The following is a 57,009-nucleotide window of genomic DNA, read 5'->3' on the forward strand; positions in this document are numbered from 1 at the left end:
CGCGCGTCGAGCTGGACCGGGGCAAGGACGGCTCCGCCGAGATCCGCTTCGCCGGCCACTCCTCGATCAAGCAGGCGCAGCTGCACGACTACGTCTACCGCGACGGCAAGCTCGCCCGGGTCGCCAGCGTGTCGCTCGAGCACGTGCCGCCGACGTTCACCGCCAAGTACGGCACGGCCGGCGGCAAACAGGTGCTGACCGTGGACTCCGGCCGGCCCCGCGCGGGCGCGGCCAAGCTCCTCTACTTCGACCGCGCCGCGGACAAGACCGTGCTGCGCGCCGAGCTGAGCGGCCTGCCTGCCAAGGTCCGCCTGGTCAACGACCTGGCGGCGCACCGGGTCACGCACACCACCAGCTCGGCCATGGGCCGCTTCGCGGTCATCATGCAGCGCAACGAGGGCGCCATCTCCAGCCCGCGCGGCGGCCACGTCACCATGATCAAGAAGGGTGACGCGGTCGGCGTCTCCGGCCTGCTGTCGGGACTGTCCGGCTTCGACGTGACGTACGGCGCGGCCCCGCACGCCCATCTGGAGGTCGACTCGAGCGGCAGGTCGTTCCTCGGCGCGGCCAGCATCGACGGCACCCACGTGGCCAGACTGGAGATCTCCAACACCCCGGCCAAGGTCGACGTCACCCTCGACCCGGCCGCCAGGAAGGCCGTCTACCAGGCCAGCGGCGTGATCACCAAGCTGCGGGCCGCCTACGCCAACCTCAAGAGCGGCCCCACCATCGACGGCACCGTGCTCGGCGTGCACGACGACGTCAAGGCCGCGTGGGAGCTGGGCGCCCGGTCGACCGTGACCGTGGACACCTCCTCCAAGCTGCGCCAGATCGGGATCTACGCCAACAAGGACTACGTGACCTCGGCGCAGGGCGAGGACCTCAGAGCCACCGTCGAGGGCGTCACCAAGCACCTCGAACTGGTCGCCGACACCACTGCCAAGACCCTGACCTGGCACTCCTCCGCGCCGGTCGACTCGGTCGACGCGCTGGCCAGGGCGAAGTACCAGGGCCGCTACCTGCGCGCGGCCGCGCACGTGACGGGCGTGCCCGCCCGCTTCGACGCCTCGTGGGGCGCCTCCGGCTACCGCTTCCGCGGCCTGTCGGGCCCACTCGGCTCGGCGTCGGTGGCCTTCACCAACCACGACGGCGCCAAGGCTCCGGCGGGACCGCACCTGGCCGCGCACTACGACCAGGCCTCCGGCGACCTGGACGCCAGCGTGCAGGTCAAGGGACTGAAGTCGGTCGAGTTCGCCCCTGCTGAGCAGGGCTTCACCGCCGACTTCGGCGCCGCCAGGCAGACGCTCGCGCTCGACGCCGACCTCACCCAGGGCGACCTGCGCTTCGGCGTGCTCGGTCGGCTCGGCCCCGTCCCCGGCAAGCTCGCCGTCGGCGCCGCTAACGGCGCCTTCACCTACTCGGGCCCGAACCTGGACCTGAAGGGCCGCGCCTGGCTCGGCAAGAGCGCCGCGCTGGCCGGGATGCAGCCCGCCCCAGCCGTCGCGGGCGGCCTCTCGCTGGTCGACGGCGGCTGCCCCGGCTGCGCCGACCAAGGTCCTTTCTGTACGGCGGGCCGCGGCTGCTTCGGCATCCAGGGCTACTTCGACGTGAGCGGGCTGCCCGACCAGGTGACGGTGGACGTGGCGAAGAAGACGTTCACCTTCGACGGGTTCCGCCCCAAGCGGCGCAGCCTGGCCGTGTACCTGGCCAGCTCCGTCGTGGCGCCGGTACCGATCAAGGCCAAGGCCACGCTCACCGGCCTGCCCACCAAGATCACCAAGCTGTCGCTGGGGCCGATCGACGTGGCGGGCAACGCCGTCAACGCCGGCTACCGGATCCAGCCGGCCGCCACCCTCGGGTCGCTTGACCTGCAGGCCGACGCGGGCGCGCTGCGCGGTCGCGTGTCGATCGACCCGGTTCCCGCGGCGGTGGCCGTCCAGGGAACCTACGGGCCGCAGACCAGGATCAGGGTGACGAACTCGGCGGCGGTCAAGCGGCTGGACGCGAAGCTGACCGTGGACGGGCAGGGCAGCGGCGAGATGCGTTTCAGCGACGTGCCCGCCACGTTCGGCGTGGACGCCGACGCCAGTGGCGGCGCGCTGCGCGTGCCCGCCGTCACCTACCACGCGCCGGGCGGCGTCAACACGCTCGACGGGTATCTGGGCGTCGAGGGCGGGCTGATCGACAGGTCGGGGCGGCTCGGCGACGTGTCGCTCGCGGTCAAGGACCTGGCGGCCGACACCACGGTCAGGCTCAACCCCGACCAGTCGATCGACCTGGTGTCCAAGCCGGTGCCGACGGGAAGAGTCGAGCTGCACGCCGGGCTGCGCGTGGACGGCGTGCCGCGGCAGCGGATCGCCGTCAGCAAGGACGTGCCCTACACGAGCGGGTTCCTGTCCTACCAGGTCGGCGGCGACTTCGGGCTCGGGCCGAGCACGATCAAGGACGTGTCGTTCGCTGTGCGGAAGATGTCCTGGCTGAAGATCCGGCCGGGGAAGGTCCCGTTCGGCATGAAGGCGTCGCCCGCGCTCGGCTTCGTCGCGCCCGGGTTCGAGGGGGGCTACGACCGGATCGACATCGGCGCCAGCGGCGTGGACCTGCGGCCTGACGTCCGGCTCGACGTGAAGCTGTCGCGCAAGCTGGGCGAGGACCTCTTCCGCGACTCGATGCGGCTCGGCCCCGTCACCTCGCTGTCGCTGCGCCGCTACGACCAGCGGATGCGGCGCATCGGCAGCAAGCAGGCGATCAGCGCGGCCGGGATCCAGCTGGCCTGCCTGACCGTGGACGCCAAGCCCGGGTACGCGGCGGGCAGGGGCTCGAACTCGATCTCGCTGCGCGGGGCGGACGGGCCGCAGATGGTCTCCCTGCTCGACCCCGGCGGCCAGGTGCCCGGGTACGCGGTCGACCTGCTGACCCACTTCATGTCGCCCTTCCCTGGGGCCGACTGGCGGGTGGCGGGGGTGAACGCCGGGCACTGCGCCACTAGTGTGAAGCGATGATCGCGCTGGCGCTGTCGCTGCTGCTGTCGTGGCAGGTGGTCTACACCGAGCCGCCCCACCCGTGGCTCGAACTCGACCACGGCACCCGCTTCCAGGACATCGCGGCCACCGACGCCAGGCACGCCTGGGCGGTGGGCGAGAACCAGTGGGGCACCGACGGGCACTACTCGGTGCTGGTGCGCTGGGACGGCACGTCGTGGCGGCGCCAGGTCCTGCCGAAGAAGGGCGCCTGGCTCGACCTGGCGAAGGTCGACGCCTCCCGGCCCGGCAACGTGTGGGTCGTCGCGCAGGACTACGAGGGCGGTAACGACGGGCTGCTCCGCTACGACGGCCACCGGTGGCGCTTCCTGGGTCTGCGCGGCGCCACGGAGGCCGTCGCCGTGGGCGAGGACAAGGCGTGGGCGTTCACCCCGAAGCACGCCTACCTGTTCGAGGGGAACGGGCGGCAACGCTTCGACGTGCCGATCACGGTGGAGGCCGCCGACGCCCTGGCCGAGGACGACATCTGGGCGGTCGGCTACGAAGGGGACGGATCCACGCAGCCCGCCGCCGCCCACTTCGACGGCCGCGCCTGGACCCGGGTGCCCGTGCCGCCCGTGGCCGGCGAAGGCACCCACGAGCTGACCGCCGTGCTCGCGATGTCGCCCACCGAGGTCTGGGCCTCCGGCGCGAACGACCTGGACACCCCGCTGCTCTACCGGTGGGACGGCACCCGGTGGGCGGCCGTCGCGCTCAGGTCGGCGCCCATCACCTCCCTCATCCGGCATCACGGCCAGGTCTGGGCCGCCGACGGGAAGAACCTGCTGCGGCAGGACGGCGGGCGGTGGCTGCGCAACACGCCGCCGAGGCCCATCACCGCGCTCGCCGACGGCGGCGGGCGGGTGTGGGCCCTGAGCGGCAAGCGGATCCTGCGGCTCCGCTAGAAGGGCTCTGCTAGAAGACTCCGTCGGCAGCCTTCGCTAGAAGACGAGTACCGCGAACAGCGTCGCGGCCACCAGGCCGGCGATCACCGGGACGAACGCCTTCCTGGCCAGGTCGAGCACCGGCACCCGGGCGAACCCGGCCACCGCGATCAGCGACGACCACGCGATCAGGACGCCGCCGCCGGACCACACACAGCCCATCTGGCCGACCGCCGCCAGCGTCGCCGGGTCCATGCCGACCGCCGGTCCCAGCGCCCCCGACAGCGACCCGGTCAGCGGCAGCCCGGCGAATCCCGATCCGTCGAGCCCGGTGATCACGCCCACGGTCAGGATCGAGAACGCCATCAGGAACGAGTTGTGCGGGATGCCCTGCTGGGCCGCGCTCACCAGATCGAACAGGAAGTTCGGCGCCTTGGCGCCCTCCTCGAGCCCCATGATCCTGGCGGCGAAGTCGGCGTTGCCGATGAAGAAGAAGCCCGCGATCGGCAGCACGATGCCCATCGCCTTCACCGAGAACACCAGCCCGTCCACCACGTGCTCGGCGCACGTCTCCAGGCTCCGCCGCCCGTCGGTCACCAGCGTGGCGAACAGCAGCAGTACCGCGACCACCCCGCCCACCAGCGCCGCCGCCTGCCCGCCGATGGTGTCGGGCACCAGGTCGGTGAACTTGCCCAGCAGCATGTACGCCACCAGGGCGGCGAACGTCACCGGCACGATCACCGCGAACGCCTTCGACCGCGCCACGGCCCGCCGCGCCCCGCCCGCGTCCATCGGCTCGTCGTCGCCCTCGTCGGTGACGACGGCCGTGGCCACGCCCTGCCCGCCGTCGAAGGAACCGCCGTCCACCGAACCGCCGTCCACCGAACCGCCGTCCAGCGAGCCGCCGTCAGCCGTCCCGGCCGAGGCCGCCTGGGCGGCGGCCGTCCTGCCCTTCCTCGAGCCGGTCGTGCGCGGCGCCGCGGCCAGGCCGGTGCTCGCCGCACCCTCCCAGGCCAGTAAATGGTCGACGCTGGGCGCCTGGATGCTGCGGCGGGTCATCAGGTAGCCCAGCACCAGCGCGATCACCCCGACGATCAGCGACAGCACCATCGCCCGGTCGGCCACCACGGTCGTCCCCACCCCGGCCGCCTTGGCCGACAGTCCGGGCGCGACCTGCATCACGTAGTCGCTCGACAGTGCCATCCCCTGACCCGCGATCGCCACTGACAGCCCGGCCGCCAGCGGCGGCAGCCCGGCCCTGATCGCCACGGGCAGCAGGATCGCCCCGATGAGCGGCACGGCGGGGGTCGGCCAGAAGAACAGGCTGATGACGTACGTCACGCCGGCGATCACCCAGAACGCGGCGTGACCGTTGCGCATCACCGCGCGGAACGGCTCGATCATCCGCTGGTCCGCCCCGATCGCCTTCAGCGCCCCGAGCAGCGCCGTCACCAGCGCGATGATGAGGAAGATGTTGAACAGCTCGGCCGCCGCCGTCAGGCTCGCCCCGAAGATCGACTGCAACCCCTTGACCAGGTCGCCGGTGAACGCCCAGGCGGTGAAGAACGTGGCCGCCACCGCGGGGATGACGATGTTCTTTCGCATGATCATGACTGCGATGATCACTACTATGCCGGCCAGATAGATCCAGTGAGCGGCACCCAGGTTCATGGCACCTCCCTTTCTTGACGGGCGGAGATGCACAGAATCTGCTCGGTCCCCGTTCGGTGAACAATGAGAAAACTGCACATTAGGCGGCCGATCGTTTGTGCAGCCTGCCAGCGATCCGCGCGCCGCGTCCAGGCTTCCCGATTCGCTGTGCAGAGCGCCCATGTTTCGCCCGCCAGGTGCGGCACATTTCCCATATCCGGGTCCGTCTGATGGCGCCGAGACTGACCCCGTGCGACGACCTCAAGGCGAATACGAGCTCGCGGTGCGCCAGCCGTACGTGCCCTGTTGGGCGGCAGCCGTACAGGAGGAAGCGTGAACCTCATCGCAGGGCACTGGACACCCGCGCTGTCCGGCGAGACCTTCGCCAGGCGCAACCCCGCCGACCCGGACGACGTCATCGGCGAGTTCCCGCAGTCGGGACGCGCGGACGTGGCCGCGGCCGTCGACGCGGTCGCAGAGGGAGCCGGCGCCTGGGCGGCCGCCCCCGCCGACGAGCGGGCGCGCGTGCTGGTCAGGGCCGCGGAGCTGCTGGAGGTACGGCGGGCCGAGCTGACCGCCGAACTGGTCAGGGAAGAGGGCAAGACGCCCGCCGAGGCAGCCGTGGAGACCTCGCGAACCCCGCTCAACCTGCGCTTCTACGCCGCCGAAGCGCACCGGATCGGCGGCGAGACCTACCAGGCCGACAGCACGCTCGTCTACACCTGGCGCGAGCCCGTCGGCGTGGTGGGCGCGATCACGCCGTGGAACTTCCCGCTCAACATCCCCTCACGCAAGCTCGGGCCGGCGCTGGCCGCCGGCAACGGGGTGGTGTTCAAACCGTCGCCGGTGACGCCACTGACGGCGCAGCGCCTGGTCGAGGCGCTGCTGGCCGCCGGAGTGCCACCGGGGGCGCTCGCGCTGGTGCACGGCGGAGCTGAGCCGGGCGCCGCGCTCGCCGAGGACCCGCGGGTGGGCGCGGTGACGTTCACCGGCTCGACCGCCGCGGGACGCGACATCCATCGCAAGGTGGGGCCGGAGCGGCGGGCGCAGCTGGAGATGGGCGGCAAGAACCCGGTCGTGGTGCTGCCCGACGCCGACCTCGGCAGGGCCGCCCGGCTGATCGTGAAGGGCGCCTTCGGGCTCTCCGGCCAGGCGTGCACCGGCACGAGCCGGGTGATCGCGCCGCCGGAGGCGCACGACGCGCTGCTCGAGCGCGTGGTCAAGCTCGCGCAGGAGCACGAGATGGGGCCGCTCGCGGCCGACTTCCAGCTCCGCAAGACCCTCGAGTACGTCCGCGTCGGCCAGGAGGAGGGCGCGCGGCTGGTCTCCGGCGGGCAGCGCCGCGACGGCAGGGGATTCTTCGTCACGCCCGCGATCTTCGCCGAGGTCACGCCGGGGATGCGGCTGGCGCGGGAGGAGATCTTCGGCCCGGTGCTGGCCTTCCAGCGGGCCGCGGACTTCGACGAGGCGATCGCGCTGGCCAACGGCACCGACTACGGGCTGGCCGCCGGGATCGTCACCCACGACGTCCGGCGGGCGCTGGAGTTCGCCAGGCGCAGCCGCAGCGGCCTGGTCAAGGTCAACCAGCCGACCACCGGAATGGCGATGAACGCGCCCTTCGGCGGGATCGAGCAGCCGTTCAAGGAACAGGCGGGCCCCGCACTCATGCATTTCTACACGCACCAGAAGACCGTCTACCTCTCGGAATAGGAGCAGGACATGCTGTTGTCGAGGGACGAGTTCCGCCAGGCACTGCAGGACGCCATCAAGGGCCGCGAGGCCAAGAACGCCTCCTTCAGCCAAGCCTGGGCCGACGGCAAGCTCAAGCGCGAGCACTTCGCCCGCTGGGCCGAGAACCACTACCACTACGTGGGGCCGTTCGCCGACTACCTCGCCTACGTCTACGCCAACACGCCCGACGAGTTCACCGGCGCGAAGGACTTCACGCTGCAGAACATGTACGAGGAGGAACTCGCCGACATCAGGCACACCGATCTGCTCATCAAGTTCGCCGAGGCGTGCGGCACCACGCGGGAACGCGTCGAGGACCCCGGCAACATGAATCCCATCACCCGCGGACTCCAGTCATGGTGCTACGCGGTTTCCATGCGCGAGCATTTCGTGGTCGCCACCGCCGCGCTCGTGGTCGGCCTCGAATCGCAGGTGCCCAGCATTTACCGCAGGCAGATCGTGCCGCTGCGCGAGGTGTACGGATTCACCGAGGACGAGATCGAGTTCTTCGACCTGCACATCACCTCGGACGAGGTGCACGGCGAGCGCGGATATCAGATCGTGCTCGACCACGCCGACACCCCCGAATTGCAGCAGCGCTGCCTGAAGATGTGCCGGTGGGGCGCCGAAATGCGCTTCTCCTACACCCAGGGCCTCTACGACTACTACGTCAAGTCGTCATGAGCTGGGTCGAGGCCGCCTCCCTGCGCGAGCTGACCAGGCGCAGGCGCAAGCTCGTCGAGGTGGGCGGGCAGCAGGTCGCGTTGTTCCTGGTCGAGGGGACCGTCTACGCGCTGCGCGACGTCTGCGTGCACAAGCAGCGCTCGCTCAGCAACGGGACGATCCTGCACGGCCGGGTCATCTGCCCCGGGCACCAGTGGTCCTTCGACCCGGCCACCGGGCAGGCGGACGGTCAGACCGAGTGCCAGCCGACCTACGCGGTCCTGGTCGAGGGTGACGTGATCTACGTGGATCCGCGCCCGCGCACCGCGCGGGCTGTCGCGGTCCCCACGCCCTCGGTCGCCGTCTCTGGGGAGGGGAGCGTGTGATCCGGTACGTGATCATCGTGGGGGCCGGGCAGAGCGCCGCCGTGACCGCCAGGACGCTGCGCCGCCGCGGCTACGACGGCAGCCTGCTGATCATCGGCGACGAGACGGCGCCGCCGTACCAGCGGCCACCCCTGTCGAAGGAGTACCTGGCGGGGGAGGCGAGCGTCGGCGAGCTCGCGCTGCTCGGCGAGCAGTGGTGTGCGGACAACGACGTGGAGCTGCGGCTCGGCACGCGCGCCGCCGCCGTCAAGGGCCGCGAGGTCGAGCTGGACGGCGGGGCCGTGCTGACCGCGGACGCGCTCGTGATCGCCACCGGGGCGCGGCCCCGCACGCTGACCGGCGTGGCGGGGGAGCGGGTCCGGTACCTGCGCACCGTGGCCGACGCCGACCGGCTGCGGGCGGACCTGGTGCCCGGGGCACGGGTGGTCGTGGTGGGGGCCGGGTTCATCGGCTCGGAGGTGGCCTCGACCGCCCTGGGCAGGGGGACCTCGGTGACGGTGCTCGAAGGCCTGGACACCCCCTTGCAGAGGATCCTGGGTAAGCGCATCGGGCAGGTCTGCGGCGCCCTGCAGCGGGACTCGGGCGTCGACCTGCGGACCGGGATGTCCGTCACCGGGTACGCCGAGACCCCGGACGGGGCCCAGGTCACCACGGGCGACGGGCAGGTCTTCGCGTGCGACGTCGTGGTCGTGGGCGTCGGCGTGACGCCCAACACCGAGCTGCTCGCCGGGTTCGACGTCGGCGACGGCGTGCTGGTCGACGAGCACGGGCTGACCAGCGTCGAGGGGGTGTACGCGGCCGGCGACGTGGCCCGCCACCATCACCCGCTCTACGGCCGGCGGGTCCGGGTGGAGCACTTCGACCACGCCAGCGCGCATGGGACGGCGGTGGCCAAGAACCTGCTCGGACAGGCCACGCCGTACAGCGCGCCGCACTGGTTCTGGTCGGACCAGTTCGACCGCAACCTGCAGTACGCCGGGCACTGCGAGACGTGGGACCGGCTCGTGATCCGCGGCGATCCCGAGACGTACGACTTCGTCGCCTTCTATCTGCGTGAAGGGCGCATCGAGGCGGCCTTCGGGATGGAGCGGGGCGGCGACATCGCGGTCGCCCGGCAGCTCATCGCGGCGGCGGCCGCACCGGACCCGCGGGCGCTGGCCGACGAGGACGTCGACCTGATCGACCTGTTGTGAGGAGGAATCTCATGGACTACCAGCGGGTGGCCCGGTCGGGACAGGTGCCCGACGGCGTCGTGCGGCGCTTCTTCGTGGGGGAGGTCGAGCTCGCGGTGGCGCGGTGGGGCGGGCGCGTGTACGCCATGTCCAACTACTGCACCCACCTCGAGTGCCTCCTGTCGTCCGGGCACGCCACAGAGGACGGGTTGCGGTGCTCGTGCCACGGCAGCGTCTTCGACTACGACACCGGCGACCCCATCCAGCCGCCGGCCACCCGCCCGATCCGTACCTACCCGGCCAAGGAAGAGAACGGCGAGATCCTCGTCCTCCTCCCGCCCGACGCCACCAACGACCGCCCCCGCGCCCGCCCGACGCATCGCTAGGGTTTTTCAATCCACCTCGCCGACCCGGCGTGCGGTTGCCGTCGTACGGCGGGACGAGGGACCGTGGACGCGGATTCCGGGCGCCGTGACGGCGAGTAAGCGGCACCGACTCGCCGGAAGCGCCGGATGCGGGCCCTGAGCACACGACGGCGGGCGGCCGGTGGCGGCCGCCCGCCGTACCTCCGAAAAGACCTTCGGAAAGATCTAGTGGATGGGTGGGGTGAACTCCTCGGTGAGGGCGCCGGTGACGGCGGCGAGGGTGTCGATGTGGTGGGCGAGCCACACCATGAACTGGGTGTCCGCCGAGCGGATGTCCATGCGCAGCGCCCGGGAGGCGCGGTCGAGCTTGTACAGCATCGTGTTGCGGTGCAGCTTGAGCGTGCGGGCCGCGGCGTTGAGGTTGCCCGCCGACCTGATGTAGGCGATCACCACCTGTTCCAGGTCCCCCGTCTGGCTGTGCACCCGCCGCAGCGACTCCAGGATCTCCCGCGCGAACGCCTGACCCTCCGCGCTGGCCGCCACCGACTTGAGCGCCGCGTAGATCCGCAGGTCGTCGTACCCGCACACGGCCGCCGCGCCCGTGTGCCTGGCCAGGCCCATCGCCACCCGCGCCTCGTAGTAGCTGGCCGCCACGCCGGCCGCCCCGTCTCCTGGCCGTCCAGAGGTGACCCGCAGGTCGTCACCGAGCCGCGGCCCGAGCGTCCGATGCAGCTGCTGCGCGAAGTGCGTGATCGCCTGCTGCTCCGACAGCGGGTCGCCCTCGGGGATCTGCCGGATCACGACCACGAACGTGGCCACCGCCGCCGCCAGCGTCCACCGGTTGGCCGACGGCTCGACGCCCTGCGCGACGCGCGTGATGGTGGCCGCCCTGCGCTGGTCGCTGCGCCCCGTCGGCACCAGCGCGGGCGCCGTCACGACATGTACGGCATAGCGTCCGGTCACATCGAAACCATGGTGCCGCGCCCTGGCCTCCAGCTCGTGGGCATCGGCGAAGCGCCCGTGTACCAGCGACTCCACGAAGTCGCCCCTGGCCCGCTCCTCGGCCGCCCGCACCGACCGCTGCCGCAGCATCTCCGAGCCCGTCAGCGTCGCGCCGTGCTCGGCCACCACCCGGTGCTGCGCCAGGTCGTGCTCGTCGGGCGGCGACCCGGACTCGACCAGCACGAGCCTGCCGTACAGATCCCCGCCGACGACGATCGGCGCGATCAGCACCCGAGGCCCGTCGGGGTGCAGGTCGAGCTCGGCGACGCCGTCCTGGCCGAGCTCGGGCAGCCGCTCGGCCAGCTCCTCGGCGATCGCGTCAGGGTCGAGGGCGGGACCGTCGAAGCCGGCGTAGGCCTGAGTCTCGCCGTCGCCGTCCAGGACCAGCACGGGCCCATGTGACAGCCCGGAGATGGCCCGTGCCATGGCCGGGATGCCGGAGCCGCGGGCCAGCACCTCGGCCAGCGCCCTGTGCACCCGGGTGCTGTACTCCAGCACGTGCGAGGCCTGCGCCAGCGCCTTCTGCCCGACCAGCCGCCCGACCGCCCGGTACCCGGCGGTCGGGCCGAGCAGCAGCAATGGCAGTCCCGCGGCGTCGGCGGCGGAACCGGCCGCCGAGAGATCGGGATCTGGCCCGTCATCGGCCGGATGGGCGAACAGCGCGGTGGCCTCCCGCCTGGCCAGCCCGGTGATCAGCTCGGGGGACAGGACGGCCGCGGGGAGGTGGACGACCACGCCGTCGAGCCCGTCCTGCGGCCCGACCTCCGACAGCGGCAGGCACCAGGAGGCGGTGCCGCCGAGCCCGGCCTGGCCGCCGATGAGCCGCCCGCGTAACAGCGGTTCCGCGAGCAGGGTGCTGAGAGGGATGCGTCCGTTGCAGTCGATGCCGTCATGGTGCTGTTGTGCCATGTGCCCAATTCCTGTCCCGCTGGTTCGGCATTCTGTCCATTGCCCGAGTTCGGGGTCCCTCGGAGACTGACGGTGCCGTCCTGCAGCGGGAAGGAGCCCACCCCAGTCTGCTTTCCCTGGATTTTCTCCGCAATAGGCCATTTGTCCGGGTCGTTGCGCGACCCAGCCTGGAGTGACACATGCATCTGGTCCACCGTTTGACCCTCGAAGACGCGCTGGTGATGCTGGAGGCGGCCGAGCACGAGGCCGCCAGGATCGGCGTGCTGCAGACGATCTGCATCGCCGACGACGGCGCGCATCCCATCGCCCTGCACCGGATGACCGGCGCACGCCTGACCGGCGTGGAGATCGCGATCGCCAAGGCGTTCACCGCCGCCGGGCACCAGCGCGACACCCACCGCTTCAACGAGCCGCCCGACGGTCCCGCGCTGCCGGGCAACGAGGCGTTCGGGATCAGCCACATGCATCCCGGCAAGTTCGCCGTCTTCGTGGGCGGGTTCCCGATCGTGCACGAGGGCCAGGTGGTGGGCGCCGTGGGGGTGAGCGGCGGCACCGGCGATCAGGACAAGGCGGTCGGCGCCGCCGCCCTCCGGGCGTTCCAGGAGAAGATCGCGGGCTAGCCGGGCAGGCGAACCAGGAAGCGGGTGTGCCCCGGGCGGCTGTCCACCTCCACCGTGCCCTGGTGGGCCGAGACCACGGCCCGCACGATCGCCAATCCCAGCCCGGTCCCGCCCGACGCGCGGGACCGGCCGCGGTCGGACCGGGAGAAGCGCTCGAAGACGTCGACGCCCGGCGCGATCCCCGGTCCGGTGTCCGTGACCGTCACCTCGGCTCGCCCGTCCGCCTTCGCCACGGCCAGCGTCACCGTCGTCCCCGGTGGCGTATGGACGCGGGCGTTGGCCAGCAGGTTCACCACCACCTGCCGCAACCGGCCCGGATCGCCGCACACCACCACGGGAGACTCGGGCAGGTCCAGCCGCCACACGTGCGACGGCCCGGCGGCCTGGGCGTCGCCCGCCGCCTCGACGGCCAGCCGGCTCAGGTCCACCTCCTCGCGCGCCAGCGGCCTGCCGGCGTCGAGCCTGGCCAGCAGCAGCAGGTCCTCCACCAGCTCCGTCATCCGCCCCGACTCGGCGGAGATGCGTCCCAGGGCATGCCGTACCTCGGGGGACAGGTCGGCGCGGCGCAGCGCGAGCTGCGCGTGCCCGCCGATGGCGGCCAGCGGGGAGCGCAGCTCGTGGCTGGCGTCGGCGGCGAACGAGCGCAGGCGCTGCTCGCCCCGGTGCCGCCGGGCCAGCGCGTCCTCGACGTGGCCGAGCATCCGGTTGAACGCCGTGGCGACCTGGCCGATCTCGGACCGCGGGTCGGCGTCGGGAGCCCGTTCGGCCAGCGTGACCTCACCGCTGGCCAGCGGCAGCTCGCTGACCCTGCGGGCGGTGGCCGCCACGCGGTCCAGGGGGCGCAGCGCCAGCCGTACCCAGAAGAAGCCGGCCACGGCCGTGACCAGCAGCGCCCCGCCGAACAGGGCCAGCTCGACCAGCTGCAGGCGGCGCAGCGTCTGCTCCACCTCCTCCAGCGGCAGCCCGGTGATCAGCACGTCGCCGTCGTTGCCCGGCAGCGCCCTGACCCGGTACTCGTCGAGCGAGGACAGCTCGATCGAGCGGGCGTTGCCGTCGGCGGGCAGGGAGGCGAGCAGCACCTGGTCCGTGGCGTCGAGCGTGGAGCCGAGACCGGCATAGCCCGTGACCACGCCGGCGTTCGTGACCCGGCCGTTCAGCAGCCTGGCGCCGAACGTGCCGGGGATCTGGCCGCGCGTGTCGCCGAGCTGCTGGTGCTCCAGGCTGGTGGCGAAGCGGACGCCCGCACTGACCAGCTGGGCGTCGACCCGCTCCACCAGCACGTGCTGCGTGAACAATGAGGAGGCCACGCCCACCGCCAGGCAGGCCGCGGCCAGCAGCGCGAGCACCCCGGCGAGCAGCCGCCAGCGCAGCGTGTGCCTCATGGCGGTGGTGGCTTGAGCACGTAGCCGACGCCGCGCACGGTGTGGATCAGCGGCGGGTGCCCGGCGTCGATCTTCTTGCGCAGGTAGCTGATGTACAGCTCGACCACGTGCGCCTGGCCGCCGAAGTCGTAGGACCACACCTCGTCCAGGATCCTGGACTTGCTGAGCACCCGGCGCGGGTTCAGCATGAGCAGCCTGAGCAGTGCGAACTCGGTGGGCGTCAGGTCGACCAGGGTGCCCGCCCTGGTGACCTCCCTGGCGTCCTCGTCCATCACCAGGTCCGCCACCACCAGCCGGTCGCCGTCACCCGGACGGGCCATGCCGGCCCTGCGCAGCAGCCCGCGCAGCCTGGCCACCACCTCCTCCAGGCTGAACGGCTTGGTGACGTAGTCGTCGCCGCCCGCGGTGATCCCGGCCACGCGGTCCTCGACGGCGTCGCGCGCGGTCAGGAACAGCACGCACAGCTCGGGAGCACGCTCGCGCAGCCTGCGCATGACCTGCAGTCCGTCCATGTCGGGCAGCATGACGTCCAGGACCACCGCGTCCGGCCCGAACTCGGCCGCCGCTCGCAGCGCGTCCGTGCCGCACCCGGCCGTGGCCACCTGCCAGCCCTCCTGGCGCAGCACGCCGTCGAGCACCTCGACCAGGCCGGGCTCGTCGTCCACGACGAGGATCCTGATCGGGGCGCCATCGGGTCGCAGCAGTTCCACCATCGCCGCTCAGAGTAGGGCCGACTTCTGAGAATCGCCTAAACATGCCCTGTTCAGAGGGAAAGCAGAGAAACGCCTGGCACGGTGGCGCCTGTGAGGAACACCCTGCTCGCCGTGATCGGCCTGGGCGCCGTCGCCGTGCTGGCCCTGTGGTGGCACGACACGGCCGCCGTGGCCGGGCCGTCCGGCTGGCTGACCAACGCCGGACGGATCACCGGCCTGCTCGCCGGGTACGGCCTGGCCGTCCTGCTGGCGTTGATGGCCCGCGTCCCGGCGCTGGAGCGCGGAGTGGGCACCGACACGCTGACCCGCTGGCACGCGATGGGCGGCCGGTACGTGGTCGGCCTGGCCCTGACCCACGCGCTGGCCACCATCTGGGGGTACGCGCTGGCCGACGGGGCCGGCGTGGTCGGCGAGTCGGTCACGATGGCGCTGACGTTTCCCGAGGTGCTCAAGGCGACCGTGGCGGTGCTGCTGCTGGCCGGCACCGGGATCGTGTCGGCCAGGGCGGCGCGGCGGCGCCTGCGCTACGAGACGTGGTACCTGCTGCACTTCTACACCTACCTGGCCGCCTGGCTGGCCTTCGGGCACCAGCTGGCCACCGGCGCCGAGTTCGCCGGCGACCGAGCGGCCCAGACCGCCTGGTACGCGCTCTACCTCGGGGTGGCCGCGCTGCTGCTGTGGTACCGCTTCCTGGCCCCGGTGGCGCTGTCGTGGCGGCACCGGCTGCGGGTGGCCGAGGTCGTCAGGGAGGCGCCCGGCGTGGTGTCCATCCGGATCACCGGCCGCGACCTCGGGCGCCTGCGGGCCGAGCCGGGCCAGTTCTTCCGCTGGCGGTTCCTGACGCGGCGGACGTGGTGGTCGGCCAACCCGTACTCGCTGTCGGCGCCGCCCGGCGACGGGTCGCTGCGCATCACGGTCAAGGCCCTGGGCGACCACAGCGCGGCGCTGACCCGGCTGCGGCCGGGCACCCTGGTGTTCGCCGAGGGCCCGTACGGCGCGCTCACCGCCCGCCGCGGCAAGCGGGACCGGTCCCTGCTGATCGCCGGCGGGGTCGGCATCACCCCGCTGCGCACCCTGTTCGAGACGCTGCCCGGCGAGGTCACGCTGCTCTACCGGGCGCGCGAGCCGGTGCTGCGCGCGGAACTGGAGGCCATCGCGGCGGCCCGCGGCGCCCGCCTGTTCGTGTCGGCCGGGCCGCGCCCCGCCGACCTGCTCGATCCCGCCACCCTGTCACGGCTCGTGCCCGGCCTGCCCGAGCACGACGCCTACGTCTGCGGGCCGCCCTCGATGGCGGGTGCCGCGATCGACGCACTGAAGGCGGCCGGGGTGCCGCCCCGCCGCATCCACCACGAGTCGTTCGAGTTCTAGGGGGTTGCGATGCTCCGGATCGCGCTGGCCATCGTCGTCACCGCCGTGGGCCTGGTCCTGCTGCTGTCGTTCAAACCGCACGCGGTCACCACCGCGGCCCTGCCGCCCGCCGCCGCTCACTCCACGCCGTCCGCTCGCACCACTCCCGGCGCCGGCACGGCCACCGCCCAGGACTACACCGGAGACGTCGCCGACACCCGGTGGGGTCCGGTCCAGGTGCGGATCAGCGTCGCGGGCGGGAAGATCTCCGACATCCGGGTCCTCCAGTCGCCGGACGAGAACCCGCGCGACGTCGAGATCAGCGACCGCGCCCTCCCGATCCTCCAGAGCGAGGCGCTCTCCGCCCAGAGCGCCCACATCGACAGCGTCTCCGGCGCCACCTACACCAGCGACGGCTACACGCGATCCCTCCAGAGCGCGATCGACCAGGCCGGCCTGTGATGCGCCACGCCGAGCGGGTGATGGGCACGGTCGTGTCCTTCGAGGTACGGCACGCCGGCCCGGAGGCCTGGGAGGCGGTGGCCGAGGCGGTCGAGTGGCTCCACCTCGTGGACGAGGTCTTCTCCACCTACCGCCCGGACAGCGTCATCAGCCGCCTGGCCGCAGGGGACCAGATCCGCTGCCCCGCCGAGGTGAGCGAGGTGCTGGACCTGTGCGCCCAGGTCGAACGCGACACCCTTGGCTATTTCACGCTCACCCCGCACGGCCGGCTCGACCCCACCGGCCTGGTCAAAGGCTGGGCCATCGAGCGCGCCGCCTCCCTGCTGCGCGCGGCGGGCCTGCCGGAACACTGCGTGAACGGCGGAGGCGACCTGCAAGTCGGCGCAGGGCGCTGGCGCGTCGGCATCACCCACCCGCTGCGCCCCCGCACGCTCGCCGCGGTCGTCACCGGCGGCGACCTGGCAGTGGCCACCTCCGGCACGGCGGAACGCGGCCCCCACATCGTCAACCCGCACACGGGCGGGCCCGCCATGGACCTGGCCTCCATCACCCTGGTGGGCCCCCGCCTCGCGACCGTCGACGCCTACGCCACGGCGGCCTTCGCGATGGGCCACAACGCCAGGGCTTGGGTGGATGAGCTCGACGGCATGGAAGCCTTCGCGATCACCCCCACCGGCGACACCTGGACGACCAGCGGCTGGGCGACCGGCCCCGCCCGCATCAGCGCCTGACGCCCGCGTTCACATGGTCAGCGGGGGCCGATGAAGTCGGCGGGCGGGGTGTCGGTGGGGACGCCCCGGACGGGGTCGCCGAGGAGGAAGGCGCGGACGGCGCCGGTGCCGGGGGCGTAGGCGAGGACCGAGCCCGGCAGGGCGTGGCGGTATTCGAGGGCCGCCGACCAGCTCTCCTTGTCGCAGCGCCGCTTGACGATCAGGACCGGGGTCGTCACCTCCGCCAGCAGGTCCCGCACCTGGCCGGGCGGGCGGCTGGTGAGGCTCGCGTAGCCGCCGGGCCCCGAGGGGGTGGGCTCCGGGCAGCCGGGTCCCGCCACCTCGTGGCGCAGGCGCTCGTCCAGGCGGGCGTCGACCTCCGCGTCCCCGGCGAAGGCGTGCGCGGCCACCGGGTCGAGGCGCATCAGCGTGTAGACCGCCAGCTCCCTGGGCCTGGCCAGCTCCGCCGTGCCCGGCTGGAGAGCCGACAGCGCCGTGGCGGGCCCGCCGTCCAGCGCGGCAGGGGAGTCCAGGACGACGCGCGCCACCTGGTCCGGGTGGGCGGCCAGGTAGGCGGTGGCCAGGCGTGCCCCGTCTCCGTGGGCGATCAGCAGCATCCGCTTGGCGCCGATGGCCTGCCGTACCGACTCCAGATCCGAGACGTCCCTGGTCAGGCCATAGCGGCGCGGGTCGGCCAGGCGCTCGGAACGGCCCGAGCCGAGCCGGTCGTAGCCGTAGACCTGGAACCCCTCGCGCGTCAGCGGCAGGCCGAGCGTGGCCGCGGCCGTCACGCCGTCCACCACGACAACCGGGTCGGGGCGCGTCACCCGCTTGGGCGCGATCCGCACGTAGGCCAGCCGCGAGCCGGTGTCCAGGCGCCACTCGCGCTGCCCCGACACCGCGGGCGGCGGGGTGAACGCGCCGGGGTTCAGCGTCGCCTCGCTGACGTGCCACACGGCGAACGCCTCCACCCCGAGCACGGCCAGCGCCCGCAGCCATCGCCCCCACCCGGACCGCGGCCGTGGCACGCACAGCAGCAGGCCGAGGAAGAACACCGCACCGAACGCGGCCAGCCCGGTGATCGTGAAGACCCTCGGGTCCCTGCTCACCGTCGACATGCCGGCCAGCGCCGCCAGGCCAAGCACGGGCGACAGGGCCAGCACGCACACGCCGGCCGCGATGCGACCAGACATCCGTAACGCGCGCCCCGCAAGGGGACGAACAGCCTGCACCCGGCTGAAACTACCGCTTCTACCGCCCCGCAGACCCCGATTTCCCCACTCCCACGATGACCGGGAGTGGGGAAGCGGGGCAGGGGATCAGTTGTTGTTGATGAACTGCTGGGCCAGCTGCTGGCCGAGGGTGACGGCCTGGCCGTGGTTCTCGATGGTCGACACCTTCGTCCCGGAGCCGGTGAAGACGATGTAGGTGACGCCCGAGTCCGTGCCGCCGTTGCTCGGGTCGGGGTTGATGCCGAGGTCGGCGGCCGTCTTGTAGGACGCCTCGCCGATGATCCCGCTCGGCCCCGTATCACCCATCACGGCGTACTCCACCTGGCCGTTGTAGATCACCGCTATCACGGTCCCGCAGCCGATGCCCTTGGTGGTGTAGTTCCAGATGCTGCTGGTGCTCGGCACCACCACGTACGGCAGCTGCGCCGCGTTGAGCGGCGTGTCGGTGGTGGTGTGGCAGAACGTGTCGGGCTGGAAGCAGCAGTCCGTCTGCTCGTTGCACTGCGTGGTGCGGATGCCGTCGCAGTCGATGTCCATGTCGGCCTTCCAGAAGACCGCGCCGGTCTTGTTGCACACGGGCACCGTGGCCGTGCTGACGTCGGAGTCGGTCTTGTACTTGCCGTTGGAGATCTGGCTGCACGAGGTGACCTTGGCCAGCAGCTGGTCGGCCGTCGGGCCCCCGGTGCCGCCGCCGGTCGTGCCGGTCACCGAGGAGCTGTGGCCGGACTCGTTGCCCGCCGCGTCGAACGCCGTGACCGTGTAGGTGTGCGTCGAGTTCGCGGCCAGGCCGCTGATCGTGGCGCCCGCGGTCGGCGACGTCGCCACGACCGTGCTGCCCTCGTACACCTTGTAGCCCGCCACGCCCACGTTGTCGGTGGAGTCGGTCCAGGCCAGCGAGATGCTGGAGGCGCTGGTGCCGGTCACCCTGACGCCGGTCGGGATGGTGGGCGCCTGCCCGTCGGGGCCGCCGGAGCCGCTGACCGAGAGCCTGTCCACGTTGGGGCCGCCGTTGGCGCTGGTGGCGGTGGCGCGGATGGTGTTGACGCCGGCGTTCAGGTTGACGGTGACGTTGCCGTCGGCCCAGGTGTCCCAGCTGCCGGTGCCGGGGTAGGTGGGGCTGGCGGCCACGGTGCCGTTGACCGAGATGTCCATCGGCCTGGTGACGGTGGTGCCGTTGGCGTACCGGAGGGTCAGCGTGTGGGTGCCGGCGTCGGCCACGTTGACCTGCCACTCGATGTAGCCGCCGACGGTGTTGACGTAGTCGACGAACCCGGTCCCGGTGTAGCCGGTGTGGTTGGTGGCCACCATCGCCTGGTTCAGCGTCGCCGCCTCGGCCTGGTACTCGGTGGCGGGCGCGTCGGCCGTGGTGGCCTCGAGGTAGTCGAGGTTGGGGTTGCCGCCGGCGTTGGTGGCGGTGACGCGGATCTTGTTGTCACCGGCGTTCAGCGTGGCGGTGAGCGTGGAGGTGGCCCAGGTGTCCCAGTTCGCGGTGGTCCCGAACGACCGGTTGGCCGACACCACGCTGCCGTTGACGGAGACGTCGGCGGTGCGGGCACTGGTGGTGCCGTTGGCGTAGCGGATGGCGATCTGCGCGGTGCCCGCGGCTGCGGCGTGGACCGTCCATTCGGTGTACACGGCGGTGGCGTTGGTGCTGTTGACGAAGCCGGTGCCGGAGAAACCGGTGTGGTTGGACTCGACCACGCCCTGGACGATCGTGGCGTTCTCCGCCTCGTAGCGGATCGTGGCCGCCTGCGCGGGTAACGCGAAGAAGGCGCTGGTCACGAGGGAGACGACGGAGAGCAGGATCAGGACCAGGGGGGTGCGGCGTAAGCGCGCTCTGGCTGGAGGAAGCACGGCGGACCCTTCTGCCGGACTTTGTTAGGAAGCATTCCTAACAACTGGAGATGGGACCACTCCCGACATTTGCCGTCAAGTCTGTTAAGGGGCCCAATTATTGACATGTAGTGAGTTGGGAAAGGTCGGAGCGCTGTTCCAGCAGCTGGAGGGGGATAGCGCTTACCCCAGATCGTTGCTATGAAATATCGGGACCCACGACCTCTTGGAGTGTTCTGTGCCCCTGTTCGACCTGCCGCTTGAGCAGCTCCGCGCCTACCGTCCCGACCGCGACGAGCCCGCCGACTTCGACGACTTCTGGAGCAGGACCCTGACCGAGGCCCGCGCGATCGACGCCGCCCCGGCCTACACTCCCTTCGACCTGCCGCTGACCGCCGTGGACGTGTACGACGCCGCCTTCTCCGGGTGGGGTGGCGACCGGATCAACGGCTGGTTCATCGCGCCCCGCGGCGCGCAGGGGCCGCTGCCGACCGTGGTGCAGTACATCGGTTACAGCGGCGGCCGCGGCTTCCCGCACGACCACCTGGTGTGGCCGGCGGCCGGGTACGCCTACCTGATAGTCGAGACCCGCGGCCAGGGCGGCGGCAGCTTCGACAGCCCGGGCGCCACGGGGGACCCGCACGGCGGCTCGTCGGCCCAGACGGCCGGCATGATGACGCGCGGCATCCTCGACGAGAACGAGTACTACTACCGCCGTGTCTTCACCGACGCCGTCCGCGCGATCGACGCGGTGATGACCCACCCGCTGGTGGATCCCGAGCGGATCGTGGTCCACGGCGGCAGCCAGGGCGGCGGCATCGCCCAGGCCGTCGCCGGGCTCCATCCGGCGGTCAAGGCGGCGCTGGTCGACGTGCCGTTCCTGACCCACTTCCGCCGGGCAGTCGAGATCACCGACAGGGAGCCCTACCAGGAGCTCGTCCGCTACCTGTCGGCCAACAGGGCGGCCGAGGAGCGCGTCTTCCGCACGCTGTCCTACTTCGACGGCGTCAACTTCGCCGCCCGCGGCACGGCCGCCGCGCTCTACTCGGTGGGGCTCATGGACGCCGTCTGCCCGCCGTCCACGGTCTTCGCCGCCTACAACCACTGGCAGGGTCCCAAGGAGATCGCGGTCTACCCGTGGAACGAACACGAGGGCGGCAGCGGCTTCCACCGCGAGCAGGCGCTGCGCTACCTGTACAAGCTCTTCGCCTAGCAGCGGAAGGGTCCGGTACGGCACGCCGTACCGGACCCCTCGAAGTCGGTCAGGTCTGTTCGGTCACCAAGAAGGACACGCCTCCCTGGTCGTCGGCGCCCGCGTCGAGCGACTTGTCCTCCAGTACGGTTGCGGCGACAGGATCCAGGTAGACCCGGGCGCCCTCGGCCTCGACCACCTCGTCGGCCGGTTCCGGCCTGGGGGCGATCGACAGGGTCAGCGAGCTGGCGCCCTCGCCCTGTGCGGATATGCGTACCCCGCTCTGCGAGGGCTCGGGCGAGCCCGCTGTTAGATCGCGGATCGCCTGGGCGGCGTTGGCGGTCAGGGTGAGCACTAGGGCTCCTCCTCCCGTTTCGGCGTTCAGGAGTCGTCAGCCCTTCCCTGCTTTCCCGGACCCAATCCTCGACCCCGCGATTTTTTACGCGGGGTTGCACAGGCGGCAGCGGTCGGAGCAGAAGGTTTCTGTGGGCTCGTCGGAGACTTGGCGTCCGATCACGAGCGCGACCACTTCCCGGGCTCCGGCGGCGAGCAGAGCGGAGGCGGCTCTGCGGACATGGACCCCGGTGACGAACGTGTCGTCCACCAGCAGGACCGAGTGGTCGCGCACGAGCCCCCAGGCGGTGAGGTCGGGGCGCAGCGCAGGACGGTAGCGCGGGGCGAGCGCGGGAACCCTGCTGACCACGCCCACCAGCGGGTGCACCAGGGGTGCCGGACCGTCCCGGGTGCTCGGCACGGTGGTGACCAGCGTGAAGGGCCCGCCGAGGCAGTCCGCGTGCCGTTCGAGGAAACGTGACAGGAGCGCCGCGAGCGCCGCGGCACACTCGCCGCGCACGGCGGGCGAGGGATCGTCCTTGTAGCGGCGCAGATCGTCGGCCAACCGGTCGCCGGTGCGGAAGAGCGCGATCGGGACCACCCGGCACAGCTCCGTCAGCACATCTTCCAGGGTGGGCATGCCGTTCCCTGCCCCGTCAAGGGCGTGCACGGCACTGTCACGTGCATAGCGTGGAGGCCATGCTAGGCTATGACTGAATATCCAAGCTAGTCATAGAGGTATAGGCATGGCCGTGGCATTCTCCGCGGAGGATCGTGCCCGCATCAGGGGCGAGCTGGTGGTGACTGGCGAGAAGCTGTTCGCCACGCAGGGGCTGAAGAAGACCTCGCTCGACGAGCTGGTCGCCCCCTCCGGCATCGCGAAGGGCAGTTTCTATGCCTTCTTCGAGTCCAAGGAGGCGCTGTACGCCGAGGTGATGGTGGCGCGCGCCCCCATGCTCGGCGAGCGCCTGACCGCCGCGCTCGACCGTCCGCCGGGGCCTGACGCCCTGGCCGGGATCATGCGGGGGATGGTCGAGCTGCTCGGCGCCGACCCGTTCTACAGAAGGCTCATGGAACGGCCGGACGAGCTGGAAGCGGTGACCAGGCGCGTCGGCCCCGAGGAGATCGCCCGGGTCACCCCGCACCTGGTCACGCCGCTGATGGACTACCTGGCCGCGGGGCAGCGGGCGGGCGTGTTCACCGCCGACGTGCCACCGCAGACCCTGATCGGCGTCCTGCGGACGGCGGGTCTGCTGGTGATCAACCGCGACAGGTTCGGCGAGGACTACGAGCAGGTGCTCGAGACCACGATCACGGCTCTGGCGAAAGGGCTGCTGTCATGAAATTTCTGGACAAGTATGCGTCTGCGGCGGGTATGACCGACGAGGCGTGGAAGCGTCACGCCAATCCCTGGAGCGTCTGGACCAGGTTCGCCGCCATCCCGGCGATGATCCTGGCCATCTGGAGCAGGACCTGGATCGGCTGGTGGGCCCTGGCCGCGGTGGCGCTGGTGATCGTCTGGCTGGTGGTCAACCCGCACGCCTTCCGCGCGATCGAGCACCCCGGCAGCTGGACCGCCCGCGGCATCTACGGCGAGAAGCTCTGGCTGAAGGACAGATCGCTGGTCAAGGGCGATCACCGCAAGGTCCAGCGCCTGCTCGTCACGGTCGGCTCGGCCGGGTTCGTGCTGCTCGCCTACGGCCTGATCGCCCTGCAGGTCTGGCCGACCGTCTTCGGCGCCACGCTGGTCATCCTCGGCCAGCTGTGGCGCATCGACCGGCTGGGCCAGCTGTACCTAGCGAGCCAGCAGCTCGACCGGGGCGCCCAGGGTCAGTGACACCTCACGGGCCGTGCCCGCCACCAGCGGGCCCAGCTCCTCGGCGTCGGCCACCGACAGCTCGTGGGTCAGCGTCGAGATGCTCACCCCGGCCACGACGTGCCCGTTGTGGTCGAACACGGCGGCGCCCACGCACCTGATGCCCGCCTCGTTCTCCTCGTCGTCGATGGCGAAGCCGCGCTCCCTGACCATCGCCAGGTGGCGCCGGAGCGCGGCCTGCGAGGTGATCGTGCCGGGCGTGCGCCTGGTCAGCCCGGTGCGCGAGGTGATGCCCGCCACCTCCTCCTCGGACATCGCGGCCAGCATCGCCTTGCCGATCGCGCTGGAGTGCAGCCACAGCGACATGCCCACCCGCGAGGGCATCTGGTACGGCTTGCGGCCCTCCAGCTTGGCCGCGTACACCGCCTCGTCGCCGTTGAGCACCGCGAAGTGCACCGTGTAGCCCGTCTGGTCGTGCAGGCGTTGCAGCACCGGCGAGGCCTGCCGTACCGGATCGAAGCGGGCCAGCATGCGGCCCGCCAGCGTCAGGATCTTCGGACCCGGCAGGTAGCCGCCGCCGCCGTCGGGCCTGGCGAAGCCGTGCTCGGCCAGCGACTGCAGGATGCGGTGCGTGGTCGACTTGGGCAGGCCGGTCACCTGGGAGATCTTGGTGACGCTCTCGTGCTCCGCGAGTGCCTCGAGCACCCACAGGGCCTTGTCGATGGCGCTGCTGGTCACTGGCTCATCATAGTTAGCGCGCCAGCCACCCGCCGTCCACGACCAGGACGTGCCCGGTCACGTAGTCGGAGGCGGGCGAGGCCAGGAACACCGCGGCGCCCGCCAGGTCCTCCGGCGCGCCCCAGCGGCCGGCCGGGATCCTGCCGGTGATCTCCTTCTCGCGCACCGGGTCCTCCTGCAGCGCCCTGGTCACGTCCGTGCTGATGTAGCCGGGCGCGATGGCGTTGACCTGGGCGCCGTGCGGCGCCCACTCGTTGGACAGCGCCTTGGTCAGCCCGGCGACCGCGTGCTTGGCGGCGGCGTAGGAGGTCACGTTGACGCCGCCCTGGAACGACAGCAGCGACGCGATCGAGATCACCTTGGTCGCGCCCCGCTCGAGCAGGCTCTGGCTGAGCAGGTAGACGGCGTCCAGATTGACCGCCAGCACCCGCCGCCAGTCCGCCAGGCTGGTCGAGCCGCGCGCGATCGTGCCCGCGTTGTTGATGAGGATGTCGGCCTTCAGGCCCGCCACCGCTCCGGCGATCTCGCCGGTCCGCGACAGGTCGAGCACCAGCCTGCTCGCCGCGCGGCCGTGCGCCTTGACCTCGCGCTCGGTCTCGTCGAGGTCGTCGTGGTGGCCGTGCAGGATCAGGTCGGCCCCTGCCCTCGCGAGGCCGACCGCGATCGCCCTGCCGATGCCCGCGCGCGCCCCCGTCACCAGCGCGGTCCGGCCCTCCAGCGAGAACATCACCGCATCTCGCCGATCGGGACCTGGTCCATGTCGTCGAAGGCCTGGTTCTCGCCGGCCATCGCCCACACGAAGGCGTAGCTGCGGGTGCCGAACCCGCAGTGCACCGACCAGCTCGGCGAGATCACCGCCTGCTCGTTGGCGACCACCAGGTTGCGCGTCTCGTCCGGGCGGCCCATCAGGTGGATCACCCGCTCCTCGGCCGGCAGGTCGAAGTAGAGGTACACCTCGGTGCGGCGGTCATGGGTGTGGCACGGCATCGTGTTCCACATGCTGCCGGGCTCGAGCACGGTCACCCCCATGACGAGCTGGCAGCTGCGGATGCCGTCCAGGTGGACGTACTTGTAGATCGTCCGGTCGTTCGAGCCCTCCCGCGCGCCCAGCCTGACGGGCTCGACGTCCTTCAGCCGGGCGTGCGTGGTGGGATGACGCTCGTGGGCGGGCGCGGAGACCAGGTAGAACGTGCCGCCCTCGAACGTGACGTCCTCGGCGCCCATCCCCACGTACAGGCAGTCCTTCCTGTCCATCTCGTACGGCGTGCCGTCCACCGTGACGACCCCCGGATCGCCGATGTTGACGACCCCCAGCTCCCGCCTTTCCAGGAAGTGCCGGCTCCGTAAGGGATCGAAGGCGGCGAGCCGGGACCTGGTGACCGGCTTGACCCCGGCCACGATCATGCGGTCCTGGTGGGTGTAGACGCCGTCCACCTCGGGCCCGAACAGGCCCTCCACCAGATACCTCTGCCGGAGCTCCGCAGTGTCGAAGTACCGGATCTGGTCGGGCGCCGTGGCATGCCGTACTTCCATCTCTTCCCTCCGGTCGTTCCGCGTCCTACGATCCTAAACACGGAACGCCGTTCTATCCAATGGAACACCGGGAGGCCCGCGGTGTATCACCAGAACTTCAATCCCACCGGATCGTTAGGCCTGTCGGCCCTGCTAGCGGCGCTGCCGCTGCTGACCGTGCTGCTGCTGCTCGGCGTCTTCAAGTGGAAGGCGCACTGGGCGGGCCTGTCGGGCCTGGTGGTCGGCATGCTGATCGCGATCCTGCCCTTCGCCTACGCCATGCCGATCGGGCAGGCACTGGACTCGGCCCTGTTCGGCGCGGCCAGGGCGGTGCTGCTGATCCTGTGGATCACCTTCAACGCCATCTGGATCTACAAGATGACCGAGCGGAGCGGCCACTTCGCCGTGCTGCGCCGGGCCTTCGCCGGCATCAGCGACGACAAGCGGATCGCCGCCATCGTCATCGCCTTCTCCTTCGGCGCGCTGCTCGAGGCGCTGGCCGGAGGCGGCTCGCCGATCGCCATCTGCGCGGTCATGCTGATCGCCGTCGGCTTCGAGCCGATCAGGGCGGCCGTGCTGGCGCTCATCGCCAACACCGCGCCCGTCGCCTTCGGTGGCATGGGCAACCCGATCACGATCCTGGGCAGCGTGACCGGCCTGCCGCCCGAGCCGTTCGGCGCGATGGCCGGGCGCCAAGTTGCCTTCATCGCGCTGCTGGTGCCGTTCGTGCTGGTGTTCGTCGCCGACGGGCGGCGGGGGCTGCGGCAGGCCTGGCCGGCCGCGCTGGTCGCGGGCGTCAGCTTCGGCGCTACGCAGATCCTGTTCTCGCAGTTCAACTACAAGCTCACCGACATCGCCGCCGCGCTGGTCTCGGCCGTCGTGCTGGTCGCCTTCGGCAAGGTGTGGAAGCCGGTCGAGACGGTCGGCGCGGTCCCCACGATCGCCGGCGGCTCGGTCGACGACCCGGTCTTCGTGCGGACCCACGGCAGGCCCGGCGGCGACTCCACGCGCGACAAGGTCGTGGCCTTCCTGCCCTACGGGTACGTGATCGTGCTGTTCTCGCTGGCCCAGATCCCCGCGATCAAGGCCGTGCTGGACAAGGCGCTGGTCAAGCCGGTCTGGCCGGGCCTGCACCTGGTCAACCCGGCGGGCAAGCCGGTCGTGGTCACCTACGACCTGCCGTGGGCCTCGCACCCGGGCACGCTGCTGTTCGTGGCGGGCCTGCTGACCGCGCTGACGCTCTGGACGAACCCGATCAAGGCCTACGCCGCCACGATCCGGCAGTTCGGCTGGGCGATCGTGACGATCCTCGCGGTGTTCGCGCTGGCCTTCGTCATGCAGTACTCCGGCCAGATCCAGACCCTGGGCCTGCTCCTGGCCGGCGCGGGGGCCTTCTTCGCGTTCCTGTCGCCGATCGTCGGCTGGTTCGGCGTGGCGATCACGGGCACGGACGCGGGCGCCAACGCGCTGATGGCCAAACTGCAGACGACGGCGGCCGGGCAGCTCAACCTCCCGCCGGAGCTGTTCGGCGCGGCCAACAGCGCGGGCGGCGTCATGGGCAAGATGATCTCCCCGCAGAACCTGGCCATCGGCACGGCCGCCGTCGGCCTGGTGGGGGAGGAGGGCACGCTGTTCCGCCGGGTGATCGGCTGGAGCGCCGTGCTGCTGCTCGTGCTGTGCGTGCTGGTGTTCCTGCAGTCGACCCCGGTTCTGGGCTGGCTCGTGCCCTAGCCCCGGATCATGATGGGGAGATGACGCCTCATCCGTTAGCGCTGCTTTCCGCCGACGAGATCAGTACGGCGCGCGCCGTCCTCGAGGCGGCCGGACACCTCGGGCCAGACGTACGTTTCGCCTATCTCGGGCCCGAGGAGCCCGCCAAGGCCGAGTTGCTCGCCGGTGAGCCGGTGGACCGCCGTGTCAGGGTGGTGCTGCTCGACAGCAAGGACGGCTCCTCCAGCCAGGCCGTCGTCTCGGTCACCCGGGGCCTCGTCGAGCACGCCGAGCGGCTCGACCCGGCCGTGTCGGGTCAGCCGCCCATCATGGTCTCGGAGTTCGCGGCCGTGCAGGAGATCGTGGACGCCGACGAGGCCTGGGCCAAGGCGCTGGCCCGGCGCGGCCTGACCACCGCCACCGTGCGCGCCTTGCCGTTGTCGGCGGGCAACTACGGCTTCCCCGACGAGACCGGGCGGCGGATCATCCGCAGCTTCGCCTTCCACCAGGAGCACGAGGGCGACCACCCGTGGGCCCACCCGGTCGACGGGCTGGTGGCCTACGTCGACCTGACCGGGCGCAGCGTGCTCACCGTGATCGACGAGGAGGTCGTGCCGGTGCCCCAGGAGCCCGGCAACTTCCACGAGCACCCGCGGCGGCGCACCACGCAACGCCCCATCGCGATCACCCAGCCCGACGGTCCCAGCTTCACCGTCGAGGACGGCGTCGTGCGCTGGGAGAACTGGACGCTGCGCGTCGGCTTCAACGTGCGCGAGGGCCTGACCCTGCACCAGATCTCCTTCCGCGACCCCGACCAGGACCGCGACCGATCGGTGATCCACCGGGCCTCGATCGCCGAGATGGTCGTGCCCTACGCCGACCCGTCACCCGACCGGTTCTGGCAGAACTACTTCGACCAGGGCGAGTACCTGTTCGGCGCGTTCGCCAACTCGCTGCACCACGGCTGCGACTGCCTGGGCGAGATCCACTACACCGACGTCGTGGTCGCCGACGAGCACGGCGAGCCGCGCACGATCGAGAACGCGATCTGCCTGCACGAGGAGGACTTCGGCGTGCTGTGGAAGCACTCCGACCTCTACACCGGGGTCAGCGAGACCCGCAGGCAGCGCCGTCTGGTCGTGTCGTACTTCACCACGGCGGGCAACTACGACTACGGCTTCTACTGGTACTTCTTCCTCGACGGCACGATCGCCTGCGAGGTCAAGGCCACCGGGGTGCTGTCCACTTCCGGCTACCGGGAGGCGGGCAGGCCGTACGCCGCCGAGGTGGCTCCGGGGCTGGGCGCGCCGTACCACCAGCACCTGTTCTCCGCGCGCCTGGACATGGCGGTCGACGGGCAGCGCAACGCGGTGGACGAACTGGACGCCGTCCGCGTGCCCCGGGGCGAGGGCAACCCGTACGGCAACGCGTTCACCAGGAAGGCGACCCGGCTGAGCAGCGAGCTGGAGGCCAGGCGCGACGCAGACAGGAGCGTGGCGCGGGTGTGGCGGGTGGTCAATCCCGAGGTGACCAACCGCCTCGGGCAGCCGGTCGGATACGCGCTCGTGCCGGAGGGGCTGCCGGCACTGCTGGCCGACCCGTCCTCCTCGATCGCCTCCAGGGCCGCCTTCGCCGCCCACCACCTGTGGGTCACCCGGCACGCCGACGACGAGCGCTTCCCGGCCGGCGACCTGCCCAACCAGCATCCCGGCGGGGCCGGGCTGCCCGCGTGGACGGCGGGCGACCGCGGCGTCGACGGCGAGGACATCGTGCTGTGGCACACCTTCGGCCTGACCCACTTCCCGCGGCCGGAGGACTGGCCGGTCATGCCGGTCGAGCACACCGGGTTCACGCTGCGGCCGGTCGGCTTCTTCGACCGCAACCCCACGCTGGACGTCCCGGGGAGCGCGCATTGACTCCGGAAGAGTTCCGCGAGTACGGCAAGCAGGCCGTCGACTGGATCGCGGACTACCTCGCCAACATCGAGAAGTATCCGGTCCTGTCGCAGGTGAGCCCGGGTGACGTCACCCGGGCCCTGCCCGACACCCCGCCCGAGCAGGGCGAGCCGTTCGCGGACGTGCTGGCCGACCTCGAGCGGGTCATCCTGCCGGGCGTCACCCACTGGCAGCATCCAGCCTTCTTCGCCTACTTCCCGTCCAACGCCAGCGGCCCCGGCATCCTCGGCGACCTGCTGTCCAGCGGCCTGGGCGTGCAGGGCATGCTCTGGGCGACCAGCCCCGCCTGCACCGAGCTCGAGACCGTGGTCGTCGGCTGGCTGGCCAGGCTGCTCGGCTTACCCGGCGGCTTCCAGGGTGTCATCCAGGACTCCGCCTCCAGCGCCGGCCTGATCGCATTGCTGGCCGCGCTGCAGCGGGCGGGCCGCGACGGGGCCCGCGTCTACCTCACCTCCGAGACCCACTCCTCGCTGGCCAAGGCGGCCAGGATCGCCGGGCTCGGCGCCGAGGCGGTCCGCATGGTGGCCGTCGACCGGGACACGCTGGCCATGAACCCGGCCGACCTGGAACGGCTGATGGCCGAGGACGTGGCGGCGGGGCTGACACCCGCGCTGGTGTGTGCCACGGTCGGCACCACCTCGACCACCGCGGTCGACCCGGTCCCCGCCATCGGGCGGCTGTGCCGCCGCCACGGCGCCTGGCTGCACGTGGACGCCGCCTACGCCGGCGTGGCGGCCGTCTGCCCGGAGTTCGCCTGGATCAACGACGGCGTGGCCGAGTACGCCGACTCCTACTGCACCAACCCGCACAAGTGGCTGCTGACCAACTTCGACTGCGACGTGCTCTGGCTGGCCGACACCGCCCCGATGATCGAGGCCCTGTCGATCCAGCCCGAGTACCTGCGCAACAGGGCCAGCGGCTCGGGCGCCGTGATCGACTACCGCGACTGGCAGGTGCCGCTCGGCCGCCGCTTCCGCGCGCTGAAGCTGTGGACCGTCATCCGCTGGTACGGCAGGCAGGGCCTGCAGGCGCACATCCGCAACCACGTCGACCTGGCACAGCGCTTCGCCGCCTGGGTGGCGCAGGACCCGGCCTTCGAGGTCCACGACGCGCACCCGTTCGGCCTGGTCTGCTTCCGCCCCCGGCAGGGCGACCCGCTGGAGCTGATGGAACGGCTCAACGCGAGCGGCGCCCTCTACCTCACCCACACCAAGATCGGCGACCGGGTGTGGCTGCGCATGGCCATCGGCGGCACCTACACCGAGCTCAGGCACGTGCGCGCGGCCTGGGAGAGGATCCGTGCCGGCTGAGGTCGTGATCAGGCGGGCCCGCCGACGTAATAGTGATTTACGGCTGATTATGCATGTGTGTCCTGATATGGGTGGTTGAGGGGGGTCCTGGAGTGCGCAAAGAGTCTGCTGCGGCGCGCACGGAAACAACCTGAACGGGTACTCGGTTACGGGATGATTGTGATCGGTTTGACGGCCCGAGGAGGAAACGTGAGCGGCGACATCACCCAGAGCCAGGAATGGGCGGCTCTGGCCAAGCACCACGAGGAGCTGGCGGGCAGGACGCTGCGGGAGCTGTTCGCGGAGGACCCGGGCCGGGCGACCCGGATGGCCGCCACCGGCGGCGACCTCTACCTCGACTACTCCAAGCACCGGGCCACCGCCGAGACGCTCGACCTGCTGGTACGGCTGGCCGAGCGGGCCGGGCTGCGTGATCGCATCGAGGCGATGTTCACCGGCGAGCACATCAACGTCAGCGAGAACCGGGCGGTGCTCCACGTCGCGCTGCGCATGCCGGCCGAGGCCAAGCTCGTGGTCGACGGGCAGGACGTCGTCGCGGATGTGCACGCCGTACTGGACAAGATGAGCGACTTCGCGCAGCGCGTGCGCACACAGCAGTGGCGCGGAGCGACCGGCGAGCCGATCAGGACGGTCGTCAACATCGGCATCGGCGGCTCCGACCTGGGGCCCGCGATGGCCTACGAGGCGCTGCGCGACTACGCCGACGCGGGGATCACGGCGCGCTTCGTCTCCAACATCGACCCGGCCGACATCACCGGCAACCTCGCCGACCTCGACCCGGCCACCACGCTCGTCGTGGTCAGCTCCAAGACGTTCACCACCCTGGAGACGCTGACCAACGCCCGGGTGGCGCGCGAATGGCTGGTCGGCGCGCTGGGCGAGGACGCGGTCTCCAAGCACTTCGTGGCCGTGTCGACCAACGCCGAGAAGGTCGCCGAGTTCGGCATCGACACCGCCAACATGTTCGGCTTCTGGGACTGGGTGGGCGGCCGCTACTCCTACGACGGCGCCATCGGGCTCTCCCTGATGATCGCGATCGGGCCGGAGCGGTTCCGCGAGATGCTCGCCGGGTTCCACGCGATCGACGAGCACTTCCGCACCACGCCGTTCGCCTCGAACCTGCCGGTGCTGATGGGCCTGCTCGGCATCTGGTACAACGACTTCTTCGGCGCGCAGACCAGGGCCGTGCTGCCCTACAGTCAGCGGCTGCACCGCTTCCCCGCCTACCTGCAGCAGCTGACGATGGAGTCCAACGGCAAGTCCGTGCGGGCCGACGGCGCGCCCGTGACCACCGACACCGGCGAGATCTTCTGGGGCGAGCCGGGCACCAACGGGCAGCACGCCTTCTACCAGCTGCTGCACCAGGGCACGCGGCTCGTGCCCGCCGACTTCATCGGCTTCGCCGAGCCCTTCGAGGACCGTGAGGGCATGCAGGACCTGCTCACGGCGAACCTGCTGGCCCAGACCTCCGCGCTGGCCTTCGGCAAGACCGCCGAGGAGATCGCCGCCGAGGGGACCTCCGCCGCCGTCGTGCCGCACAAGGTCATGCCGGGCAACCGGCCCAGTTCGACGATCCTGGCGCCCAAGCTGACGCCCTATACGCTGGGAGAACTGGTCGCGCTCTACGAGCACACGGTGTTCGTGGAGGGGACGATCTGGGGGATCGACTCCTTCGACCAGTGGGGGGTCGAGCTGGGCAAGAAGATGGCGCTGGACCTGGCTCCCGTGCTGACGTCCGAGGAGCCGCCCGAGTCCTTCCCGGACGCGTCCACCGAGCAGCTGGTCCGGAAATATCGTGAACTGCGGGGAAGGCGGGTCTGATCATGGGAGACGCGGGGGCGCTGGTCCTGTTCGGGATCACGGGCGACCTGGCCCACAAGATGCTGCTGCCTGCGCTCTACCGGCTGACCGCCGACGGGGTGCTCGACCTGCCGATCATCGGCGTCGCCAAGACCGACCTGGACAAGGATGCTCTCATCGAGCAGGCCCGTACGGCGTGCGGGAACGTCTCCGACCCCGGGTTCGACAAGCTGGCCTCGAACCTGCGGCTCGTGGCGGGCGACTACCAGGATCCGGGGACCTTCGAGCGGCTACGCGATGAGGTCTCCGGGCTCGGGCCGCTGGTGCACTATCTGGCGGTGCCGCCGTCCCTGTTCGCGGTCGTGGCCTCGGGGCTGGCCTCGGCCGGGCTCAACCAGGACGCCAGGCTCGTGGTCGAGAAGCCCTTCGGCCACCACCTGGCCTCGGCCAGGGAGCTCAACGCCGAGCTGCTGAAGTACTTCGACGAGGACCACCTGCGCCGCGTCGACCACTTCCTCGGCAAGGAGCCCGTGGAGGACCTGCTCGTCTTCCGCTTCTCCAACACGATGATCGAACCCATCTGGAACCGGCACTTCGTGCGCAGCGTCCAGATCACCATGGCCGAGGACTTCGACGTCGCCGACCGGGGCGCCTTCTACGACGCCAACGGCACCGTGCGGGACGTCGTGCAGAACCACCTGCTGCAGGTCCTGGCGTTCCTGGCGATGGACGCGCCGCCCTCCAAGGACGCCCGCGCCCAGATCGACGAGAAGTGGCGGGTGCTGCGGGCCGTCAAGCAGATCGACCCCGACGACGTCGTGCGCGGGCAGTACGAGGGCTACCTGGACACCCATGGCGTCAAGCCCGGCTCGACCACGGAGACCTACGTGGCGCTGCGGGCCTACGTCGACAACTGGCGGTGGGCGGGGGTGCCCTTCTGTATCCGCTCGGGCAAGAATCTGCCGACGACGGACCTGGAGATCGTGGCCGAGCTGCGCAAGCCGCCGGTCACCTACTTCAAGGGGGCGGAGAAGGCGTCGCCCGCGCACAACCTGATCCGCTTCCGCCTGCAGCCAGACGCCGGGGTGACCTTCGACCTCCTGGCCAAGGAACCGGGCAAGGACCGGACGCGGCCTGTGCCGGTCAGCGTCGACTTCACCAAGGTCCTCGGCCCGCTGGAGGCGGCCTACCAGCGCATCCTCGCCGACGCGGTCAGCGGCGACCCGCGCAGGTTCGTCCGCTACGACCTGGTGGAGGAGTCCTGGCGCATCGTCGCCCCCATCCTCGATCTCCCGGACCGCCCCCTGCCCTACGCGCCCGGCACCTGGGGTCCCCAGGCGGCGGAAAAGATCGCGCCCGGCGGCTGGCACGAGATCTCCACCACCTTCGAGTAGCCCGCCTCCGCAGCTGTCAGAGGTTGAGGGTGGTGGCCAGGTGCGGGGCGTCGGTGAAGAGGTGCGTGCGCAGGCCGATCGACTGGGCGGCGTCGATGTTGTCCTGGCGGTCGTCCACGAACAGGATCCGGTCGGCGGGGACGGCGAGGGCGTCGCGGCACCAGAGGTAGGCGTCGCGGGAGGGTTTGGCGTGTCCGATGCGGCAGGAGAAGGCGCGGGGGTCGAAGTGGCCCATCCAGGGGTGGTGGGCCTCGTAGTGGGCCGCCAGGTCCTCGGGGATGTTGGACAGGAGGGCGAGGCGGCGGCCGGAGGCGGCGAGCTTGTCGATGAGCGCGACCATGGCGTCGTCCACGTCGTCCCAGCTCGCGATGTCGGCGGCGATGAGGGCGTCCACGCGGGCGGGGGAGAAGCGCGTGCCGAGCGCATCGCCCACCTGGTCCCAGTACTCGTGCCCGGTGACCTGGCCGCGGTCGTACGGCGGGCGGAGCGACCAGTAGGCGTCCCAGAAACCGCCCCCGGAGCCATCCGTGACGCCGGCCGTACGGCACAGATGGTCCTTGCTCTCGGGCGACTGGTTGCGGGCGATGACGCCGAACAGGTCGAAGAGGATCGAGTCCGTCATGTGGTCATACCTTTCGTACGGTGACCCCGGCCGCCCGCAGCGCGTCGACCTCGGAGTCGGGGGCGGCCTGGTCCGTGACGATCGCGTGCAGCGCCGAGATCGGGGCGACGAACGCGAGAGCCGTACGGGAGAACTTGGCGCCGTCGGCGACCGCGATGACGCGGCGGGCGGAGGCGATCGCCGCGCGCTTGATCGCGCTGTCGGCCAGGTCGTGGGAGGTCATGCCGTCGGCGGCGGTCAGCCCGCAGCAGCCGAGCACGGCCGTGTCGAAGCGCAGCGCGCCGAGCGAGGCCTGGGTCAGCGGCCCCGTCAGGGCCAGCTCGCCCGGCCGGGGCTGGCCGCCGGGGACCAGGAGCGTGAGCCGGGGGCCGCCGGTCAGCGCGTTGACGGCGTGCAGCGACAGCGGCATCACGGTCAACCGGCGGTCGTGGAGGGCGCGGGCGACCTCGAGGCACGTGGTGCCGCTGTCGATGACGACCGACTCGCCGTCGGCGATCAGCTCGGCGACCTCCGCGGCGATCCTGCGCTTGGCCTCGGTGTTCTCGCCCGCCCGCCAGGCGAACGGCGGCTCCTGGCCGCGCAGCAGCACGCTCCTGGCGCCGCCCCGATACCGCTCCAGGACGCCCTGCTCGGCCAGGATCTCCAGGTCACGCCGGATCGTCATCTCCGAGGCGCCGGTCAGCTCGGCGAGCTCTCCCACGCCCAGCTGCCCTGCCTCGCGAACGGCGTCCCTGATCAGCCGCATCCGCTCGGTGCTCACCATGCCACGTATTGAACAATATTTCTGTTCGAAAAGCCACTGAGAGCACAGCAGTCATGTTCGGAGGAGACATGGAAAAGGGCGCGCGCCTGCGGAGGCGGGTCGCAGGCAGCAGTCCGGGTCGCGAAGGGGCTAGACGTCGCAGGAGGCGGTGCAGGCGGAGTTGAGCAGCGTGTCGGAGTCGGCGTTGGCGTCGACCGGCGCCCAGAGCGTGACGCAGATGAGCGCGGCCAGGGCGACGACCAGCAGCGGGCGTCGCCGGGGGATGGGCCGCAGCAGGGAGCTGACCCGGTCGGAGACGTCGCACGAGTGGTAGGCGAGCCCCTCCCGCGCCGGCGAGGCCAGGCCGGCCAGGGCGGCGCGGGCCAGGGCACGGGCCGCCAGCGCCCGGTCGGCCGTGATCGTGGCCGCCTCCTCGTCCGCCCACCGCTCGGTGGCGAAGCGGACCGCCCGCGGCAGCGAGCCCAGCAGCGGGTTCACCGACGCCGCGAAGCCCGCGAGCGCCCGGTAGCGGTGATGACGGTGCGCCAGATGCGCGTGCTCGTGCGCCAGCAGCACCCCGCACTCCGCCGGCGACAGCGCCGCCAGCATCCCGCTCGACACCACCACCAGGCCCCGCCCGTACGGCAACGCGAACGCCTCGGGCGAGTCGGAGGGCACCACGACCAGCGGCCCCTCCGCGGACCCGGCGAGCTCGCGCCCCAGCCGAGCCACGGCCGCGTACGAGAGCCGGTGCCGCCGTATCGCCGTGGCCAGCCGTACCCCGCAGACCACCAGCCCCAGCGCGGCGAGCGCCGCCACCGGCGGCGCGACAGGATCCAGCCGCGCCCAGGCCAGGAACGACCACCCGCCGAGCGAGGCCACCAGCGGGATCTCCGCCGCGAGCGTCCAGGCGAGCAGCGCCAGCGCGTACAGCGTGCTCACCGCCGCCGCCAGCCCGGCCGCCAGCAGCGCCCGCGTCGCCGTGGCGGGCGGCAGCCACCTGGCCAGGCGGGAGGCGGAAAGCCCGAGCAGCAGCGAGGTGATCAGCGGCAGGTAGACGTCGACGCGCACGTCACGGCCCGCCCGCCTCGCGCAGCAGCCGCTGCAGCAGCGACTCCTCCTCCGCCGACAGCTCGCCCACGAAGTGCGACAGCACCCGCTCGCTGGAGGTGCCGCCGTCGAGCAGGCGCCGCATCTGCGCGGCCAGCCGCGAATCCTCGTCGCGCTGGAAGGAGTAGGCGTAGGCGCGTCCGGCCCGCTCGCGCGTGACGGCGCCCTTGTCGTGCAGCCGCGACAGCACCGTCATGACCGTCGTGTACGCCAGCGGTCCGGCCAGCCTGGCCGCGACCTCGCGCGGCGTCATCGCCGACCCGGCGGCCGCCAGCACCGCCAGCACCTCGGCCTCCAGGTCTCCCCGGTCACGACGGCCGGGTGAGCGTGTCATCACCGGACCATCCTGCACCCACACCACGACTACTACCAATTATGTAGTAGTAAAGAAGATGTGAAGCGCTTGCTGCTGTGGCTGCTGAACCTGGCCAACCGCCGGCGTGCCAGGAAGGCGCCGCCACCGGACGCCGGAACGGTGCGGTTCATCCTGTTCCACGCCAACGGCATGGGCGGCACCATCCGCTCCGTCTACAACCTGGCCGGCTACCTGGCCAGGACCCGGCAGGTCGAGATCGTGAGCGTCGTCCGGACCCGGGCGGAGCCGTTCTTCCCCGTACCGCCGGGCGTGCGGCTGTCGTACCTGGAGGACCGCCTCGACCCGCCGGGCGGGCTCTACCGGCTGCTGTCGCGCCGCGGGAGCGTCCTGGTGCCGGAGTCGGAGCACGTCCACGGGCTCAGCTCCCTGTGGACCGACCTGGTCCTGCTGCGCTACCTGCGCTCGCTGCGCGGCGGGGTGCTCATCACGACCAGGCCCTCGCTCAACCTCATGGCCGCCACGTTCGCCCCGCCCGGCGTCGTCACCATCGGACAGGAGCACCGCCACTTCGCCGCCTACCCGGCGCCTCTCCGCAAGGTGATCAAGCGCAGGTACGGCAGGCTGTCCGCCGTGGTCGTGCTCACCCACGACGACGAGGAGCGCTTCGCCCGGGCCGTCCCCGGCGCCACGGTCGTGCGCATCCCCAACGCGCTCACCCCGCTGGACGGCGGCCTGGCTTCGCCCGACAGCAAGGTGGCCGTCGCGCTCGGCAGGCTGGACAAGATCAAGGGGTACGACCTGCTGCTGCAGGCGTGGCGGCTGGTCAGGCAGCGGCACCCGGACTGGACACTGCGGGTCTTCGGCTCGGGGCCGCAGCTGGGCAGGCTGCGCAAGCAGGTCGCGGAGCTGGGCCTGGAAGACGGCGCGTTCCTCATGGGCCGCACCGACCGGGTGGGGGAGGAGCTGGCAGCGGCGGGGATGTTCGTGCTGAGCTCCCGCTCCGAGGGGCTGCCGATGGTGATCATCGAGGCGATGAGCAAGGGCCTGCCGGTGGTCTCGTTCGCCTGTCCCATCGGGCCGCAGGAGATGATCACGGACGGGATGGACGGCGTGCTCGTCCCGCCGCGCGACGTCGAGGCCCTGGCCGCGGCCGTGTGCGCGCTGATCGAGAACCGGGACCTGCGCGTCAAGCTCGGCGCGGCGGCCCGGCGCACCGCGACCCGCTACGACCTGCGATCCGTCGGAGGACGGTGGGACGGGCTGCTGGCGCGGATAGCATCGGGCGCATGACGCACGTCCTGGTCGTTGAGGATGATCCGGAGATAGGTCCCGAGCTGGCGCAGGCGCTGACCGGCAGCGGCTACCGCGCGGCGCTGGCCACGACCGGCGCCGCCGCCGTGGACCAGGCGGAGCTCGACCCTCCCGACCTGATCCTGCTCGACCTGGGCCTGCCCGACGTGGACGGCGTCGCGCTGTGCCGCAGGCTCCGCGTGGTGCTGCCGCACACCGTGATCGTGGTGCTGACCGCGCGTACCCAGGAGTTCGAGGTCGTGGTCGCGCTGGACGCCGGCGCCGACGACTACCTGATGAAGCCGTTCCGGCTGACCGAGCTGCTGGCCAGGCTCCGCGCCCACCTGCGCCGCCAGGCCCCGCCCGGCGAGGAGCGGACGGTGTCGGTGGGCAAGCTGACGCTCGACCTGCCCGGCAGGCGGGCGTTCGTGTCCGGGAGCGAGCTGTCGCTGCGGCCCAAGGAGTTCGACCTGCTGGCGGTGCTGGCCGGGCGGGCCGGCGAGGTGATCACCCGCGAGGAGCTGATGGACGAGGTGTGGGACGCCAACTGGTTCGGCCCCACCAAGACCCTCGACGTGCACGTGTTCGCGCTGCGCCGCAAGCTGGCCGAGCACGGCGAGGACCCGCAGCGCATCACGACGCTGCGTGGCCGCGGCTACCGGTACGAGCTTGACTGACCGGCAGCAGCAGGCTGAAGACCGGCGGTGACGACGCCCGTAGCACCAGCCTGCCGCCCTCGGCCTCGGCCAGCGACCTGGCCAGCGCCAGCCCGATGCCGTGTCCCTCGCGCGCGTCCGGCCTGCGCACGAACGGGTCCACCCCCTCCGGGATTCCGGGACCGCGGTCGGACACCTCGATCGCCACGGCGTCGCCCAGGTCCGCGGCGTCCACGGTGATCTCGCCCGCGCCGTGCTCGGTCGCGTTGTCCAGCAGCACCTGCACCACCTGCCGCACGGCCGCCACCGAGGCCGCCACGTGCGGCAGCCCGATCGGCACGTTGACGGTGACCGCCTCGCCGTGCCGGTCGTCGCGGATGTCGTTGAGCAGCGCCACCACGTCCAGCGGGGCGGCGTCGCCGTGGCCGCCGTCGCGCGTGAGCCGTACCAGGTCCTCCACCGTCGTGCGCAGCTGCTCACCGCGCGTCAGCGCGGTCTCGATCGCGGCGCGCAGGTCGGCGTCCGGGCGGGCGAGGGCCGACTCCAGGCCGAGCAGCGTGGCGGTGAGCCGGGTGCGCAACTGGTGTGACACGTCGACCGAGAAGGCCCGCTCGCGCGCCAGCACGTCGCCCAGCCGCCGGGCCGTCGCGGCCAGCGCCTGCCCGGCCACGTCCGCCTCGAGCACCCCCGAGTGCGGCGCCCGGATGGAGAAGTCGCCCGAGCCCAACGCCTCGGCGGCCCGCGTCAGCCGCTCCAGCGGCCGCGCCAGCCGCGCCGCCTGGCTCAGCGCGAAGGCCGCCGCCAGCCCGACCACGACGACCGCCAGCCCGCCCATCAGCATCCACGACTTGTGCACGCGCCGCTCGATCGTGTCGTACGGCGTGGCCACCCGCACCACGCCCTTGACCCGCTCGTCGGTCGGCACCGGCGCGGAGACCGCCAGGTAACCGTCCTCGACGGCCTCGTGCGGCCGCCCGTCGACGGAGTTCCGCACCACCTTGGACGCGGCGGGCCCGTGCCCGTACAGCAGCTTGCCCTCGGAGCTGTAGACGCCGACCGTCAGCCCGTGCGGCACGCCCGAGGGCAGTGCCATCGAGGCGTTGCCCAGCGGCTCGTCCGGCACGTTCGCGGCGATCCAGGCGGCGTCGCGGCCCAGCGAGACCGCGGTCTCGTCGCGGTAGAGCGTGCCGAGCGACAGGGCGAGCGGCACGGCGAACAGCACGACGGCCAGCGACGCCACCCCGACCATCGCCACCAGGACCCGGCGCCGCAGCGGGGTTCCTCCGGGCTCACGCGTCATGCGCCCAGCCTGCCAGAACGAAGTAAGCCACCCGCTAACCTCTCACTGATCTAACGCTCCGTAGTCTTTCGATTACTATGCGTCTTCTGCTCCTGTCCCAGTTCGCGATCAAGCTGGGCTTCAACCTGCTCATGCCCTACCTCGCCGGCCATCTCAGCCACGGCCTCGGCATGGCCGCCTGGGTGCTCGGCGTCGTGCTCGGGGTCCGCAACGCCAGCCAGCGAGGCCTGTCGCTGGTGGGAGGGTACCTGTCCGACCGGCTTGGTTGCCGCGCGGCCGTCATCGCCGGATGCTCGCTGCGCACCATCGGGTTCGCCCTCCTCGGCGTGGCCACGGGGGTGCCGGCGCTGGTGCTGGCCGCGGCGGCGACCGGGTTCGCCGGCGCGCTGTTCGACCCCGGGGTGCGCACGCTGGTGTCGCAGGCGGCGGGGCAGGGGCGCGTGGAGGCCTTCGCCCGCTTCAACATCGCCGGTCAGGCGGGGCTGCTGCTCGGGCCGCTGGCCGGGCTGGCGCTGTCGTGGCTGCCGTTCCCCGGCATCGCGATGGTCGCGGCGGCCGTGTTCGCGGTGCTGACCGTGGTGCAGGCGATCTGGCTGCCCCGCGCCGAGAAGCGGCGCAAGGCCAGGCCCGTGCGGTGGGGGCCGATACTGCGCAACAAGGCGTTCCTGTGCTTCTCGCTGGCCATGGTCGGCTCGGCGGTGCTGGCCTTCCAGGTTTACCTGGCGCTGCCCCTGGTGATGGAGCGCACCCTCGGTCCCGAGCAGAACATCGGGATGGGCGAGATGTTCGCCCTGTCCGCCGTGCTGGTGATCACCTGCCAGAAGCGGGTCAGCACCTGGGCCTCGAAGCGCTGGACGCCGCCCAGGGCGATGGCGGCCGGCGTGGCCGTGCTGGGGCTGGCGTTCGTGCCGATGGTGGCCTTCTCCACCCCTTCGGCGCCCGACCTGGGCTTCGAGGAGCTGGCCGAGCACCTGGCCACGCTGCCCATGCTGGCCACCGCCGCCCTGCTCGCGCTCGGCACGATGCTCATCCTGCCCTTCGAGATGGACGTGATCGTACGGCTGGCGCGCGGCCGCCTCGTGGCCACCCACTACGGCGTCTACGCCACCGTCTCCGGGCTCGGCATCACCGTGGGCAGCCTGGTCACCGGCGTGATCTGGGACAGCGCGGGCGCCTGGGGAGTAGCCTGGCTGCCGTGGGCCACGCTCGTCCTGCTCGGCGTCGGGAGCGCGCTGGCGATGGTGCTGCTCGACCGGCTGCAGGTGCTGGCCCAGCCGTACCAGAAAGGTAAACACCGCGCTAACACAGCGCTCAGCCGACGCTGACCGGCCCCGCCCTAGCCTTCCTGCATGCTGCTGTTCGCCGATGAGCTCTACCGCTTTCATCGGTCGGGCGATGAGGAGGTCAAGGCTCTGCGCGGCGTCTCGATCGAGGTCCAACCCGGCGAGATCGTCGCGGTCACCGGGCCGTCGGGAGCCGGCAAGTCCACGCTGATCTCGTGCCTGGCCGGGCTGGACGAGCCCGACGGCGGCGCGGTGTGGGTGGCGGGCACGCGCATCAGCCACCGTCCCGAGCGGGAGCGCGCCGCGCTGCGCGCCCGGCACATCGGCGTGGTCTTCCAGTCGGGCAACCTCGTGGAGCACCTGTCGGTGCGCGGCAACATCGATCTCGCCCAGCGTTTCGACCCCGCCCGGCACACCGGCGGCCCTGACTGGGGCGGGCGCGCCCGGGCCAGGGCGGGGCGGCGCTGGCGCGACGAACTGCTCGAACGGGTCGGGCTGGCCGACCGCGCGCTGGCCGGCCCGGCGATGCTGTCCGGCGGCGAGGCGGCCCGCGCGGGGCTGGCGGTGGCGCTGGCCAACAAGCCCTCGGTGCTGCTGGCCGACGAGCCGACGGGCGAGCTCGACCGCGGCAGGGAGACCGACGTGCTGCGGCTGGTGCGCGAGCTGGCAGGCGACAGCACGGCCGTGGTGATCGCCTCGCACAGCGCCGCGGTCCGCCGCTTCGCCGACCGAGTCGTGTCGCTCCTCGACGGGCGTGTCCGGTGAGCGAGCTGGTCCGCTGCGTGGACGTGGGCCGCGTCTACGGCCGCGGCCGCCGCTCCGTCGTCGCCCTGCACGGCGTCAGCTGCGCCGTCGCCGCCGGCGACGCGATCGCCGTCACCGGCCCCTCGGGCTCAGGAAAGACCACGCTGCTGCACCTGCTGGCCGGGCTCGACGAGCCCACCGACGGCGAGGTACGGCGGGCAGGCGTGCGCGCGGGCATGGTGTTCCAGGGCGACAGCCTGGTCCCCTCGCTCGACGCGCTGGAGAACGCGGCGCTGCCCCTGCTGATCGCGGGCCGCACCGAGCAGGAGGCCACGCGGGAGGCGATGCGCGCGCTGGAGTCGGTGGGCGTGGCCGAGCTGGCCCGGCGCCTGCCCGAGGAACTGTCCGGCGGCCAGGCCCAGCGGGTCGCGCTGGCCAGGGTGCTGGCCGGGCGCCCGGACCTGGTGCTGGCCGACGAGCCCACCGGCCGGGTGGACTCCGGCCGGGCCCGCCAGATCGCCGACCTGCTCGCCGCGCTGGCGCGCACCGGAGTCGCCGTGGTCGTGGCCACGCACGACGAGGCGATCGCCGCCCGGCTGCCCGGCCGCTGGGAGATGCGCGACGGCACGCTGCGCGACGCCACCCCGCAGGACCCGCCATGCTGATCTGGCTGCGCGGCCTGGTCCGGCGGCGGCCGCTGCGGTTGCTGGCCACCGCCGCCGGTGTCGCGCTGACGGCCGCGCTGCTCGCCTCGCTCGGCGCCTTCCTGTCCGCCGCCCAGTCGACCATGACCGTCCGCTCCATCCAGCGGGTGCCGGTCGACTGGCAGATCGAGGTCACCAGGGACGGCGACCCCGGCGCCGTCACCCAGGCCGCCCAGCAGGACTCCGGCATCATCACCGCTAGGCCCGTCGGCTACGCCACGGTCGCCGGCTTCGAGTCCGACGCCGCCGAGACCGGCGACGGGGAGGTGGTCGGGCTGCCCCCCGACTACACCACCGCCTTCCCCGGCGAGCTGCGCCCCCTGGCCGGGGCCGCCAGCGGCGTGCTGCTTGCCCAGCCGGCCGCCGCCGCCCTGCGCGCCAAGCCGGGCGAGTCCATCACGCTGCGCCGCGCCGACCACCCCGACGTCACCATGAAGATCGACGGCGTGGTCGAGCTGCCCGAGGCCGCCACGTTCCTCCAGACCGTCGGCGCGCCCGACCGCCAGCCGCCCGCCGACGTGCTGCTGATGCCCGGGCAGCGCTTCACCCAGCTGTTCGGCACCGACGTGCGCTGGCAGTTCCACGTACGGCTGGCCCACGACCTCGACCCCGATCCCGCCACCGCCTACGACCAGGTCACCGACCGGGCACGCGCCTTCGAGGCGCGGACCGCGGGCGGCGCGCTCGTCGGCGACAACCTGGGCGGCGCGCTCGACTCGGCCCGCGAGGACGCCGAGTACGCCACGGCCCTGTTCCTCTTCCTCGGCCTGCCAGGAGCCGCGCTGGCCGTGCTGCTGACCGCCTCGATCGCGGCCGCGGGCCGTCAGCGGCGGCGGGCCGAGCAGGCGCTGCTGCGCGCCCGCGGGGCCGGGCTCGGCGCCCTGGTCCGCCTGGCGCTGGCGGAGGCGCTGGCCGTCGGCGCCCTGGGCGCGGCGGCCGGGCTCGGGCTGGCGGCGCCGCTCGACCGTTACGTCGTCGGCGCCGGGCTTCCCGCGGCGTGGGCGGTGGCGGCCGGCGCCGTGGCGGCGGGGACCGGGGTGGTGGCCATGGTGCTGCCCGCCGTACGGGATGCCAGGAGCGTCACCGTCGTGGCCGCGCGCAGGAGCGTCGGTGGGCAGCCGGCGCCCCGCTGGCTGCGCTACGGGCTCGACCTGTGGCTGCTGGCCGGATCGGCGGCCGTGTTCCTGGTCACGGGACGCTCCGGATACCGGCTCGTCACGGCGGCCCAGGGGGTGCCGCACGTGTCGGTCGGCTACTGGGCCTTCGCCGGGCCGGCGCTGCTGTGGGCGGGCGCGGGGCTGCTCATCTGGCGGCTCACCAGGCACCTGGCGGGCTCGCGATCCCTGCTGCGCGGGCTCGCCAGGCCGGTCGCGCGCGGTCTGGCCGGAACCGTCGCCGCCACGATCGCGCGGCGGCGGTCCGCCGTGGGCAGGACCGTCGCGATCGCCGCGCTGGCCGTGGTGTTCGCCGTCTCCACGGCCACCTTCGCCGCCACCTACCGGCAGCAGGCACTGGCCGACGCCAAGCTCACCAACGGCGCCGACGTCACCGTCAGCCACGCGCCCGGCGCCGACGAGCGCTCCATCCGCTCCATCCAGGGCGTGCGCACGGTCGAGCCGCTGCAACACCGCGTCGCCTACGTCGGCGCCGACCTGAAGGACCTGTACGGCGTGCGGCCCAGCACGCTGCTGGACACCACCCGGCTCGACGACGACTACTTCGACGGGGACGACGCCCGTGAGGTGATCGGCCGCCTGGCCGCCAGCCCCGACGCGATCCTGGCCAGCAAGGCCACCGTGGCGGACTACCAGCTGCACATGGGGGAGGAGCTGCGGCTTCGGATCGGCGACGGGCCGCCGATCACCTTCCGCTTCGCCGGGGTCGTGGAGGAGTTCCCCACCGCGACACGCGAGGGGTTCCTGGTGGCCAACGCCTCCTACATCGCCTCCAAGACCGGGTCAGGCACCGTCGACACCTACCTGGTCACCACCGACGGCACCGCGCCGCACGAGGTGGCCGCCCGGCTGCGCAGCGCCCTGGGACCGCAGGCGCACCTCAGCGACCTGGACACCACCAGGCGGGTGCTCGGCTCCAGCCTCACCGCGGTCGATCTGACCGGGCTCACCGGGATCGAGCTGTCGTGCGCGCTGCTGCTGGCCGTGGCCGCCACCGGGCTGCTGCTCGCGCTCGGGTTCGCCGAGCGGCGGCGGACCCTGGCGCTGGCCGCCGTGCTCGGGGCCCGGGGACGGCAGCTGGGCGGGTTCGTGTGGACCGAGGTGGCGCTGGTCGGGCTGGGCACGGCCGCGTTCGGCGCGCTGACGGGGTGGGCGCTGTCACGCATGCTGGTCACGGTGCTCGGCGGGGTGTTCGACCCGCCGCCCAGCCACCTGGCGATCCCATGGGCTTACCTGGGCATCCTGGCGGCGATCGCGGTGCTCGCGCTGGCGGCCGCCGGACTGCTCGCCGTACGGGTCGCCCGGAGACCGCCGCTGGGCGTACTGCGTGACCTGTGATCATTGACGGGTGCCCGGCTCGCGGCCGACGATCTCTGGCATGCCCATCATCCCCGTATCCGGCCGTGACCAGACGTGGGCGGCTTTGACGGATAAATCCGCATATGTGTTTGGGGTCTTCGAGGAGGCCCGGGTCGTGCAGTGGTACTGGGGGCCGCGACTGCCCGTCGACGCCCTGCCGGAGGTCACCGAGCACGCGCCCGGCTGGATCAAGACCGGATTCCTCGACCCTGACGACATCACCGAGCTGCTGCCCGTCGACGGCGGGCGGCGCTGGGGCGTGCCCGCGCTGCAGGCCGTCTACGAGGGCGGGGTCCGCTCGGTCGAGCTGAGCTTCGACGAGGCCGTGCATGGCGAGAACTCGCTCGAGCTCGTCCTGCGCGACCACGCCTACGGGCTGCGCGTCGGGCTGCACCTGCGCCTACACGACGACACCGACGTGCTCGAACGCTGGGTGAGCGTGACCAACGAGTCCGCGTCGATCATCCGCCTGCAGCGGCTGGACTCCGGCAGCTGGGTGATCCCCGAGCAGGCGGGGGCCCGGTTCGTGGGAGCCGCCGGCGGCTGGGCCTACGAGACGCAGTTGCAGCACGGCGAGCTGCCGGTGGGGGAGACCACCTTCGGCAGCCGCACCGGCACCACCTCGCACAAGGCCAACCCGTGGATCATGATCGGCGACGCCGACGAGGAGCGCGGCCAGGTCTGGACGGTCGCCCTGGCCTGGAGCGGGTCGTGGCGGATGACCACCCAGCGCCGCCCGGAAGGCGACGTCGCCGTCAGCGCCGGGTTCGGCCACGAGGGGCTCACCTGGCCGCTGGCCCCGGGCGAGACACTGCGCACGCCGGCCGCGCTCGGCCTCTACTCCGACGGCGGGTACGGCCAGGCCAGCGCGGCCTGGCACGCCTACGCCAGGGCGCACGTGCTGCCCACCCCCGGCGAGGTGCGGCCGGTGCTGTACAACTCCTGGGAGGCCACCTGGTTCGACGTCACCGAGGAGGGCCAGCTCGACCTCGCCCGGCGGGCCGCCGACCTGGGCGTGGAGCTGTTCGTGGTGGACGACGGCTGGTTCGGGGCGCGCACCGACGACACCCGCGGCCTGGGCGACTGGCACCCCAACCCCGACCGCTTCCCCGACGGGCTCGGCCCGCTCTTCGACGGGGTGCGCGAGCTGGGCATGCAGGCCGGGCTGTGGGTCGAGCCCGAGATGGTCAACCCCGACAGCGACCTGTACCGCAAGAACCCCGACTGGGTCCTGCACTACCCGGCACGGAGACGCGACACCATGCGTAACCAGCTCGTGCTCAACTTCGCCCGCGACGACGTGCGCGCCTGGGCGGTCGACTGGCTCGACCGGCTCGTGCGCGAGTACGGCCTGGCCTACCTCAAATGGGACATGAACCGCAGCTTCAGCCAGGCCGGCCCCGGCGACCTGCTGTGGATCGAGCACACCCGCGGCGTCTACGCGGTCATGGACGAGCTTCGCAGGCGGCACCCACGGCTGCGGATCGAGTCGTGCTCGGGCGGCGGCGGGCGCGTCGACTTCGGCATCCTGCGCCGCACCGACCAGGTGTGGACCTCCGACAACACCGACGCCCGCGACCGGCAGCCCATCCAGCAGGGCTTCTCCTACCTGTATCCGGCCGGCGCCATGTCGTGCTGGGTGACCGACAGCCCCAACGCGGCGACCCGGCGGTCGGTGCCGCTGCGCTACCGCTTCCACGTGGCGATGGCCGGCACGCTGGGCGTCGGCGGCGACCTGCGGTCCTGGTCCGCTTCCTCGCTCGACGAAGCGCGCTCGCTGATCGCCGCCTACAAGGAGGTCCGCGAGACCGTCCAGCACGGGCGGCTCCACCGGCTCTTCGGGCAGCCCGGCGTCACCGCCTCGGCCGTGCAGTACGTCCTGGACTCTCAGGTCGTCGTGCTCGCCTACCACCCCTACGGCCTCACCAAGCAGCCGCCCCGGCGGGTACGTCTGACCGGGCTGGACCCCTCCGCCGTCTACGCCTACGGGGAATCGCGGGCCCACGGCGCCACGCTGATGAACCACGGCCTCCTTCTGCCCACCTGGTTCCACTCGGGCGAGGACTACCGCAGCGAGATGGTGGTGTTGCGGCGGGTCTGACGCGAGAGTGGGGAGATGGACATCATGCAGCTCGTGGAGAAGTCGAAGGACGCGGCGACCGTCGGCCGGGTCTTCGGGGAACCGATCCACCAGGGGGACGTCACCGTCATCCCCGTCGCCAAGGTCATCCAGGGCAGCGGCGGGGGCATGGGCAAGGGGGAGGCGGAAGCGGAGGGCGGCGGCGCCGGGTTCGGCCTCGGCGCGGCGCCCGCCGGGGTGTTCGTGATCAAGGACGGGGACGTTCGGTGGCAGCCCGTCGTGGACGTCAACCGCATCGTGCTCGGCGGCCAGATCGTCGCCGTCGTTCTCCTGCTGACGATCCGCACCATCCTCAAACGCCACCTCAAGCGCCGCTGACGCGCGGCGCAGGCGTGGGGCGGGGCTGGGCGGGCAGGATGCTGGCTTGCTGATAGACCTGCTCGGGGGCTCTCTGCCCGGCCACGACGTGCTGCTTCCCGGCTCCGACCGTCCGGTACGGCTGTCGCGGCTCGACGAGGCCACGTCCCTGGTGCGCTTCCCGACCGGCTGGAGGCGCACCAGGCCGGGCCACTACCTGGCAGGCGAGGAACTCCTCGTCCTGGCGGGCTCACTGGAGATCTCCGGCATCACCTACACCCCCGGCGACCACGCCTGGCTCCCCTCCGGCACCCTCCAACACTCCAGCACCACCCCTCCCAACCTCCCCGACCCCCACCCCCCAGCCCCTCCCAGCCTCTCCGAGTCCATCCCATCGCCTGCTGGCATCGGGTGGGGGTGGTCGTGGGAGTAGGGGGTTATGGGGTGGTGAGGAGGGAGTCGATGGTGGGGTCGCCGGTGGGTGGGGTGTGGGTGGTGGGGGCGCCTGCTTCGCGGAGGGCTCGGATGGTCTCGACGTAGTCGCCGTCGTCGGCGCGGTTGTTGCGGAGGGCCCAGAGGACGCAGTCGAGGGGCGTGGGGCCGTGGTCGTCGAAGGCGCGGTCGTCGAGGTCGGCCCCGCGGGCGATCAGGAGGCGGACCGTCTCCGCTCGGCCGTGCATGGCGGCCTGGTCGAGCGGCGTGAAGTCGCTCCAGCCGCGGGTGTCGACCGGCCAGCCGGCGTCCAGCAGAGACCGCAGGACGTCCGTCCGGCCGAGGACGGCGAACTGGCCGAGGATCCACCCGAAGTCCGTCTTGTCGGGAAGGCCCAGAGCGGGAGGTGGCGCCGTGGGCAGGCGGACCGACTCGCCCCTGGCCACGGCCAGCACGGCCGCGTCGATGGGATCCAGGTCGGCGCGGGCGCCCCGGGCGGTGAGCAGGTCGTAGGCCGCCAGATGGCCGCAGCGGGCGGCCAGCGCGAGCGGCAGGCGGCCCACGTCCCAGCGGTCCCAGGGGAGGTTCACGTCGGCGCCGGCGTCCAGCAGCATCGTCAGGATGGTCGTGCCACGGCCCCGGGCGATCGCGTGGTGCAGCGCCCGCGTGGCATCGACGTCGACCCCGTGATCGAGGAACCAGCGCAGCCCGGCCGCGTCCTCGAAGTCCAGCTTGTGCGCCACCATGCGCTCGAACCCGGGCCGGTGGAGGGTGTCGAGGAAAGCGGTGTCGCCCTGCTCGCACGCGTGGTAGAACGCGTCGTCGTCGGGCGGCGCGCCGTACTCGACCAGCAGCTGCACCAGCGCCAGATCGCCCCGCTCGAGCGCGTCGAGCAGCGCGGTCCGCACCCCTTCGCCGTCCTGCTCGACCGTGTGGCTGCCCGGATCTGCCCCGGCCTCCAGCAGCAGCCGCGCACACTCCTGTACGGCAGGCACGGCCCCCGTGGATCGCCGCAGCAACACCAGCAGCGGCGCCAGCCCACCCACGGCCGAGGTGGCCACCGCCGGATCAGCCCGCAGTGCCGAGCCCAGCGCACCCGCGTCGGCCGCGACAAGCATCCGCTCGATCTCGCCCATGCCCCACACCGTAACCACCGCCACCGACAGATCCCGTCACCACACGCCCGAGAGAGCGAGGCGCGGTGGCGTCGAGGCTGTGGAGTGCGCAGGCTTGCCGGGGTGTAGGGCGTGGAGTGGACGGGGCGCGCCGTGCTTGGGTGGGTGGCGCGCCCGTGTTCGGGTGGGTGGGGCGCGCCGTGCGCGGGGGGAGGGTGGCGGCGTATTCGGGGTGTGGGGCGTGCCGTACCTGGAGGGGGTTAGGAGACGGCGACGCCGAGGAGGTGGCCGAGGGCGAAGGTGACCGAGGCCGCCGCGACGCCGAGCAGGAGCTGCCGGAGGCCGCCGAGCCACCAGGGGCGGGCCGTCATGCGGGCGACCACCGCGCCCGAGACGAACAGGGCGAGCACGCTGAGGATCAACGCCACGAGCAGCCCCGACGCCCCGAACAGGAACGGCGCCAGCGGCACCAGCGCCCCGGCCGCGAACGCGCAGAACGACGAGGCCGCCGCCACGTAGGGCGAGGGCAGGTCGTCGGGGTCGACACCGAGCTCCTCCCGCACGTGCACGCGCAAAGCCTGCTCGGGATTGGCCGAAAGCCCGGCCGCCACCCGGTCGGCGAGCTCAGCGTCCAGGCCGCGGGCACGGTAGAGCGCCGCCAGCTCCGCCTGCTCACCCTCGGGGTTGCGCGCCAGCTCACGCCGCTCGACCGCGATCTCGGCCCGCATCAGCTCCGTCTGCGACTTGACCGAGGTGTACTCACCCGCCGCCATCGAGCACGCCCCTGCCACCAGCCCCGCGAACCCGGCAAGCACCGCACCTCGTCCCGCTCCCGCGGCGCCCACGACACCCGCGATCAACGCGAAGTTGGACACCAGGCCGTCCATCGCGCCGAACACCGCCGGGCGAAGCCAGCCCCCGGTGACGTCCCGGTGGCTATGGTGCTTCTCGGCGGTGTACGGCGGGGCCAGCTCGACGGTCATGAAAACCTCCACAATTCAGCCACTCGTCACGGAATTAAGGCACATGGCCCGGTGATCCGCAACGAAGGGGAGGCTTCCCTGACCTGCGGTGAAGCGCTTATATGACGGCTTGTGGCGAATCTGTTGGCGAAAACTCCGCCGGCTTCTTGATCATCGCCTGGCAGTCTGCGATCGCGTCCTCGAGCAGCCCGCGCAGCAGCCTGTCGGGATCCGGGATGCACGCCTGGACGATGCCCACCACCGACAGCTGCACCGCGTTGGGCGCCGCGTACCTGCGGAAACCCTTCTCGGTGATCCGCGCCGCCCTGCTGAACTTGTGCGCCTGCTCGGCCGCGTGCGGCACCTGGGCCATCGCGCGGGTGCTGAGCTCGCTCATCCGCCCGGAGGGCGCGCCGTCCAGCCTGGCCAGCATCTCCTCGGCGGCCAGCACCGAGACGGCCAGGGCGAGCTGACGCTCGGCCGCGGCCACGGGCAGCGCCGCGGTCGCGCAGCGCAGCGCGATCTGCGCGTCGACCCGCAGGTCGTCGCTGGTCAGCCCGATGATCGACGGGACTAGGTGGACGAGCTTGTTACGGCTTTCGTCCCCTGTGTTGTCATTGACCAGGCGGGCGAGGGCGGCCAGCAACGGGTGCGTGCACCCCGGATGGTCGCTCCACCGCTCTCCGGCCAGATAGGACGCCAACTCCATGAAGCACGCGCCGCGCTTGGGATTGCGGTGCCTGCCGCGGGAGAGGATCGGCATGTGATCGAGGTGATTGTCCACGGGTGCTCCACTGCTCCGCGCCGTCTCGCCTGTTCTGTCCAGTTTGCGCCGACGACGGGCGGAGCGCCAGTGATGGGATGTATTGACAGGCGCGTGTGACCAGTGATCCTATCTTTTGTGAGTTAGGAAACCTTCCTAACGACCACCCCCCGGAGGATCCATGCGTCTTCTAGCCGTTGGATTACTGCTCGGCCTGGTGGGGGCGTTACCCGCGCAGGCCGCCGCCGCTCCGACCCGATACGAGGCGGAGAACGCGACGATTTCCCAAGGCGTCGTGGAGTCCAATCACACCGGATTCTCCGGCACCGGCTTCGTCAACGGTGACAACGTTGCTGGAAGCTACACCGAGTTCACCGTGAACGCGGCCGCCGCGGGCACCGCGACGATCTCCATCCGCTACGCCAACGGGACGACCGCCAACCGCCCCTCCGATGTCTCGGTCAACGGCACCGTGGTCGCCGCGGCCAAGACGTTCAACCCCACGACCAACTGGGACACCTGGGACACCGCGACCGTGACCGCGCAGGTCAACGCGGGCGCCAACAAGGTCCGCCTGGCCGCCGCGGGCGCGGGCGGCAACCCCAACCTCGACTACCTCGAGGTGGACGTGGCCGGCCCGAGCACCGAGTACCAGGCGGAGAACGCCACGCTCAGCCAGGCCACCGTGGCCACCAACCACACCGGGTACACCGGCACGGGCTTCGTCGACTACGTCAACACGGCCGGCTCCTACGTCGAGTTCACCGTCAACGCGCCCACGGCCGGCAACTACAACCTGACCGTCAGGTACGCCAACGGCACCACCACCGACCGCCCGGTGGACGTCGTGGTCAACGGCACCGTCACCTCGCCCGGCCTGTCGTTCCCCGGCACCGGCAACTGGGACACGTGGAAGGACAAGGCCGTTCCGGCCGCCCTGGTCGCGGGCGCCAACAAGGTCAGGCTGACCGCCACGACCGCCAACGGCGGCCCGAACCTGGACAAGCTGACCGCGCCCACGCCCTCCGACACGGAGAACCCGACCCCGCCGGCGAATCTGCACGTGGTCGGCGACGTCAAGCCGTACCAGGTGGACCTGGCCTGGGACCCGTCGACGGACAACGTGGGCGTGGCCTTCTACCAGGTCTACAACGGCGGCAACGTGCTCAAGACCGTCTCCGGCTCGATCACCTCGGCCACGCTGACGGGCCTGACGCCCAACACCCGCTACGACCTGAACGTGCACGCGGTCGACGCGGCCGGCAACTCCTCCGACGTCAGCAACGTCGTGGTCATCACCACCCCGCCCAGCGACGACGCGACGCCGCCGACCGTGCCCGGCAATCTGCACGCGGTCAGCACCGGCTCGACCAGCGTCACCCTGGCCTGGGACGCGGCCACCGACAACGTCGGCGTCACCGGCTACAACCTCTACCGGGACGGCGCGAAGTTCGCCACCGTGCCCGACCTGACCGCGACCGCCGACGGGCTGACGGCCGACACCACGTACTCCTTCGAGGTGGAGGCGTTCGACGCCAACAACAACGTCTCGCCGCGCAGCCCCGCCCTCCAGGTGAAGACGGGCTCCACCGCGATCGGCGGCGACCCCATCTACGACAAGGACATCAACACCAAGATGGACCTGCCGTGGGGCATCACGTTCCTGCCCGACGGCAGCGCGCTGGTCGCCGAGCGGGACCGGTTCGAGGTCGTCCGCGTCACCCCCGACGGCACCAGGACCGTGGTCGGCAAGATCACCGAGGCGGTGACCACGGGCGGAGAAGGCGGCCTGCTCGGCCTGGCCGCGTCCCCGAACTTCGCCACCGACCACTACGTCTACGCCTTCCACACGGCCGCGAGCGACAACCGGGTGGTGCGCTTCAAGTACGAGAACGGCGCCATCGGCGCCCGCGAGCCGATCGTCACCGGCATCGCCAAGAGCCACTACCACGACGGCGGCCGGATCAAGTTCGGCCCGGACGGCATGCTCTACATCACCACCGGCAACGCCGAGAACGACACGCTGTCGCAGAACCTCAACTCGCTCAACGGCAAGATCCTGCGCGTCACCCCGACCGGCGCCGGAGCACCGGGCAACCCGTTCCCGAGCGCGCCGCGCGTCTACAGCCTGGGCCACCGCAACCCGCAGGGCATCGCCTGGGACTCCCAGGGCAGGCTGTGGGAGTCGGAGTTCGGCAACTCCACCTGGGACGAGCTCAACCTCATCCAGCCGGGCAAGAACTATGGCTGGCCGAACTGCGAGGGCAAGTGCAGCGACTCCCGCTACGTCAACCCGGTCCAGCAGTGGGACGTGGCCTCCGCCTCGCCGAGCGGCCTGGAGATCGTCAACGACTGGATCTACATGGCGGCGGTGCGCGGCCAGCGCCTGTGGGTCATGAAGATCAACGGCAGCACCACGGACACGCCGCGGGCCTTCTTCAACGGCCGCTGGGGCCGCCTGCGCACAGTGGTCAAGACCCCCGACGGCGGCCTGTGGCTGACCTCCACCAACAACGACAAGAACGGCGGCACGCCGTCGGTGCTGGACAACGTGATCGTGCGGCTGAAGTTCTCCGGCGGGCCCTTCGCGCTCACGAGTACGGCTTTCGCCGGCAACGGCACGATCCCGGTCAAGTACACCTGCCAGCAGGACGGGGCGTCGGGCAATGACATCTCACCCCCGCTGGCCTGGACCGGAGCTCCGGCGGCGGCCAAGAGCTACGCGATCACGCTGATCGACACGGCCAACTCCAACAAGCACTGGGTGATCTGGGACATCCCGGCCACCAAGTCCGGCCTGCCGGAGGGATTGGGCCTCGGCTACGACGTGCCGAACCAGTCGCCGGCCAAGCAGAAGGCCATGAGCAGCGGCAACAAGTCGCTGCAGTACTTCGGCCCCTGCCCGGGCGGCACCTCGCACAAGTACGAGTTCACGCTCTACGCGCTCGACACGGCGACCCTGCCGGGCGTGACCTCGAGCTCCACGGTCGCGGCCGTGGAGACCGCGATCCAGGCGCACGACCTGGCGAGCGTGAAGCTGGCGGGCAACTCCGACGCCCACACCTGAGTGCCACCTCCTGGCGGGCCGGACATCCCCCTGCGGCCCGCCAGGAGGATCACCACGCGAGGTGGAGGACCTCGGGAGCCCGGTGGATGAGCGTCGGCGCCATCGTGACCTCGTCCGAGGCGAGCCGCAGCCCGGGCATCCGCTCCACGAGCAGCTCCAGCGTGATCCGGACCTGCTCCCTGGCCACCTGGGATCCGGGACAGCCGTGCACCCCGTGCCCGAAGCTCAGGTGACGATCCGACGCCCGGGTGATGTCGAACGTGGAACCCGTGTCCCGCCCGGCCGAGCCGTAGGCCACGAACACCATGTCGCCCGCCTCCAGAGCGGTGCCCGCCAGCGTGACCGGCGTGGTCACCGTACGCCTGAAGCCCTGGACAGGGGCGTCGAAGCGGACCGCCTCCTCGACCGCGGCCGGGATCAGCTCGGGCCGCGCGCACAGCAGCTCCCACTGGGCGCGGTCGCGCAGCAGGTGCAGCAGGCACGTGCCCAGCAGCGCGGTCGTGGTCAGGTGCCCGGCGAGCAGCAGGTTCTGCAGGTTCGACACGATCTCCTTGCGCTGGTCCAGCGTGAGCTCGGTGGCCTCGGGCGCCAGCCCGCGCACCATCTCGGTGACCAGGTCGTCGCGCGGGGAGGCCAGCCGGTCGCGGACCTCGGCGTCCAGCAGCAGTTGCAGCGCCACGACCTGCTTGGCGGCCGACACCTGCTCCTGCTCGCTCAGCCGCGAGAACACCAGCTCCTCGGCCCGCTGCCCGCCGAGGATCGCGCCCGGAAGGTCGGCGGGGTCGAACCCGAACAGGCGCCCGATCACGCTCGCGGGCAGCGGCCGGGCGTACTCCGCCATCCACTCCACGCCACGCCCGGCGAACCCGTCGAGCAGCTCGGCCGCCCGCTGCCGCACGTAGGGCAGCACCGCCTGTACGCGCGAGGGCGAAAGCCCCCTGGTGAGCGGCCGCCGCAGCCGGCGGTGGGCCTCGCCGTCGGCGGTCAGCACCGCCTGCACGCCGCCCAGCCCCTTGACCATCTCCGACAGCGCCGCGGGACCCGGCAGGTAGTCGGGCCGCAGCGCCCCCGCCGAGGAGAACCGGTCGGGCCGCGACAGCACCTCCCGCACGTCGTCGTGGCGGCTGACCAGCCAGGCGTCCAGCTCGGGCACGAACGTCAGCCCCGGTCTCCCGCGGGCTTCGGCGTATAAGGGATACGGGTCCCGATAGAGATCCACGGGACCATGCTAGATCTGAAATTTTCTTTTAGTTCACTCCAAGGTCTTGAAAGTAATATCCACGGGCGATTGAGTTCGGGGCGTGCAGACCCTCCGAATCGTGGCCGGGGCTTGGCTCGCCCTCGGCCTGTTAGCCGCGCCCGCCCAGGCAGATCCCACACCTCCCGCCGAGGACGCGCCCAAGGCGTCCTCCTATCCGCCCCCGTCCGTCCTGCTGGCGGCGCCCGCGGGCCAGCAGCTGGAGACGGCCAAGAAGACCCGGCCCCTCGCGCCCGGCGTCACCCTCACCTCCTTCGACCGCTACGACGCGGCCGGCTGGCTGCGCGCCGACGCGGTCAGCGCCGACCTCGGCAGCGCCAAGGCCGGATACCTGTCGTCGGGCGAGGTGACCAAGGACGAGCCGCTGTCCGGCCCGGCCAGGCGGGTCCACGCGGTCGCCGCGGTCAACGGTGACTTCTTCGACATCAACCGCTCCGGCGCGCCGCTCGGCACGGGCGTCCAGGACGGCAAGCTGATCCAGTCAAACTCCCAGGGCTGGACGAACGCGGCCGCCTTCACCGGAGAGGGCATCGGCCGCGTCGTCACCATGAACTTCGACGGCACCGCGACGCCCGCCGGTGGCTCGCCGCTGACCTTGACGCAGTTCAACCAGGTCATCCAGCGCGACGGCATCGGCCTGTTCACGCCGCTGTGGGGCTCCTACCAGCGCTCGCGCACGGTCGAGGGCGCCTCCGCCGTCACCGAGGTCGAGCTCGCCGACGGCGTCGTCAAGGAGGTACGGCAGGCCGCGGGGACCGGCCCGATCCCGGCCGGCACGTCGATCCTGCTCGGCCGCGACGCCGGGGCCACGGCGCTGGCCGCACTCAAGCCCGGCGACAAGGTCGACGTCACCTACCAGCCCAAGGCCTCCGACGGCAAGGACGTGCGGACGGCCGTCAGCGGCAGCTACGTGCTGGTCAAGGACGGCCAGATCCAGAACTCCGGCGACCCGGCCGCCCACCCGCGCACCGCGGTCGGCTTCTCCGCCGACGGCCGCAAGATGATCCTGCTGACCGTGGACGGCCGCCAGGTCGACAGCCGCGGCGTCACGCTCAACGAGCTGGCCGCGATGATGGTCGAACTGGGCGCCGCCAACGCGCTCAACCTCGACGGCGGCGGCTCCTCCACGATGCTGGCGCGCGAGCCCGGCTCGGCCGACGTGCAGGTGGAGAACAGCCCGTCCGACGGCAGCGAGCGGCCCGTGCCCAACGGCCTGGCGCTGTACGCGCCCGAGGGCAGCGGCAAGCTCAAGGGCTTCTGGGTGGAGACCACCTCCGACCCGGCCAAGGCCCCGGGCGTCGGGCCCGTCACGGGCGGGCGTCCCGACCGCGTCTTCCCCGGGCTCACCCGGCGGCTGAGCGCCGCCGGCTACGACGAGACGTACGGCCCGGCCTCGGGGGCGCCCATCTGGCGCGCCAACCCGGCCGTGCACGGCGTGGTGCGGGACGGCAGGTTCCATGCCCTGGTGCCGGGCGAGACGACCGTCACCGCCTTCCGCGACTCGGCCAAGGGCACCATCGGCCTGACCGTCCTCCAGCCGCTGGAGCGGCTCGGCATGACCTCCGACCGGCTCGGGCTGGCCGCGCAGGACGCCACGGGCACGTTCGGCGTCGTCGGGTACGACCGCAACGGCAACACCGCGCCGATCGAGCCCACCGACCTCACCCTGGACTACGACCACGCGCTCTTCGACGTGACCCCCGCCGAGCAGGGCTTCTTCACGGTCAAGGCCAAGGCGGCCAGCGGGTCGGGCCTGATCACCGCCAAGGTCGGAAAGATCACGACGGCGCTGCCGGTGACCGTCGGCTTCGAGGACAAGCCGGTCGCCGACTTCGA

At 71.8% G+C, this 57,009-nt stretch carries 50 protein-coding genes (2 of these 50 running past the window's edge); 30 read left to right on the plus strand and 20 right to left on the minus strand.

What is annotated here, in order from left to right:
- Both ACIBHX_RS44550 and ACIBHX_RS44555 read left to right on the plus strand, forming a co-directional pair.
- A protein-coding gene (locus tag ACIBHX_RS44550) for a hypothetical protein (RefSeq protein WP_397074068.1) crosses the window boundary here: on the plus strand, window positions 1–2,999 show its 3' portion. 919 nt of this gene lie to the left of the window's left edge; 2,999 of the gene's 3,918 nt are visible here — the last part of the coding sequence; its start codon lies beyond the left edge, outside the window; it ends in the stop codon at window positions 2,997–2,999.
- Window positions 2,996–3,922, plus strand: a complete 927-nt coding sequence (locus ACIBHX_RS44555; RefSeq protein WP_397074070.1) for a hypothetical protein — start codon at window positions 2,996–2,998, stop codon at window positions 3,920–3,922. The genes ACIBHX_RS44550 and ACIBHX_RS44555 overlap by 4 nt, the downstream gene beginning before the upstream one ends.
- A 36-nt stretch (window positions 3,923–3,958) precedes the next feature.
- Here ACIBHX_RS44555 and ACIBHX_RS44560 read toward each other — a convergent pair whose 3' ends face one another.
- Complete coding sequence (locus ACIBHX_RS44560; RefSeq protein WP_397074072.1) at window positions 3,959–5,572, minus strand: hypothetical protein; 1,614 nt, start codon at window positions 5,570–5,572, stop codon at window positions 3,959–3,961.
- 312 nt (window positions 5,573–5,884) lie between these two features.
- Here ACIBHX_RS44560 and ACIBHX_RS44565 point away from each other — a divergent pair, with 312 nt between their 5' ends.
- From ACIBHX_RS44565 to ACIBHX_RS44585, 5 genes are read left to right on the plus strand one after another with little or no spacing between them, the layout of a single operon-like run.
- Window positions 5,885–7,261 (plus strand): aldehyde dehydrogenase family protein, encoded by a 1,377-nt coding sequence (locus ACIBHX_RS44565; RefSeq protein ID WP_397074074.1) that lies wholly within the window; start codon window positions 5,885–5,887, stop codon window positions 7,259–7,261.
- A 9-nt stretch (window positions 7,262–7,270) separates the two neighbouring features.
- Window positions 7,271–7,966: a TenA family transcriptional regulator gene (locus ACIBHX_RS44570; RefSeq protein WP_397074075.1), complete on the plus strand. Its 696-nt coding sequence runs from the start codon at window positions 7,271–7,273 to the stop codon at window positions 7,964–7,966.
- Window positions 7,963–8,331, plus strand: a complete 369-nt coding sequence (locus ACIBHX_RS44575) for a Rieske (2Fe-2S) protein (protein ID WP_397074077.1) — start codon at window positions 7,963–7,965, stop codon at window positions 8,329–8,331. Before ACIBHX_RS44570 ends, ACIBHX_RS44575 begins: the two co-directional genes overlap by 4 nt.
- Window positions 8,328–9,524, plus strand: coding sequence for an NAD(P)/FAD-dependent oxidoreductase (locus ACIBHX_RS44580; protein WP_397074079.1), 1,197 nt, complete (start codon window positions 8,328–8,330; stop codon window positions 9,522–9,524). Before ACIBHX_RS44575 ends, ACIBHX_RS44580 begins: the two co-directional genes overlap by 4 nt.
- An 11-nt stretch (window positions 9,525–9,535) precedes the next feature.
- Complete coding sequence (locus tag ACIBHX_RS44585; RefSeq protein ID WP_397074081.1) at window positions 9,536–9,889, plus strand: Rieske (2Fe-2S) protein; 354 nt, start codon at window positions 9,536–9,538, stop codon at window positions 9,887–9,889.
- A 204-nt stretch (window positions 9,890–10,093) separates the two neighbouring features.
- Here ACIBHX_RS44585 and ACIBHX_RS44590 read toward each other — a convergent pair whose 3' ends face one another.
- Entirely contained in the window at window positions 10,094–11,779 is a 1,686-nt protein-coding gene (locus ACIBHX_RS44590; RefSeq protein WP_397074082.1) for a PucR family transcriptional regulator, read from the minus strand.
- A 179-nt stretch (window positions 11,780–11,958) separates the two neighbouring features.
- Here ACIBHX_RS44590 and ACIBHX_RS44595 point away from each other — a divergent pair, with 179 nt between their 5' ends.
- Window positions 11,959–12,399 (plus strand): heme-binding protein, encoded by a 441-nt coding sequence (locus tag ACIBHX_RS44595; protein WP_397074084.1) that lies wholly within the window; start codon window positions 11,959–11,961, stop codon window positions 12,397–12,399.
- Here ACIBHX_RS44595 and ACIBHX_RS44600 read toward each other — a convergent pair.
- Both ACIBHX_RS44600 and ACIBHX_RS44605 read right to left on the minus strand, forming a co-directional pair.
- Entirely contained in the window at window positions 12,396–13,781 is a 1,386-nt protein-coding gene (locus ACIBHX_RS44600; protein WP_397074085.1) for a sensor histidine kinase, read from the minus strand. The two genes, ACIBHX_RS44595 and ACIBHX_RS44600, sit on opposite strands and share 4 nt — an antisense overlap.
- Entirely contained in the window at window positions 13,778–14,494 is a 717-nt protein-coding gene (locus tag ACIBHX_RS44605; protein WP_397074087.1) for a response regulator transcription factor, read from the minus strand. The genes ACIBHX_RS44600 and ACIBHX_RS44605 overlap by 4 nt, the downstream gene beginning before the upstream one ends.
- 90 nt (window positions 14,495–14,584) lie before the next feature.
- Here ACIBHX_RS44605 and ACIBHX_RS44610 point away from each other — a divergent pair, with 90 nt between their 5' ends.
- The 3 genes from ACIBHX_RS44610 to ACIBHX_RS44620 are packed head-to-tail and all read left to right on the plus strand — an operon-like array spanning window position 14,585 to window position 17,034.
- Window positions 14,585–15,862, plus strand: coding sequence for a ferric reductase-like transmembrane domain-containing protein (locus tag ACIBHX_RS44610; protein WP_397074089.1), 1,278 nt, complete (start codon window positions 14,585–14,587; stop codon window positions 15,860–15,862).
- Between the two features lie 9 nt (window positions 15,863–15,871).
- Window positions 15,872–16,303, plus strand: a complete 432-nt coding sequence (locus tag ACIBHX_RS44615; protein ID WP_397074090.1) for an FMN-binding protein — start codon at window positions 15,872–15,874, stop codon at window positions 16,301–16,303.
- The gene (locus ACIBHX_RS44620) at window positions 16,303–17,034 is read left to right on the plus strand and encodes an FAD:protein FMN transferase (RefSeq protein WP_397074092.1); all 732 of its coding nucleotides are present in this window, start codon (window positions 16,303–16,305) and stop codon (window positions 17,032–17,034) included. The genes ACIBHX_RS44615 and ACIBHX_RS44620 overlap by 1 nt, the downstream gene beginning before the upstream one ends.
- A gap of 17 nt (window positions 17,035–17,051) precedes the next feature.
- On the opposite strand, the gene ACIBHX_RS44625 is transcribed toward ACIBHX_RS44620, so the two are convergent.
- Window positions 17,052–18,206, minus strand: coding sequence for an alpha/beta hydrolase (locus ACIBHX_RS44625; RefSeq protein WP_397074093.1), 1,155 nt, complete (start codon window positions 18,204–18,206; stop codon window positions 17,052–17,054).
- Window positions 18,207–18,332: 126 nt separating this feature from the next.
- A complete protein-coding gene (locus ACIBHX_RS44630) occupies window positions 18,333–20,099 on the minus strand; it encodes a glycoside hydrolase family 75 protein (RefSeq protein ID WP_397074095.1) in 1,767 nt (588 codons plus the stop codon).
- A gap of 217 nt (window positions 20,100–20,316) precedes the next feature.
- On the opposite strand from ACIBHX_RS44630, the gene ACIBHX_RS44635 reads away from it, so the two are divergent.
- On the plus strand, window positions 20,317–21,291 hold the full coding sequence (locus ACIBHX_RS44635) for an acetylxylan esterase (RefSeq protein WP_397074097.1): 975 nt from the start codon (window positions 20,317–20,319) through the stop codon (window positions 21,289–21,291).
- A gap of 49 nt (window positions 21,292–21,340) precedes the next feature.
- Here ACIBHX_RS44635 and ACIBHX_RS44640 read toward each other — a convergent pair whose 3' ends face one another.
- Both ACIBHX_RS44640 and ACIBHX_RS44645 read right to left on the minus strand, forming a co-directional pair.
- A complete protein-coding gene (locus ACIBHX_RS44640; RefSeq protein WP_397074099.1) occupies window positions 21,341–21,625 on the minus strand; it encodes a HesB/IscA family protein in 285 nt (94 codons plus the stop codon).
- Between the two features lie 84 nt (window positions 21,626–21,709).
- Window positions 21,710–22,243, minus strand: coding sequence for a hypothetical protein (locus ACIBHX_RS44645; protein WP_397074101.1), 534 nt, complete (start codon window positions 22,241–22,243; stop codon window positions 21,710–21,712).
- A 106-nt stretch (window positions 22,244–22,349) separates the two neighbouring features.
- Here ACIBHX_RS44645 and ACIBHX_RS44650 point away from each other — a divergent pair, with 106 nt between their 5' ends.
- Complete coding sequence (locus ACIBHX_RS44650; RefSeq protein ID WP_397074102.1) at window positions 22,350–22,946, plus strand: TetR/AcrR family transcriptional regulator; 597 nt, start codon at window positions 22,350–22,352, stop codon at window positions 22,944–22,946.
- Window positions 22,943–23,440, plus strand: a complete 498-nt coding sequence (locus ACIBHX_RS44655; RefSeq protein ID WP_397074103.1) for a DUF6653 family protein — start codon at window positions 22,943–22,945, stop codon at window positions 23,438–23,440. Before ACIBHX_RS44650 ends, ACIBHX_RS44655 begins: the two co-directional genes overlap by 4 nt.
- Here ACIBHX_RS44655 and ACIBHX_RS44660 read toward each other — a convergent pair.
- The 3 genes from ACIBHX_RS44660 to kduI are packed head-to-tail and all read right to left on the minus strand — an operon-like array spanning window position 23,399 to window position 25,690.
- Entirely contained in the window at window positions 23,399–24,157 is a 759-nt protein-coding gene (locus ACIBHX_RS44660; RefSeq protein ID WP_397074105.1) for an IclR family transcriptional regulator, read from the minus strand. The two genes, ACIBHX_RS44655 and ACIBHX_RS44660, sit on opposite strands and share 42 nt — an antisense overlap.
- Before the next feature lie 13 nt (window positions 24,158–24,170).
- Window positions 24,171–24,884 carry an SDR family oxidoreductase gene (locus tag ACIBHX_RS44665; RefSeq protein WP_397074106.1) on the minus strand — a complete coding sequence of 238 codons (714 nt, stop codon included), beginning with the start codon at window positions 24,882–24,884 and terminating at the stop codon, window positions 24,171–24,173.
- On the minus strand, window positions 24,884–25,690 hold the full coding sequence (gene kduI, locus ACIBHX_RS44670) for a 5-dehydro-4-deoxy-D-glucuronate isomerase (RefSeq protein ID WP_397074107.1): 807 nt from the start codon (window positions 25,688–25,690) through the stop codon (window positions 24,884–24,886). Before kduI ends, ACIBHX_RS44665 begins: the two co-directional genes overlap by 1 nt.
- A gap of 81 nt (window positions 25,691–25,771) precedes the next feature.
- On the opposite strand from kduI, the gene ACIBHX_RS44675 reads away from it, so the two are divergent.
- The 5 genes from ACIBHX_RS44675 (at window position 25,772) to zwf (ending at window position 33,838) form a co-directional block, all read left to right on the plus strand.
- Window positions 25,772–27,400: an L-lactate permease gene (locus ACIBHX_RS44675; RefSeq protein WP_397074108.1), complete on the plus strand. Its 1,629-nt coding sequence runs from the start codon at window positions 25,772–25,774 to the stop codon at window positions 27,398–27,400.
- 20 nt (window positions 27,401–27,420) lie between these two features.
- Complete coding sequence (locus ACIBHX_RS44680; protein WP_397074110.1) at window positions 27,421–29,295, plus strand: primary-amine oxidase; 1,875 nt, start codon at window positions 27,421–27,423, stop codon at window positions 29,293–29,295.
- Window positions 29,292–30,644, plus strand: a complete 1,353-nt coding sequence (locus ACIBHX_RS44685; protein WP_397074111.1) for an aminotransferase class V-fold PLP-dependent enzyme — start codon at window positions 29,292–29,294, stop codon at window positions 30,642–30,644. Before ACIBHX_RS44680 ends, ACIBHX_RS44685 begins: the two co-directional genes overlap by 4 nt.
- A gap of 153 nt (window positions 30,645–30,797) precedes the next feature.
- Window positions 30,798–32,465 carry a glucose-6-phosphate isomerase gene (gene pgi, locus ACIBHX_RS44690; protein WP_397074112.1) on the plus strand — a complete coding sequence of 556 codons (1,668 nt, stop codon included), beginning with the start codon at window positions 30,798–30,800 and terminating at the stop codon, window positions 32,463–32,465.
- Window positions 32,466–32,467: 2 nt separating this feature from the next.
- Window positions 32,468–33,838, plus strand: coding sequence for a glucose-6-phosphate dehydrogenase (gene zwf, locus ACIBHX_RS44695; RefSeq protein WP_397074114.1), 1,371 nt, complete (start codon window positions 32,468–32,470; stop codon window positions 33,836–33,838).
- A gap of 16 nt (window positions 33,839–33,854) precedes the next feature.
- On the opposite strand, the gene ACIBHX_RS44700 is transcribed toward zwf, so the two are convergent.
- From ACIBHX_RS44700 to ACIBHX_RS44715, 4 genes are all read right to left on the minus strand, one after another.
- Entirely contained in the window at window positions 33,855–34,460 is a 606-nt protein-coding gene (locus ACIBHX_RS44700) for an HAD family hydrolase (protein WP_397074115.1), read from the minus strand.
- Between the two features lie 4 nt (window positions 34,461–34,464).
- On the minus strand, window positions 34,465–35,223 hold the full coding sequence (locus ACIBHX_RS44705; protein ID WP_397074116.1) for a DeoR/GlpR family DNA-binding transcription regulator: 759 nt from the start codon (window positions 35,221–35,223) through the stop codon (window positions 34,465–34,467).
- A gap of 129 nt (window positions 35,224–35,352) precedes the next feature.
- Window positions 35,353–36,273, minus strand: a complete 921-nt coding sequence (locus ACIBHX_RS44710) for a M48 family metalloprotease (RefSeq protein WP_397074118.1) — start codon at window positions 36,271–36,273, stop codon at window positions 35,353–35,355.
- A gap of 1 nt (window position 36,274) precedes the next feature.
- Entirely contained in the window at window positions 36,275–36,646 is a 372-nt protein-coding gene (locus ACIBHX_RS44715; RefSeq protein ID WP_397074119.1) for a BlaI/MecI/CopY family transcriptional regulator, read from the minus strand.
- 60 nt (window positions 36,647–36,706) lie between these two features.
- Here ACIBHX_RS44715 and ACIBHX_RS44720 point away from each other — a divergent pair, with 60 nt between their 5' ends.
- Together ACIBHX_RS44720 and ACIBHX_RS44725 are read left to right on the plus strand one after the other, a co-directional pair.
- Entirely contained in the window at window positions 36,707–37,918 is a 1,212-nt protein-coding gene (locus tag ACIBHX_RS44720; protein ID WP_397074121.1) for a glycosyltransferase family 4 protein, read from the plus strand.
- Window positions 37,915–38,595: a response regulator transcription factor gene (locus ACIBHX_RS44725; RefSeq protein ID WP_397074122.1), complete on the plus strand. Its 681-nt coding sequence runs from the start codon at window positions 37,915–37,917 to the stop codon at window positions 38,593–38,595. Before ACIBHX_RS44720 ends, ACIBHX_RS44725 begins: the two co-directional genes overlap by 4 nt.
- Here ACIBHX_RS44725 and ACIBHX_RS44730 read toward each other — a convergent pair.
- Window positions 38,552–39,874 (minus strand): ATP-binding protein, encoded by a 1,323-nt coding sequence (locus ACIBHX_RS44730; protein ID WP_397074123.1) that lies wholly within the window; start codon window positions 39,872–39,874, stop codon window positions 38,552–38,554. The genes ACIBHX_RS44725 and ACIBHX_RS44730 overlap by 44 nt on opposite strands.
- A 77-nt stretch (window positions 39,875–39,951) precedes the next feature.
- On the opposite strand from ACIBHX_RS44730, the gene ACIBHX_RS44735 reads away from it, so the two are divergent.
- From ACIBHX_RS44735 to ACIBHX_RS44765, 7 genes are read left to right on the plus strand one after another with little or no spacing between them, the layout of a single operon-like run.
- Window positions 39,952–41,199 carry an MFS transporter gene (locus tag ACIBHX_RS44735; RefSeq protein WP_397074124.1) on the plus strand — a complete coding sequence of 416 codons (1,248 nt, stop codon included), beginning with the start codon at window positions 39,952–39,954 and terminating at the stop codon, window positions 41,197–41,199.
- Window positions 41,200–41,223: 24 nt separating this feature from the next.
- Window positions 41,224–41,922 carry an ABC transporter ATP-binding protein gene (locus ACIBHX_RS44740; protein WP_397074126.1) on the plus strand — a complete coding sequence of 233 codons (699 nt, stop codon included), beginning with the start codon at window positions 41,224–41,226 and terminating at the stop codon, window positions 41,920–41,922.
- Complete coding sequence (locus tag ACIBHX_RS44745; protein ID WP_397074127.1) at window positions 41,919–42,566, plus strand: ABC transporter ATP-binding protein; 648 nt, start codon at window positions 41,919–41,921, stop codon at window positions 42,564–42,566. The genes ACIBHX_RS44740 and ACIBHX_RS44745 overlap by 4 nt, the downstream gene beginning before the upstream one ends.
- The gene (locus ACIBHX_RS44750; RefSeq protein ID WP_397074129.1) at window positions 42,560–45,118 is read left to right on the plus strand and encodes an ABC transporter permease; all 2,559 of its coding nucleotides are present in this window, start codon (window positions 42,560–42,562) and stop codon (window positions 45,116–45,118) included. Before ACIBHX_RS44745 ends, ACIBHX_RS44750 begins: the two co-directional genes overlap by 7 nt.
- A 40-nt stretch (window positions 45,119–45,158) precedes the next feature.
- Window positions 45,159–47,240, plus strand: coding sequence for an alpha-galactosidase (locus ACIBHX_RS44755; protein WP_397074131.1), 2,082 nt, complete (start codon window positions 45,159–45,161; stop codon window positions 47,238–47,240).
- A 15-nt stretch (window positions 47,241–47,255) separates the two neighbouring features.
- A complete protein-coding gene (locus tag ACIBHX_RS44760; RefSeq protein ID WP_397074132.1) occupies window positions 47,256–47,597 on the plus strand; it encodes a spore germination protein GerW family protein in 342 nt (113 codons plus the stop codon).
- A gap of 46 nt (window positions 47,598–47,643) precedes the next feature.
- A complete protein-coding gene (locus ACIBHX_RS44765) occupies window positions 47,644–48,009 on the plus strand; it encodes a hypothetical protein (RefSeq protein WP_397074134.1) in 366 nt (121 codons plus the stop codon).
- A 4-nt stretch (window positions 48,010–48,013) separates the two neighbouring features.
- Here the strand turns inward: ACIBHX_RS44765 and ACIBHX_RS44770 are convergent, their stop codons facing one another.
- From ACIBHX_RS44770 to ACIBHX_RS44780, 3 genes are all read right to left on the minus strand, one after another.
- Complete coding sequence (locus tag ACIBHX_RS44770; protein WP_397074135.1) at window positions 48,014–49,144, minus strand: ankyrin repeat domain-containing protein; 1,131 nt, start codon at window positions 49,142–49,144, stop codon at window positions 48,014–48,016.
- A 239-nt stretch (window positions 49,145–49,383) separates the two neighbouring features.
- Complete coding sequence (locus ACIBHX_RS44775) at window positions 49,384–50,106, minus strand: VIT1/CCC1 transporter family protein (RefSeq protein WP_397074137.1); 723 nt, start codon at window positions 50,104–50,106, stop codon at window positions 49,384–49,386.
- A 97-nt stretch (window positions 50,107–50,203) separates the two neighbouring features.
- Entirely contained in the window at window positions 50,204–50,869 is a 666-nt protein-coding gene (locus ACIBHX_RS44780) for a hypothetical protein (protein WP_397074139.1), read from the minus strand.
- Between the two features lie 160 nt (window positions 50,870–51,029).
- Between ACIBHX_RS44780 and ACIBHX_RS44785 the strand changes: the two genes are divergently transcribed.
- Entirely contained in the window at window positions 51,030–53,915 is a 2,886-nt protein-coding gene (locus ACIBHX_RS44785; RefSeq protein ID WP_397074140.1) for a YbhB/YbcL family Raf kinase inhibitor-like protein, read from the plus strand.
- Between the two features lie 49 nt (window positions 53,916–53,964).
- Here ACIBHX_RS44785 and ACIBHX_RS44790 read toward each other — a convergent pair whose 3' ends face one another.
- Complete coding sequence (locus tag ACIBHX_RS44790) at window positions 53,965–55,134, minus strand: cytochrome P450 (protein ID WP_397074142.1); 1,170 nt, start codon at window positions 55,132–55,134, stop codon at window positions 53,965–53,967.
- A gap of 82 nt (window positions 55,135–55,216) precedes the next feature.
- Here ACIBHX_RS44790 and ACIBHX_RS44795 point away from each other — a divergent pair, with 82 nt between their 5' ends.
- On the plus strand, window positions 55,217–57,009 hold the 5' portion of the coding sequence (locus ACIBHX_RS44795) for a phosphodiester glycosidase family protein (RefSeq protein ID WP_397074144.1). Its footprint extends 1,573 nt past the window's final position; the window shows 1,793 of its 3,366 coding nt (coding positions 1–1,793); the start codon lies at window positions 55,217–55,219; the stop codon falls past the right edge of the window.

Origin of the sequence: Nonomuraea sp. NPDC050536, from assembly GCF_044457685.1 — a bacterium.
Classification (GTDB): domain Bacteria; phylum Actinomycetota; class Actinomycetes; order Streptosporangiales; family Streptosporangiaceae; genus Nonomuraea.

Bases quoted from the DNA above. Each gene is read 5' to 3' on its own strand.
- ACIBHX_RS44555 (WP_397074070.1), top strand. From the start codon at position 2,996: ATGATCGCGCTGGCGCTGTCGCTGCTGCTGTCGTGGCAGGTGGTCTAC.
- ACIBHX_RS44560 (WP_397074072.1), bottom strand. From the start codon at position 5,572: ATGAACCTGGGTGCCGCTCACTGGATCTATCTGGCCGGCATAGTAGTG.
- ACIBHX_RS44570 (WP_397074075.1), top strand. From the start codon at position 7,271: ATGCTGTTGTCGAGGGACGAGTTCCGCCAGGCACTGCAGGACGCCATC.
- ACIBHX_RS44575 (WP_397074077.1), top strand. From the start codon at position 7,963: ATGAGCTGGGTCGAGGCCGCCTCCCTGCGCGAGCTGACCAGGCGCAGG.
- ACIBHX_RS44585 (WP_397074081.1), top strand. From the start codon at position 9,536: ATGGACTACCAGCGGGTGGCCCGGTCGGGACAGGTGCCCGACGGCGTC.
- ACIBHX_RS44590 (WP_397074082.1), bottom strand. From the start codon at position 11,779: ATGGCACAACAGCACCATGACGGCATCGACTGCAACGGACGCATCCCT.
- ACIBHX_RS44595 (WP_397074084.1), top strand. From the start codon at position 11,959: ATGCATCTGGTCCACCGTTTGACCCTCGAAGACGCGCTGGTGATGCTG.
- ACIBHX_RS44600 (WP_397074085.1), bottom strand. From the start codon at position 13,781: ATGAGGCACACGCTGCGCTGGCGGCTGCTCGCCGGGGTGCTCGCGCTG.
- ACIBHX_RS44605 (WP_397074087.1), bottom strand. From the start codon at position 14,494: ATGGTGGAACTGCTGCGACCCGATGGCGCCCCGATCAGGATCCTCGTC.
- ACIBHX_RS44615 (WP_397074090.1), top strand. From the start codon at position 15,872: ATGCTCCGGATCGCGCTGGCCATCGTCGTCACCGCCGTGGGCCTGGTC.
- ACIBHX_RS44620 (WP_397074092.1), top strand. From the start codon at position 16,303: ATGCGCCACGCCGAGCGGGTGATGGGCACGGTCGTGTCCTTCGAGGTA.
- ACIBHX_RS44625 (WP_397074093.1), bottom strand. From the start codon at position 18,206: ATGTCTGGTCGCATCGCGGCCGGCGTGTGCGTGCTGGCCCTGTCGCCC.
- ACIBHX_RS44645 (WP_397074101.1), bottom strand. From the start codon at position 22,243: ATGCCCACCCTGGAAGATGTGCTGACGGAGCTGTGCCGGGTGGTCCCG.
- ACIBHX_RS44650 (WP_397074102.1), top strand. From the start codon at position 22,350: ATGGCCGTGGCATTCTCCGCGGAGGATCGTGCCCGCATCAGGGGCGAG.
- ACIBHX_RS44655 (WP_397074103.1), top strand. From the start codon at position 22,943: ATGAAATTTCTGGACAAGTATGCGTCTGCGGCGGGTATGACCGACGAG.
- ACIBHX_RS44665 (WP_397074106.1), bottom strand. From the start codon at position 24,884: ATGTTCTCGCTGGAGGGCCGGACCGCGCTGGTGACGGGGGCGCGCGCG.
- kduI (WP_397074107.1), bottom strand. From the start codon at position 25,690: ATGGAAGTACGGCATGCCACGGCGCCCGACCAGATCCGGTACTTCGAC.
- ACIBHX_RS44680 (WP_397074110.1), top strand. From the start codon at position 27,421: ATGACGCCTCATCCGTTAGCGCTGCTTTCCGCCGACGAGATCAGTACG.
- pgi (WP_397074112.1), top strand. From the start codon at position 30,798: ATGATTGTGATCGGTTTGACGGCCCGAGGAGGAAACGTGAGCGGCGAC.
- zwf (WP_397074114.1), top strand. From the start codon at position 32,468: ATGGGAGACGCGGGGGCGCTGGTCCTGTTCGGGATCACGGGCGACCTG.
- ACIBHX_RS44700 (WP_397074115.1), bottom strand. From the start codon at position 34,460: ATGACGGACTCGATCCTCTTCGACCTGTTCGGCGTCATCGCCCGCAAC.
- ACIBHX_RS44705 (WP_397074116.1), bottom strand. From the start codon at position 35,223: ATGGTGAGCACCGAGCGGATGCGGCTGATCAGGGACGCCGTTCGCGAG.
- ACIBHX_RS44715 (WP_397074119.1), bottom strand. From the start codon at position 36,646: ATGACACGCTCACCCGGCCGTCGTGACCGGGGAGACCTGGAGGCCGAG.
- ACIBHX_RS44725 (WP_397074122.1), top strand. From the start codon at position 37,915: ATGACGCACGTCCTGGTCGTTGAGGATGATCCGGAGATAGGTCCCGAG.
- ACIBHX_RS44730 (WP_397074123.1), bottom strand. From the start codon at position 39,874: ATGACGCGTGAGCCCGGAGGAACCCCGCTGCGGCGCCGGGTCCTGGTG.
- ACIBHX_RS44735 (WP_397074124.1), top strand. From the start codon at position 39,952: ATGCGTCTTCTGCTCCTGTCCCAGTTCGCGATCAAGCTGGGCTTCAAC.
- ACIBHX_RS44740 (WP_397074126.1), top strand. From the start codon at position 41,224: ATGCTGCTGTTCGCCGATGAGCTCTACCGCTTTCATCGGTCGGGCGAT.
- ACIBHX_RS44750 (WP_397074129.1), top strand. From the start codon at position 42,560: ATGCTGATCTGGCTGCGCGGCCTGGTCCGGCGGCGGCCGCTGCGGTTG.
- ACIBHX_RS44755 (WP_397074131.1), top strand. From the start codon at position 45,159: ATGCCCATCATCCCCGTATCCGGCCGTGACCAGACGTGGGCGGCTTTG.
- ACIBHX_RS44760 (WP_397074132.1), top strand. From the start codon at position 47,256: ATGGACATCATGCAGCTCGTGGAGAAGTCGAAGGACGCGGCGACCGTC.
- ACIBHX_RS44770 (WP_397074135.1), bottom strand. From the start codon at position 49,144: ATGGGCGAGATCGAGCGGATGCTTGTCGCGGCCGACGCGGGTGCGCTG.
- ACIBHX_RS44775 (WP_397074137.1), bottom strand. From the start codon at position 50,106: ATGACCGTCGAGCTGGCCCCGCCGTACACCGCCGAGAAGCACCATAGC.
- ACIBHX_RS44785 (WP_397074140.1), top strand. From the start codon at position 51,030: ATGCGTCTTCTAGCCGTTGGATTACTGCTCGGCCTGGTGGGGGCGTTA.